58 protein-coding genes and 2 pseudogenes (1 of these 60 only partly in view) are annotated in these 55,653 nt (G+C 61.6%); 37 read left to right on the top strand and 23 right to left on the bottom strand.

Features of this window, described 5'->3' with window-relative positions:
• The 10 genes from AF337_RS00960 to AF337_RS00915 all read right to left on the bottom strand — a co-directional run.
• A protein-coding gene (locus tag AF337_RS00960; RefSeq protein ID WP_082336725.1) for a glycosyltransferase family 2 protein crosses the window boundary here: on the bottom strand, positions 1-176 show its start. It extends 1,024 nt beyond the left edge of the window; only the first 176 of its 1,200 coding nucleotides appear in the window; it begins with the start codon at positions 174-176; its stop codon lies beyond the left edge, outside the window.
• A 313-nt stretch (positions 177-489) separates the two neighbouring features.
• Positions 490-687, bottom strand: a complete 198-nt coding sequence (locus AF337_RS00955) for a hypothetical protein (protein WP_152970856.1) — start codon at positions 685-687, stop codon at positions 490-492.
• A 51-nt stretch (positions 688-738) separates the two neighbouring features.
• Positions 739-2,721 carry a head maturation protease, ClpP-related gene (locus AF337_RS00950; RefSeq protein ID WP_049730650.1) on the bottom strand — a complete coding sequence of 661 codons (1,983 nt, stop codon included), beginning with the start codon at positions 2,719-2,721 and terminating at the stop codon, positions 739-741.
• Between the two features lie 56 nt (positions 2,722-2,777).
• Positions 2,778-3,212, bottom strand: a complete 435-nt coding sequence (locus AF337_RS41585) for a hypothetical protein (RefSeq protein ID WP_049730649.1) — start codon at positions 3,210-3,212, stop codon at positions 2,778-2,780.
• Positions 3,213-3,457: 245 nt separating this feature from the next.
• Positions 3,458-4,042, bottom strand: a complete 585-nt coding sequence (locus AF337_RS00940; protein ID WP_049730648.1) for a hypothetical protein — start codon at positions 4,040-4,042, stop codon at positions 3,458-3,460.
• Positions 3,987-4,796, bottom strand: a complete 810-nt coding sequence (locus AF337_RS00935; RefSeq protein WP_049730647.1) for a helix-turn-helix domain-containing protein — start codon at positions 4,794-4,796, stop codon at positions 3,987-3,989. Before AF337_RS00935 ends, AF337_RS00940 begins: the two co-directional genes overlap by 56 nt.
• Complete coding sequence (locus tag AF337_RS00930; protein WP_152970855.1) at positions 4,793-5,839, bottom strand: toprim domain-containing protein; 1,047 nt, start codon at positions 5,837-5,839, stop codon at positions 4,793-4,795. Before AF337_RS00930 ends, AF337_RS00935 begins: the two co-directional genes overlap by 4 nt.
• A gap of 128 nt (positions 5,840-5,967) precedes the next feature.
• Positions 5,968-6,198, bottom strand: a complete 231-nt coding sequence (locus tag AF337_RS00925; protein ID WP_049730645.1) for a helix-turn-helix transcriptional regulator — start codon at positions 6,196-6,198, stop codon at positions 5,968-5,970.
• Positions 6,199-6,281: 83 nt separating this feature from the next.
• Positions 6,282-6,893 carry a hypothetical protein gene (locus AF337_RS00920; RefSeq protein WP_152970854.1) on the bottom strand — a complete coding sequence of 204 codons (612 nt, stop codon included), beginning with the start codon at positions 6,891-6,893 and terminating at the stop codon, positions 6,282-6,284.
• The gene (locus AF337_RS00915) at positions 6,890-8,131 is read right to left on the bottom strand and encodes a tyrosine-type recombinase/integrase (RefSeq protein WP_049730643.1); all 1,242 of its coding nucleotides are present in this window, start codon (positions 8,129-8,131) and stop codon (positions 6,890-6,892) included. Before AF337_RS00915 ends, AF337_RS00920 begins: the two co-directional genes overlap by 4 nt.
• A 361-nt stretch (positions 8,132-8,492) precedes the next feature.
• Between AF337_RS00915 and AF337_RS00910 the strand changes: the two genes are divergently transcribed.
• Entirely contained in the window at positions 8,493-9,149 is a 657-nt protein-coding gene (locus AF337_RS00910; RefSeq protein WP_049730788.1) for a DNA methyltransferase, read from the top strand.
• 54 nt (positions 9,150-9,203) lie between these two features.
• Here AF337_RS00910 and AF337_RS00905 read toward each other — a convergent pair whose 3' ends face one another.
• From AF337_RS00905 to AF337_RS00895, 3 genes are all read right to left on the bottom strand, one after another.
• A complete protein-coding gene (locus tag AF337_RS00905; RefSeq protein WP_049730642.1) occupies positions 9,204-9,629 on the bottom strand; it encodes a hypothetical protein in 426 nt (141 codons plus the stop codon).
• A gap of 205 nt (positions 9,630-9,834) precedes the next feature.
• A complete protein-coding gene (locus AF337_RS00900) occupies positions 9,835-10,080 on the bottom strand; it encodes a DUF982 domain-containing protein (protein WP_049730641.1) in 246 nt (81 codons plus the stop codon).
• A 131-nt stretch (positions 10,081-10,211) separates the two neighbouring features.
• Complete coding sequence (locus AF337_RS00895; protein WP_049730640.1) at positions 10,212-10,733, bottom strand: hypothetical protein; 522 nt, start codon at positions 10,731-10,733, stop codon at positions 10,212-10,214.
• A 207-nt stretch (positions 10,734-10,940) separates the two neighbouring features.
• Here AF337_RS00895 and AF337_RS00890 point away from each other — a divergent pair, with 207 nt between their 5' ends.
• A complete protein-coding gene (locus AF337_RS00890; protein WP_049730639.1) occupies positions 10,941-11,120 on the top strand; it encodes a hypothetical protein in 180 nt (59 codons plus the stop codon).
• Positions 11,121-11,135: 15 nt separating this feature from the next.
• The gene (locus AF337_RS39425; RefSeq protein WP_082336723.1) at positions 11,136-11,432 is read left to right on the top strand and encodes a eukaryotic translation initiation factor eIF-2-beta/eIF-5 family protein; all 297 of its coding nucleotides are present in this window, start codon (positions 11,136-11,138) and stop codon (positions 11,430-11,432) included.
• A gap of 27 nt (positions 11,433-11,459) precedes the next feature.
• On the opposite strand, the gene AF337_RS00885 is transcribed toward AF337_RS39425, so the two are convergent.
• Entirely contained in the window at positions 11,460-12,335 is an 876-nt protein-coding gene (locus AF337_RS00885) for a LysR substrate-binding domain-containing protein (RefSeq protein WP_049730638.1), read from the bottom strand.
• 110 nt (positions 12,336-12,445) lie between these two features.
• Between AF337_RS00885 and AF337_RS00880 the strand changes: the two genes are divergently transcribed.
• Together AF337_RS00880 and AF337_RS00875 are read left to right on the top strand one after the other, a co-directional pair.
• Positions 12,446-13,150 (top strand): SDR family oxidoreductase, encoded by a 705-nt coding sequence (locus AF337_RS00880; protein WP_049730637.1) that lies wholly within the window; start codon positions 12,446-12,448, stop codon positions 13,148-13,150.
• Positions 13,151-13,158: 8 nt separating this feature from the next.
• A complete protein-coding gene (locus tag AF337_RS00875) occupies positions 13,159-13,767 on the top strand; it encodes a pyridoxamine 5'-phosphate oxidase family protein (RefSeq protein WP_193393559.1) in 609 nt (202 codons plus the stop codon).
• 33 nt (positions 13,768-13,800) lie between these two features.
• Here AF337_RS00875 and AF337_RS00870 read toward each other — a convergent pair whose 3' ends face one another.
• Positions 13,801-15,273, bottom strand: a complete 1,473-nt coding sequence (locus AF337_RS00870; protein WP_049730636.1) for a hypothetical protein — start codon at positions 15,271-15,273, stop codon at positions 13,801-13,803.
• A 138-nt stretch (positions 15,274-15,411) separates the two neighbouring features.
• Between AF337_RS00870 and AF337_RS46170 the strand changes: the two genes are divergently transcribed.
• Positions 15,412-15,543 carry a hypothetical protein gene (locus AF337_RS46170; RefSeq protein WP_342028396.1) on the top strand — a complete coding sequence of 44 codons (132 nt, stop codon included), beginning with the start codon at positions 15,412-15,414 and terminating at the stop codon, positions 15,541-15,543.
• Positions 15,543-16,132 (top strand): annotated as a pseudogene (locus tag AF337_RS46165) (hypothetical protein). Before AF337_RS46170 ends, AF337_RS46165 begins: the two are co-directional and overlap by 1 nt.
• Positions 16,133-16,162: 30 nt before the next feature.
• Here the strand turns inward: AF337_RS46165 and AF337_RS00860 are convergent.
• A complete protein-coding gene (locus AF337_RS00860) occupies positions 16,163-16,912 on the bottom strand; it encodes a class I SAM-dependent methyltransferase (RefSeq protein ID WP_049730635.1) in 750 nt (249 codons plus the stop codon).
• A gap of 164 nt (positions 16,913-17,076) precedes the next feature.
• On the opposite strand from AF337_RS00860, the gene AF337_RS00855 reads away from it, so the two are divergent.
• From AF337_RS00855 to AF337_RS00805, 11 genes and pseudogenes are all read left to right on the top strand, one after another.
• Positions 17,077-17,397 carry a hypothetical protein gene (locus AF337_RS00855; RefSeq protein ID WP_049730634.1) on the top strand — a complete coding sequence of 107 codons (321 nt, stop codon included), beginning with the start codon at positions 17,077-17,079 and terminating at the stop codon, positions 17,395-17,397.
• Between the two features lie 191 nt (positions 17,398-17,588).
• A complete protein-coding gene (locus tag AF337_RS00850; protein ID WP_049730633.1) occupies positions 17,589-17,960 on the top strand; it encodes a hypothetical protein in 372 nt (123 codons plus the stop codon).
• Between the two features lie 155 nt (positions 17,961-18,115).
• On the top strand, positions 18,116-18,415 hold the full coding sequence (locus tag AF337_RS00845; RefSeq protein ID WP_049730632.1) for a hypothetical protein: 300 nt from the start codon (positions 18,116-18,118) through the stop codon (positions 18,413-18,415).
• 283 nt (positions 18,416-18,698) lie between these two features.
• Positions 18,699-19,370, top strand: a complete 672-nt coding sequence (locus tag AF337_RS00840) for a class I SAM-dependent methyltransferase (protein WP_049730786.1) — start codon at positions 18,699-18,701, stop codon at positions 19,368-19,370.
• Positions 19,371-19,389: 19 nt separating this feature from the next.
• Positions 19,390-20,025, top strand: coding sequence for a TetR family transcriptional regulator (locus AF337_RS00835; protein ID WP_049730631.1), 636 nt, complete (start codon positions 19,390-19,392; stop codon positions 20,023-20,025).
• A 238-nt stretch (positions 20,026-20,263) separates the two neighbouring features.
• Positions 20,264-21,145, top strand: coding sequence for an aldo/keto reductase (locus AF337_RS00830; protein WP_049730630.1), 882 nt, complete (start codon positions 20,264-20,266; stop codon positions 21,143-21,145).
• Positions 21,146-21,714: 569 nt separating this feature from the next.
• Complete coding sequence (locus AF337_RS00825; protein WP_049730629.1) at positions 21,715-22,992, top strand: alpha/beta hydrolase; 1,278 nt, start codon at positions 21,715-21,717, stop codon at positions 22,990-22,992.
• A gap of 82 nt (positions 22,993-23,074) precedes the next feature.
• Positions 23,075-24,324 (top strand): annotated as a pseudogene (locus AF337_RS00820) (NAD(P)/FAD-dependent oxidoreductase).
• A 53-nt stretch (positions 24,325-24,377) separates the two neighbouring features.
• Positions 24,378-25,415, top strand: coding sequence for a proline racemase family protein (locus AF337_RS00815; RefSeq protein WP_049730628.1), 1,038 nt, complete (start codon positions 24,378-24,380; stop codon positions 25,413-25,415).
• A 63-nt stretch (positions 25,416-25,478) separates the two neighbouring features.
• A complete protein-coding gene (locus tag AF337_RS00810) occupies positions 25,479-25,832 on the top strand; it encodes a hypothetical protein (RefSeq protein ID WP_049730627.1) in 354 nt (117 codons plus the stop codon).
• A gap of 92 nt (positions 25,833-25,924) precedes the next feature.
• Positions 25,925-26,236, top strand: a complete 312-nt coding sequence (locus tag AF337_RS00805; protein WP_049730626.1) for a hypothetical protein — start codon at positions 25,925-25,927, stop codon at positions 26,234-26,236.
• A 401-nt stretch (positions 26,237-26,637) separates the two neighbouring features.
• Here AF337_RS00805 and AF337_RS00800 read toward each other — a convergent pair whose 3' ends face one another.
• Entirely contained in the window at positions 26,638-27,696 is a 1,059-nt protein-coding gene (locus AF337_RS00800; protein ID WP_049730785.1) for an LLM class flavin-dependent oxidoreductase, read from the bottom strand.
• A 185-nt stretch (positions 27,697-27,881) separates the two neighbouring features.
• A complete protein-coding gene (locus tag AF337_RS00795) occupies positions 27,882-28,931 on the bottom strand; it encodes a LacI family DNA-binding transcriptional regulator (protein WP_049730625.1) in 1,050 nt (349 codons plus the stop codon).
• 264 nt (positions 28,932-29,195) lie between these two features.
• Between AF337_RS00795 and AF337_RS00790 the strand changes: the two genes are divergently transcribed.
• The 11 genes from AF337_RS00790 (at position 29,196) to AF337_RS00740 (ending at position 41,987) form a co-directional block, all read left to right on the top strand.
• Positions 29,196-30,260 carry an ABC transporter ATP-binding protein gene (locus tag AF337_RS00790; RefSeq protein WP_049730624.1) on the top strand — a complete coding sequence of 355 codons (1,065 nt, stop codon included), beginning with the start codon at positions 29,196-29,198 and terminating at the stop codon, positions 30,258-30,260.
• 59 nt (positions 30,261-30,319) lie between these two features.
• Positions 30,320-31,555: an ABC transporter substrate-binding protein gene (locus AF337_RS00785; protein WP_049730784.1), complete on the top strand. Its 1,236-nt coding sequence runs from the start codon at positions 30,320-30,322 to the stop codon at positions 31,553-31,555.
• 140 nt (positions 31,556-31,695) lie between these two features.
• Positions 31,696-32,631 (top strand): carbohydrate ABC transporter permease, encoded by a 936-nt coding sequence (locus tag AF337_RS00780; protein WP_049730623.1) that lies wholly within the window; start codon positions 31,696-31,698, stop codon positions 32,629-32,631.
• 5 nt (positions 32,632-32,636) lie between these two features.
• Positions 32,637-33,491 (top strand): carbohydrate ABC transporter permease, encoded by an 855-nt coding sequence (locus AF337_RS00775; RefSeq protein ID WP_049730622.1) that lies wholly within the window; start codon positions 32,637-32,639, stop codon positions 33,489-33,491.
• On the top strand, positions 33,488-35,233 hold the full coding sequence (araD, locus tag AF337_RS00770) for an L-arabinonate dehydratase (RefSeq protein WP_049730621.1): 1,746 nt from the start codon (positions 33,488-33,490) through the stop codon (positions 35,231-35,233). The genes AF337_RS00775 and araD overlap by 4 nt, the downstream gene beginning before the upstream one ends.
• A gap of 10 nt (positions 35,234-35,243) precedes the next feature.
• Positions 35,244-36,047: an HpcH/HpaI aldolase family protein gene (locus AF337_RS00765; protein WP_184345484.1), complete on the top strand. Its 804-nt coding sequence runs from the start codon at positions 35,244-35,246 to the stop codon at positions 36,045-36,047.
• Between the two features lie 10 nt (positions 36,048-36,057).
• A complete protein-coding gene (locus tag AF337_RS00760) occupies positions 36,058-36,942 on the top strand; it encodes an SMP-30/gluconolactonase/LRE family protein (RefSeq protein WP_049730619.1) in 885 nt (294 codons plus the stop codon).
• Between the two features lie 3 nt (positions 36,943-36,945).
• Positions 36,946-37,710, top strand: a complete 765-nt coding sequence (locus AF337_RS00755; RefSeq protein ID WP_049730618.1) for an SDR family NAD(P)-dependent oxidoreductase — start codon at positions 36,946-36,948, stop codon at positions 37,708-37,710.
• 43 nt (positions 37,711-37,753) lie between these two features.
• A complete protein-coding gene (locus AF337_RS00750; protein WP_049730783.1) occupies positions 37,754-39,745 on the top strand; it encodes an alpha-glucosidase in 1,992 nt (663 codons plus the stop codon).
• Between the two features lie 2 nt (positions 39,746-39,747).
• On the top strand, positions 39,748-40,521 hold the full coding sequence (locus AF337_RS00745) for a sulfite exporter TauE/SafE family protein (protein ID WP_049730617.1): 774 nt from the start codon (positions 39,748-39,750) through the stop codon (positions 40,519-40,521).
• Positions 40,518-41,987, top strand: coding sequence for an NAD-dependent succinate-semialdehyde dehydrogenase (locus AF337_RS00740; protein WP_049730616.1), 1,470 nt, complete (start codon positions 40,518-40,520; stop codon positions 41,985-41,987). The genes AF337_RS00745 and AF337_RS00740 overlap by 4 nt, the downstream gene beginning before the upstream one ends.
• Positions 41,988-42,126: 139 nt before the next feature.
• On the opposite strand, the gene AF337_RS00735 is transcribed toward AF337_RS00740, so the two are convergent.
• Positions 42,127-43,674, bottom strand: a complete 1,548-nt coding sequence (locus tag AF337_RS00735; protein ID WP_049730615.1) for a putative bifunctional diguanylate cyclase/phosphodiesterase — start codon at positions 43,672-43,674, stop codon at positions 42,127-42,129.
• 580 nt (positions 43,675-44,254) lie between these two features.
• On the opposite strand from AF337_RS00735, the gene AF337_RS00730 reads away from it, so the two are divergent.
• The 3 genes from AF337_RS00730 to AF337_RS00720 all read left to right on the top strand — a co-directional run bounded on the left by AF337_RS00730 (position 44,255) and on the right by AF337_RS00720 (position 47,323).
• Entirely contained in the window at positions 44,255-45,118 is an 864-nt protein-coding gene (locus tag AF337_RS00730; RefSeq protein WP_049730614.1) for an alpha/beta fold hydrolase, read from the top strand.
• Between the two features lie 33 nt (positions 45,119-45,151).
• The gene (locus AF337_RS00725; protein WP_049730613.1) at positions 45,152-46,156 is read left to right on the top strand and encodes an NADP-dependent oxidoreductase; all 1,005 of its coding nucleotides are present in this window, start codon (positions 45,152-45,154) and stop codon (positions 46,154-46,156) included.
• A gap of 72 nt (positions 46,157-46,228) precedes the next feature.
• Positions 46,229-47,323 (top strand): alkene reductase, encoded by a 1,095-nt coding sequence (locus AF337_RS00720; RefSeq protein WP_049730612.1) that lies wholly within the window; start codon positions 46,229-46,231, stop codon positions 47,321-47,323.
• 14 nt (positions 47,324-47,337) lie between these two features.
• Here AF337_RS00720 and AF337_RS00715 read toward each other — a convergent pair whose 3' ends face one another.
• From AF337_RS00715 to AF337_RS00705, 3 genes are all read right to left on the bottom strand, one after another.
• Positions 47,338-47,931 (bottom strand): TetR/AcrR family transcriptional regulator, encoded by a 594-nt coding sequence (locus AF337_RS00715; RefSeq protein WP_049730611.1) that lies wholly within the window; start codon positions 47,929-47,931, stop codon positions 47,338-47,340.
• 217 nt (positions 47,932-48,148) lie between these two features.
• Positions 48,149-48,625 (bottom strand): RbsD/FucU family protein, encoded by a 477-nt coding sequence (locus AF337_RS00710; RefSeq protein WP_049730610.1) that lies wholly within the window; start codon positions 48,623-48,625, stop codon positions 48,149-48,151.
• Positions 48,609-49,856, bottom strand: a complete 1,248-nt coding sequence (locus AF337_RS00705) for an ROK family transcriptional regulator (protein WP_049730609.1) — start codon at positions 49,854-49,856, stop codon at positions 48,609-48,611. Before AF337_RS00705 ends, AF337_RS00710 begins: the two co-directional genes overlap by 17 nt.
• 226 nt (positions 49,857-50,082) lie before the next feature.
• Between AF337_RS00705 and AF337_RS00700 the strand changes: the two genes are divergently transcribed.
• The 5 genes from AF337_RS00700 to pyrC all read left to right on the top strand — a co-directional run bounded on the left by AF337_RS00700 (position 50,083) and on the right by pyrC (position 54,844).
• Positions 50,083-51,102, top strand: coding sequence for a sugar ABC transporter substrate-binding protein (locus AF337_RS00700; protein ID WP_003570686.1), 1,020 nt, complete (start codon positions 50,083-50,085; stop codon positions 51,100-51,102).
• A gap of 150 nt (positions 51,103-51,252) precedes the next feature.
• Positions 51,253-52,317, top strand: a complete 1,065-nt coding sequence (locus tag AF337_RS00695; RefSeq protein WP_049730608.1) for an ABC transporter permease — start codon at positions 51,253-51,255, stop codon at positions 52,315-52,317.
• Between the two features lie 2 nt (positions 52,318-52,319).
• Complete coding sequence (locus AF337_RS00690; RefSeq protein ID WP_049730607.1) at positions 52,320-53,102, top strand: ATP-binding cassette domain-containing protein; 783 nt, start codon at positions 52,320-52,322, stop codon at positions 53,100-53,102.
• On the top strand, positions 53,099-53,731 hold the full coding sequence (locus tag AF337_RS00685) for a nucleoside triphosphate hydrolase (protein ID WP_049730606.1): 633 nt from the start codon (positions 53,099-53,101) through the stop codon (positions 53,729-53,731). The genes AF337_RS00690 and AF337_RS00685 overlap by 4 nt, the downstream gene beginning before the upstream one ends.
• Positions 53,732-53,803: 72 nt before the next feature.
• Positions 53,804-54,844, top strand: coding sequence for a dihydroorotase (gene pyrC, locus AF337_RS00680; protein WP_049730605.1), 1,041 nt, complete (start codon positions 53,804-53,806; stop codon positions 54,842-54,844).
• A 139-nt stretch (positions 54,845-54,983) separates the two neighbouring features.
• Here pyrC and AF337_RS00675 read toward each other — a convergent pair.
• Positions 54,984-55,653, bottom strand: a 670-nt coding sequence (locus tag AF337_RS00675; RefSeq protein ID WP_049730604.1) for an IS110 family RNA-guided transposase, incomplete at its 5' end; no start/stop codon positions are given.

Raw genomic sequence — 55,653 nt, 5'->3', positions numbered from 1 at the left:
GTGGAGCCATCATTGACGACGATGATCTCCAGATTCGCATAAGTCTGCCGCAATGCGGATCGAAGTGTTCGTTGGATGTAAGGTGAAGCGTTGAAGGCGGGGATGATCACCGATACCAGCGGCGGCTGAGTCCGATGGACAGTTTTTCCACGATCTTCAACTGAACAAGAAACCATTCAAGATCGATCTCTAGTTAATTGCCGTGTGCTCACAGTCTCGAGAGACGGCGGGGAAATGTTTACCCCCAAACGAGGGTCACCGCCCATCAGCACGCAACAGGCAGCGGAGCAGCATGCTAGCGTTGTTGTGGGCGACACAATATGGACTTTAGTTGATGTGCCTACTTGTGGAGGAAGCCTGGTACCGCTTTTGGTCGACCGCGCCGCTCCGCATGCTGTTTTCGAGCAAAAGCCCTTATTGCCTCTCTTTGGCGATCAGCGACCCATTTACGCTCCTTGGGCACCGCCCGCGGCCGAGATTGGGATCAAGTCACTGAGGACGATCGGGAAGGACTTCGATCCTCATCGGCTTTCCATAGATTCGGCTCGCCTCCTCGGCTCCTAAGGCGAGAGCCGTTTCCAGCGTTATACCTAACCGGGCGCAAAGTTCCTCAATCGATATGATTTTGCCCTGCGCCCGCTCCTCGGCGATCTTTACACCTTCGGCCATGATCTCGTCGTCGGTCAAATGCGAGTAATGTTCCGACATATCCGGTCCTCTCGGTACTTCCCGGCCTTTTTATTCGCCCTCGTTGAGATAGGCGCCGCGCCAGCCAGTGATGCCGCAGCCGAAATCCAGGATCGCCCGGAATTCGGTTCCGAGCGTGTTCCATCCTTCGCGCGTTTCCAATTTGGGCTGCTGAACGCCGTTAAGGTAGGCGATCTCAAGGATCGGCGCCTGGTCGGGCGATGCGAAGAGCCGCCAGGCATGATCCTCAAGCCGGGGTTCGACCAGCAGCGAAAGTTTCCCGGAGAATGGGTTTACTTCTTCGGTAGCCGAGGGCGTGATGGCAGCGATAATTTGCTCCGCCGTCGTTTCGTTGCCGCTGCCGACGATGAGGAACTGCGGCTTCAGCGAGAGCGGCGTTGCGTTGTCGAGCCCCTTCTGGTCGCGCAGCGCCTTGCGGCCTGCGCTGACGCTGCTGATCGACAGCGCGGACGCCGCAGCCGCTTTGTTTCCACGCGCATTCGCGAAAAGCGTGACGCCGTCGTCGAGCAGCGGCCCAAGGCCGCCATTGTCGAGCAGAAGGTCGGCAATCAAATCCGCCTCCGTTTGAGCGGCGGCTTGGCCGAACGCCCGAAGCGTGTCGGAGAATGCGTCTAGATCATCGTTGATCAACGCTTCCCGCGAGATGCCGAACATTTTTGCATATGGCTTGACGCGGTAGGTTTCTTTCGCCTCCGAACGCGAGCCGTAGGTGATTTCGGCGCCTTCAAGCACCTCTTCGAGCCTCGGCATTTCCGACATGCGCCCGATTGTCATGGCTTTGAAATTGGCGGCGTTTCGGACGCGTGCCAATTGTTTCAGCGGCGTTTCGGCGGCGCGATACGCATCGAGCATGAAGCGGTTTGCCGCGTTGCCCGTGACAAAAGGAAAGTCCGACGTGCTATGCGTCGATCCGCTGCTCATGATCTGCGTCGCAAGCCGATCGCGATTTCGCGAAATGATCCGCTCACCACGCGCCTCCAGCAGAGCCGCCCCCATGTCGAGTAGGCTGCGGCCCTGCCATTCCGAGGCGCGGCCCTGGGCGGGCTTGCCAGCGATCCGGGCATAAAGCGCATCCTCGATATCGCGGGCGACCATCATCGAACTGTTGCTGTCTGTGCAAGGATTTACCGATACGCGCCCGCCCATCGGATCTTGATCGGCAAGGTGATTGATAATCATCGTCTGTGCTTTGGCGAAATCGCCCTTCGCGTCGAGCACGATTTCGTTTGCCTCCACCAGCGTCATCTTCACCGCCGTGCAGAGCTGGTAGATGCGGCTGTTGACGTCTTGCATATTGGCGGCTGCCTGGTCGTCCGCCGCAGCCAGGTTCGGTTCGGTCATGGTCACTTCCTTTCGTTTGTGCGGAGCGGCCGCAACCGCCACCATGGGGAGACCCATTGCCTTCCGCTCTCCCGCCAACCTCTTCAGACGATCCGGCGCTTTCGCGTATGTGCGATAGTCAAATGCCGCATCGGCCGTCGGCGCGGCCGGTGCATGTTCGGGAACCGAGGTGGCGAAGCCATTGGCAAGCGCTTCCTGCGGCGCCATCCAAGTTTCATCCTTCATCATTTGCCGGATTTCTTTTTCGGAAAGGCCGGTGCGCTCGGCATAGACTTGCGCGAACACGCCGGTCATCGTGTCGAGGACGCCGGCGGTGCGCCGGTGATCATCGGCCGGGCCGAGGGTCATTCCGGACGGCTCATGGATCATCAACAGCGTGCCGAGCGGCATTTCGATTTCGTCGCCAGCCATGGCTATCAAGGAAGCCGCCGAGGCGGCGATCGCGTCGATCTTCACGATTACCTTGCCGTCGTGGCGCTTGAGAGCATTGTGGATCGCGGAGCCTTCCATGGCGATGCCGCCGCCGGAGTTGAGACGCACAACGATGTCGCCGGAAAGCGCGCCCAAAGCCTCGATCACCTGCGAGCTGGTGAAGCCGCTTTCATCCCAGAAATCGGTGAAGCCAACCGGCCCGTAAAGCATCAGCTCGCCGTCTACGATCAGTTTTGACATGCCTGCCTCAATTCGGTTTCGTTCAGGATTGTCCGAAAGCGTGGCCACGAAAAGCCCTATCTTGTGGCCAAAATTTTCCTGATCCGCCGGGCCGCAAGCGGATGATCGACGCTGGTCAAGATGAGCCAGAGCGCCGCACGTAGGTCGCTGGCTTTGTACGGACATTCTTTCTTCTGCCGATCGCTACGCCAGGCGGAGGTCGCGTAGCGTCGGAGCGCTGCCGCCAGCTCGTCAGCCTGCTGCTTCGGCTTCATGCCGGGAAAGAACGTCTCGGCGGCTTCCCGAATGGCGGTGTCGCGTGCGGCAAACACCGACACCGCGCGCCAGCGGTGCTTTCCGCGTGCCACTTTGAGATCGAGCGCTCCGGCGACATCATCCGTTTCGCCTGAAAGGAACCGGTTTACGCGAATTGCCATTCGGTCCGCCCAAGGCTTCGACACCCCGTCGAGGTGCTCCGCCAGGTCGATGAAGTCGTCTAGCGGCGTTGACATGTCGTCCTATCCTTCAACAACAACCATTATGATAGAAGGTAGTTTAGCAACGGCGCATATATTCAAAACCGCTGCGCTGCCGCCCCTCCCGCTTTCAGTATTTGGCCAGGAAGAACCTAAGCCCCCCAATCCTAGCACCGGGCGATGACGGGCCGCTCCGGCCTATTCGAGCGCGCGGTCGACGCCTTCCTGCTTGGACTCGAGCCGGTTTAACTGCTCGGCCGTGTCGAGTGGATTATCCGCCATCACTGATCGGCCCCTTTGGCATTCGTCTGCCGCAACTCATCGCCATGCCGACGGTCCTGCCGCGAAATGAAATCGGAAACCGCGTCGGCCGGTGTCCGTTGCGCTCGTTGGTCTTTGTCGGCGAACAGCGTCTGATCGACCGGAGCGCTTGTTGACTTCACGGCTGCCGCTGCCTTCTCGGCGTTCCGCTTGGCGCGCCAGTTGGCGACGGCGTTCGGATCGCCTTTCGGCGCCGGCAGGGCGCGCAGCTTGCTATCCTCGTCCGACTTGTAGCGCGCTGCTTCGGCCTCGTGCCGTCGAGCCGCCACATGCGGGACCATGATCCTGTCTATCTCGCGTCTCAATTCGGGCGGGCTGGGCATAAAGCCGTGGGTGAGCGATCCTTGCAAAATCTCGCGCACAGCCTGCGCCAGGCCCCAGCGTGAAACGCCTTCGAGCGCCACTTGATAGGCTGCGAGCATAAGTTCCATGTCGCCCGGCTGTCTGCCCGGCAGCGCGTTTGCCAAAAAGCGCAGTGCATCCACGAGCTCAGCGTGGGTTATCGGGAGGAAGACGTGGTCTGATCCGAGGTTCGGCTTCTCCATAGCCTGCTCCTTTCCGCTGGTGTTCGGACTCGTTTTTCAGGAAGGCTGCCCAGTCTTGCTGTTTCGGCTTGGAGCCGTTGCCGTTGCTGCGCTGCTGTCGATCCGGCCAGTTCCGCGCCGCTTTGGCGGCGTCATTCCGCGCCCACACCCTCCAGGTTGCGGCCCAGTCGAGTTTCCGGCCGGCGGCGCCGGGCGCGGCTCTCCAGTAATCACGAAAATTAAGCGCGCTCCGCTCGGCCTGCTCAAGGGTCATGCCTAGGTCCAGAGCGACTGAAACATCGGGGCTGAAGTTTTCCGGAATGCGGGTGCCGCGCTCCCGGTCGGGAGTGTGCGCGCGCACCTCCCCCCTATTCAACGTGTTATATTCAACGTGTTCCTCTTCAGAGGCACGGGAAGCTGTCTTCCGGAAGTCCTGTGCAGAATTTCCGGTGGTCGCATCGTTTACCGGAACTGTGCTTCCGGTGCTCGCGTCCTCAAAATGATAGAGATTCGATTTGCCTCGCCCCTTTGGCAGTGGCCGCTCTTCGATTGTAAGCCAACCGCAAGCGCGGAGACTTACCAGCGCGTTCCGGACTGTGCGATCCGTCAGACCTAGATCGGCGGCGATGGTTTCTTGCCTCGGAAAGCAATCGCCGGTTGCCGCGTCCATGTAATGCAGAAGACGATAGCCGACGCGGAAATCGGTCGCCGACAGCCGGTGGTCCGTCGACATCCGGTCAATTAGATCGAATTTCCAAGCAGCGAAACCTTTCATAACGCGCCACCCCCGCCGGTACGGGCGATCAGTGCCGCGAACGCCTCATGAGCGGCCTCGCGATGCGGTACGAGCCTTTCCGCATGGAAGGTTGGCCAATCCGGCGGGATGTATCCGTTGATGGCGCCCTCGATTAAATCCTGCGCAGCCGCCGGATTGCGGGCGAGCGCATTCGCTTCAACCTTTCGCGGGCCATGGGTGGCAATATAGTCCAGCACGTAGGGCTTCCGGTGATCAGGATGACGGGTATCGGCGAGGTTCTTACCGGAGCCGGTTTCGAGGTTGTTGATCCACGGAAGATCGAGGGCGTCGATCTGCTCGGCGGTAAGGCCCATGCGCACCACCGCTATCGGCGACGGGTCGAACCCAACATCGCGGATGTTGGCGCATTCCGTGAGGTTTGATTTGATGACGCGCGCGATATCCAGCCCGGCGGGGTCGTGGTCGCCGAAATACAGCAAAACCAGGTCGCGGCCAGCCTCGGCGTGCGCTCGGTAGCGCTGCAACATCCGCCGTCTGGAATTGATGTCGGTCGAACCCTTGCCGTTGGTCAGCGGCACGCGATAGCGCCGACAGACCGGGCGAAAAAGCACCTTCAAGTCAACCTTTTCGACGAGCACCTCGACATACGTGTCGAGCCCCTCCCAGATGCTGACTGGCGTGTAATCAGAGAGCCAGTCATTCGCCCTGTCGAAGGCCCCAGCCGCGTAGCCCTCGGGATCGTCATCATCGACAAACTCGCCGTAATCCGCTCTCCGGGCGTCATCGTCGGCGACGGCGTCGGGATCGAGAAGTCCCTCCTTGCGGACCCGGCCAAGCCATGCCTCGAACGCCGCAAATTCCCCTTTGGTAATGAACGCTTCGTTCTCGCAGACGTATGCCCACCCACGGGTGCCGAAAGCGAGGCCGGTCGCCCGCCAGCGCCCTTCTATCCACTCGCAGAGCTTCAGGTCGGCGGCGTGTTCGGCGGCCTCGCTCGCGGCACTTTTCCGGCCGGGCGTGCGCCGTGGAAAGACGATTGTGTCGGTTGCTTCAGCGGTCATGTTGAGCGGTTTCCTTATGGAAGCCGCCGCGAGGTTGACGCGGAAAACGTCGGAAGCCATATTCGGGGCGATCTCACTTGCCCTGAAAAACCTCTCGAAGCCGCCGCGTCCCCGTCGCGAGCGGCTTCTCAGGTTTCAGCGGCGGTGTTTTCAGTGTGCTTTTGGCGCGGATCGGGCTTAGGTGCCGACGGGCGGCTGGCAAGCCATTGCTCAATCTCGTCTTCGCGCCAGGCGCGGCTATTCGGGCCGAGCAGCATGCCGGCCGGGAAGTCATAGTCGCAGATCATTCGGCGCAGTTGCGGCCAGTTTGAGACGATCTGACGTTCTTTGAGATCGGCGAAACGAAGCAAACGGGTCATCGGGGTACTCCTTTGATTTAATCGGGAGTACACCGAAAAAAGCCGCGTTCAGTTAGGGAGAAACCCGGAAAAACCCGGCGAAACTAGGTTTTTCCCCCCTTGGACTTTTCGTACGTGGCGAATGCTTCGGAAACAGCTCGTTCGACATCGCGCTCGTCGGGAATTTTGCCCTGTTCACCAAACCAGTCCGCGAGCGCCTTTACCGCCTGCGGCCTGCTAGGGTCATTATAGGCAATGTAGCCAGCCAGAAATCCCGCAACTCTGATCCAATCATATTTCGCCGGTCTGCCGCCTTTGTCTGGGGCCGCTTCTGGTTTCGAGCCAGCAACTTCGCTTTCCTGAGTCGGCCAGACCCGGAGCACGTCGGCGCGCTTGAATTCAATGCCGGTAGCGACAATGGATAAAAGCTCGTGCGGCTTATTCACCGAGATCAAGATGCAGCCATCGTCCCATTCAACAATCGAATGCCGCCAGCCTGTCAACGACAAGTCTAATTGCTGCCACTCGCGATGGCTCTTCCAAAAAGTGTTGGTGTTTGTGAATTCGGCAACAAGAGCGTGTGCCTCGACCTTGCCATCCATAAACTCGTCATATAACGCCCGCTCGGCCTCCGCCTCGCCAAATTCCGTGACCTCGCAGATATGCTTGACGGCGTCCGCCTCGGACATCCAATGGAGTGCCTTCTCGCCGCTCACAGCGCTGCCCTTAACGGCGTGACATTGGCCGCAGGCGGATTGACGATTGTTTCGATCAGCGCCGCCAGCCGATTTAGCGCGTCCTTCTTTTCCTCGAAATAGCTGTGCCGGTTATAGACGCCCTCGACGCCCGGAATGACGTGGCCCATGACGCGCTCGGCGATATCTGGTCGGACGCCAGCGCGGGACATCAGCGAGCGGGCCGTGCGGCGCAAGTCGTGAATAACCCAAGGCTCGACCCTTACCTTCGCGGGATCGTCACCTCGCTCGACCGCTTCCTTACGCAGAGCGGCCAACAGCTTTTCATCGAAGCGCCGCTTGCAAGGGCTCCAGCCTTGAAAATGACCATCCCCGCGTCCGGGAAACACATACGGGTTCTCACCGATGCGGCTTTGTTCGGCGACGATCTTCCGCGCCGCCGCCGGAAACTGCAGGGCTCCACCCACGCCTTTCTGGCGAGCCTCGCTTGGGACATTCCAGACGCCATCGGATGAGATAGCATCCCATTTCATTGAACCGATCTTCTCGCGCCGTTGCGCGGTCAGTAGCGCCAACCGGATGATCGCGCCAAAGGTGCCGTTCTTCTCCGCCTGTTTCCAGACGGCGCGGATTTCGTCGTCATCGAGGATACGGTCGCGCTTGCGACTATTTGGATCAGTGCGCCGCATGCCGCGCGCAATTGGAGGGTGATAGTCGTCGTGCCGCGCAGCATACCAATTCATGATGCCTCGGACGATGGCCAGCACATAGTCCGCCTGTCGCGCTCCGTGGTCGTCCTCCACCTCATCGAGCAGCGCCGCCACGTCACTACGCCGGATCGCATGAAACAAGCGATCTTTCCAAGCCGAGAGCAAGTGGGCGTTTAGCAGACGGGTCACTTCCGCCTCTGAGCGCAGGCCCTTTTGCCGCACATGCCGCTTCAGCCAGTCGTCAGCGACGTCCTTGAAAGTCTCTGCCTTGGGCTTTTCCTCAAACGCGGGGAGACCGGCCCTGATGCGCTTTATCGCCTCGCGCGCCCGCTCTCGGGACTTGCCGATCTCATATAGATCAGTCGCACCGATTGTCGCCCAGACCTGTTTTCCATTCGGATCACGGGCAAGTGCCACGAAGCTCTTGCTGCCGGTTGGCGTTACGCGGACGTAGTGCCCGCCTAGTTCTGGATCGGGGATGACGTAACGAGCCGACCTTGGTTTGAGGTTCTGGACGCCGAGGTCCGAAAGGGTTTTCCGCCGTGTCAATTTGACCTCCAAGCGTTAGCCGGGCTAACTCCAGGCTAACAAAATCGGGCATGAACACCGGCTAACGTCCGGCTAACACGACTAAATATTAGAAGGATATCAAGAAATTAGCAATAGCGGAATTGCGCGGATTTAAGCATGTGTAAGTCGATTTTTTCCGACTACGAATCTGGGGGTCAGGAGTTCGAATCTCTTCGGGTGCGCCATTTCCTTTTTATCAGCTTTAATTCCGCTTGGCTCCCGAAAGGGAACGCCATCTGACGTGTGCCTCTGATACTGTGCGTAGCTGACCGAGCATTTTTCCCACGGGCCAGCGGAGGAACTGTGTCTGGTGACAGCTGTGGGGCGCAGGAAGTTTGCCGTGGCAATTTCAGAATTATGGACGGTCTCCAACCAACATCAATTTCCCTTGCCGGACTTTCAGAACGGCGATGAAATCAGATTTCCCGGCGCTTTGGTGTCGGCATTGCTTGATCGGTTTACAAAATCAGGAGACGCCGTCTTCGATCCCTTCGTGGGCTTGGGGACCACCTTCTTTGTCTGCGAGCAGAGGGGCAGAATCCCTTATGGGATAGAAGCCGACCGGCAGAGATATGAATGGGTCAGGGAACGCATAACGACAAAGGATCATCTCTTCTGCGGCGATAGCGCGGAGCTGGCAACCTTCGACCTTCCCGAGATGGATTTTTGCATTACGTCGCCGCCATACATGCCCCATTGGCATCAATGGAACCCCCTTCATAACGGCGATCCGGATTATGATGGCTATGACGTTTATCTCAAAAGAATGCAGGAAATATACGGCCGGATCTGCAAACGCATGAAGACGAACGCTTATCTTGTCGTTCAGGCCGACAATCTGACCAACGAACAATTCTCTCCCCTTGTCTGGGATCTGGGAAGAGCTTTGTCGGAGGTCATGACGCTTGAAGGGGAAATTGTGGTGAATTGGTCTGAAGCGGTGGAAAGCGGCAACCGATTCACCCATTGCCTCGTGTTCAAGAATGCAAGCGGATGAAAAGTTTGCCGCGACCGCAACTCCAGTGACCGCCCAAGGCAGCGAAGCGACAAACTATTGCTTGGCCGGGAAGTCTCTTTCATAGTCTTCCCTTTCTTTCTTCCCGAACACGGAAGAGTAATAGCCGCTGCAAACCAGATATGAACACTCATCCGGGTTGCCCGTTTGCCATCCCGGCAGGCAGAGTACGACGCGTTGGAATTTGGTGTTGCAAAGGCCGTGGTTTGCCAAGAGCCGCGGCTCGTTTTCGAAATACGCGCTTATGGCTTTCTGGCGAGTCCATGCGGGAACGACTTTCCAATCAGCGGCGCCGCCCTCAGCGCTCACATTGCCGGTCGCACAGAGCGACCAATTCGAAATCACGACCGGCTGATCGCAGGAAAAGGCCTGAACGGCGCTTCCCAGCAGGATCGACACCAATGCCAGCAGCCGCTGGCCATCGACCATGGCGCTCTTCTTCCTCATGCCGACCTTTCGCATCCTGCCCTCCACCGCTGGATTGCTCGCAGTTGCAACCATGGAATGTTGGATGTCGAAGAATATGTGGCGATAGGTGATGCGGACGCTGGGCCGAACTTTCCCCACCGCAAGCGTGAAAGAACGACAAAAGCCACACCAGTGTCGGAACCGCCGGCTCGTGCCCTTGCTGGAGGCATCAGGCCCAACAGAGTCCAAATGCCTTTGCCTACTCCTTGATCGGGATGCCGGCTTCGATCGCAGCTTCGATAAAGGCCTGCCGCGCCTCTTCCCGGTTTCGTTTGCCCGACACGACATCCGCGCAAACCGCGCACGCCCGATCCAGCGCCGGACCCTCTTCGGTCGGCCAGTCTTCGACCAGCGCCCATGTTGCGGCCTGGGTCGTCTGGATGACCACCCACTGATCCGGGCCTTCAAGGGCGAGTGTTACCGGCTTCTTCCAAATGGTTTGCATTGTCTCAGGATCTCCGCTGCGTGCCCTTTGCCGCATCCTCACATAAGGCGGTTTATCCCGCGTGGCGAGACGACGGCTTGAATGAGCTGCTTTTTTCGAGCAAAGCCGACTGCAGGCTTATGCGGCGCCTTTCAAAAATCCTGGGCGAATTCGCACGCCAGCAATGTCTTGCCCGGCAAGGCGTCCCCTTGGCGGGCGACGATCCGGACTTTTCCGGGACCGGCAAGTCCCGGTTCGGGCTGCTGATCGGCGGGAAGCTCGCGCGAATAGCCCTTGGTGGATGTCCCAAGCAGGTCCGAGGTCTCCGGCTTCAACCGGTATTTTTTCGCCAGATCGTCAGCGCGTTGGCCCTCGACCAAAATTCCGACCGCATTGCTGGCAAAGAAAACCTCTGTCGACTTGAAGCCGTCGCGGCCGATCTGGCTCGGGATCTTGTAGATCGCCGCACCGAGCGACGAGGTGTCCGGCTTGGCCAGAGCTTCCGCGGCATCGTAAATCTCCGTTGCCGATGTCATCGAATAGGGCGGTTTGCACAGGGCGGCATCGAAGAACTTCTCTTTGGCCGGCCCGGCCATGAGGTCTTCGGTCTGAAATGTCGCAAAAGCGATGCTGAGCGAGAAGGCAGTGAAGCGAATGAATTGGGCGTTGCGCATGTGATATTCCCGAGGTGGCTTGGTCGCATTCGTCGCGAGTTTCAGATGCTTACGGGATTTGCAGAGGCTGTACCACCTTGAGTTTAGCCTTTGGTCTTTTCGAAGGCGCCGCCAAATGTTTAATTGGAGGCCGCCGTCCGGCTAGGATAGAGCGGCTCCGCTTGTCGAGGCAGAGCGTCACAGTGTTCTTACGACGGCGGGAGAGCCATGATCGCAGCCTATATCGATGAAATCATCATGTTTTGCGCCGGCCTGTGGATGACCTCGGTGGGCTTTGGCTATCTGCCGCTGCCCGGCTACTCCGCCAATCCGCCTCTGGTTCGTCACTTCAAGTGGATGGGCCCGATGCTGCTCGTCATCGCCATCGTCCTGGCCGCCGCGTCATAGGACTGGAGTGAACCAATGAACAATATGTTGGCTTGCCCATCGTGCGGATTGGACGAAACAGAATCGATTGTGCACCTCGGTTCGTACATTCTTCGATGCGCCGCCTGCGGCGAAGCAATCGTCGCGACATCATTCATGGCGATGCTCGAGTCGGATCACGCGTTTTCAGCCTTTGCCGATCCGGGGCCGGGAAAACACCTTTCGCCAGAGATGCTCATCGCTCGCGGACCGCTTCGGCAGATATCAACGACAATCAGCGGCGCGGCGTCTAACGGAACGCTGATACGCCTGATCCCTGAACCCAATGATTGAAATCCGACTTGGCGTCGGTTTATGGGTTTAACCCAGCGACAGCCGCGCCGCGCACCAGTGCCATACCGCATCGACCGCCTTTCGCGGCGATGACGAGCGTTTGCGGATAAGGAAATAGTCCGGTTCGATGAGCGTCGTCTCATCGATCACCTGCACCAGCCGCCCGGCCTCGAAATCCGCCGCCACGAACGCCCGGCAGGCCAAGGCGACGCCCTGGCCGGCCAGCGCCGCATCCAGCGCCAGCGTGGTGTGGTTGAACACGGCACCCGGCAGCTTCTCGCGCGATCGCAGCACGAGCGGCCAGGGGCTGACTGCGTCATGCAGAAGCGGCAGCTTGCGAAGCGCATCGGCCGTCAGCGGAAGGGGCAGGTGCTTCACCAGATGCGGGCTGGCGACGGCGACGAGTTCCTGGCGGAACAGCAACCGCGCCTCCAGCGAGGCCGGGAAAGGCCCGCGGGTCAGCCGCACCGCTATGTCCACCTGATCGCGGTCGAAGTCCGACAGCGCCTCGGTAGCGACCGTTCGCAATTCCACGTCGGGAAGCGCCGCCTTGAACTCGGCGAGACGCGGGATCAGCAGCTTGGCGGCAACCGTCGGGGTGACGCTGATCGTCACGGCGTCCGGCCGGGCGAGAAGCCGCCCGGTCGCCTCGCCGAGCGTATCGAAGGCGCGGGTCACATCCGCCAGATAGGCCGCGCCCTGCGGGGTCAGAGCCAGGCCGCGCGGCAGGCGCTGAAACAGCATCAGGCCGAGTTGATCTTCGAGCGCGCGCACCTGCTGCGCCACCGCACCCTGCGACACTCCCAGCTCCTCGGCGGCGGCGCGGAAACTCAATTTGCGGCCCGAGACTTCGAAGGCGCGGAGCGCATTCAGCGGCGGCAGCTTGCGGCGGGGTTGGACCATTTCCGGGCGATTTCCAGTAGATTTTCTACAGTCTGACACGTTTCTTTCTGAGGCGAAAGTCGGGGCTGTCTCTGGCATACTGCTTCGCAATTCAACGATTGGAGGCTCCGATGTCTAAAGAAAAAGTCGCTCTCATCACCGCAGGCGGTTCCGGCATGGGTGCCGCCGCCGCAAGGAAGCTGGCTGCGGACGGCTATCACATTGCGGTGCTTTCCTCGTCGGGCAAGGGCGAGGCGCTCGCCAAGGAATTGGGCGGTGTCGGCGTCACCGGCTCGAACCTGGTGAATGACGATGTGAAGCGGCTCGTCGACCTGGCGATGGAACGGTGGGGGCGGATCGACGCGCTGGTCAACTCCGCCGGCCACGGCCCGCGCGCGCCGATCCTCGAGATTACCGACGAGGACTGGCACAAGGGCATGGAGGTCTATTTCCTCAGCGCCGTGCGGCCGATCCGGCTGGTCGCGCCGATCATGGAGGCCCAGGGCGGCGGCGCCATCGTCAACATCTCGACGGCATGGGCCTTCGAGCCGTCGGCGATGTTTCCCACTTCGGCCTTCGCCAGGGCGGGACTGGCAAGCTTCACCAAAATCTTTGCCGATACCTATGCGGCGAAGAACATCCGCATGAACAATGTCCTGCCCGGCTGGATCGACAGCCTTCCCGCCACCGAAGAGCGGCGCGACAGCGTGCCGATGGGCCGCTACGGCACTGCCGAGGAAATCGCCGCGACCGTTGCCTTCCTGCTCTCCGATGGCGCCGGCTACATCACCGGTCAGAACATCCGCGTCGACGGCGGCATTACCCGTTCCGTCTGAGCCAGCTCATGGAAGCAGATCATGAAGCTGTGCCGTTGAACCTCGCTGAGATAGACGCTTCCGCATGGCGGGAGCTGGAAACTGCGGCGGCAAGCCCGCGGTCGGGTTTCCGGTTCTTGAACCTCTGCTCCGTGGATTCAGAGGCGAGGCCGCAGGCGCGCATGGTGGTGTTGCGGCGCGCCGACGGTCCATCACGGGTTCTGGAATTTCACACAGATAGCCGCAGCCCGAAATGGCGGGAGCTTTCGGCAAATCCTCATGTCACCATCCTCGGCTTCTCCACGCAGACCCGGCTGCAGTTTCGGCTTCAGGGGGTGGTCGAACTGCATGCCCCCGGCAGCGATCAGGCGAACGCCGCCTGGGACAAGCTCTCCGCCTGGACGCGGACAACCTACACCGGCGGTCCCCCAGGGGACGAGTGTGCCTTTGACGTCATCGATGAGACGGTTCTGCCGAAGCCTGCGGATGAAGCGAAGGGAAAGCCGCACTTCGGCCTGCTGATCTTTCGCGCCCGCATGCTGGACTGGTTCGAGTTGCGCCGGCAGGGCAATCGAAGGGCGCTGTTGATCTATGACCAGGCCGGCGCGCTTGCAGCCTGTCGATGGGTCAATCCATGATATGGAGTGAGCCACGACATAGGGTGGGCGCCCTCATGGGCGCAGCCGGACGACGATCGCAGCGCCCGGAGCCCTCAACTGTTCGGCCATCGCCGCCAGATCTTCCCCATCCGTTCCCGCCAGAACAATGCGGCCATCCATGATCGGCTCCCGCATCCAGGGTTCCATGACGACCTTGCCATTGACCAGCAACTGGGTTTGCCGTCCCAATGCGGCTTGCGTGAAATCGCGGAATTTGGCGGTGCTCTCAGGCGTGAGCACGATAGTCAGCCCCGGGTCATAAGATAGGGGAGACCGGCCGACCTCGGCGCTCTTCACCTCAAGCGAGACAGGCGCGATCGCCTCGGCCCCGTCATTGCCCGTCGCCACCGCCGTCTCCTGCGATGCCGGCGGTGAAGGCAGTGTGGAAAGCTTGTCCAGGATGCCCGGCCCGGCCTTTTCAGATGGCAGCGGCTCGATATGCAGATCGGGTGTCTGCAACACCTTGGCTGTCAGCACCGCGGGGAGCGGCAAGCGTGCCGGCATGTCGTCCCGCAATATGTGGGTGTAGGTGCGCAAAGCAAACCCGCCTGTGGTCACGCTGACGATCTCGGTGGCTTCGATCGCCGAACCATCGTCCAGCGACATCACGAATTTGACGCTTCGGGTCTTGCCGGCACGTTTGATGGACGCCAGCTGATCGGCGGTAAGGTTCTTTGCCCGTTCGGGAAAGGCCGCTATCATCTTTGCCGTCGCCGGCTCCTGCGACTGGCTCAACGCTGCAGGGTCGAATTCTTCCGAGACGGAAAGAGTTGCCGTGCGCGCAGCCGCGTCGGTGGACTCAAGGGTCCAGGTCGACGTCACGGGGACATTGACGCCGCCATAATCCTCGATCCGCGACCCCGCCGTGGCCTGCCCGATCTGCATGAGCTGATCCTGATAGAATTGTCCGGTCGCAAGCAGCTGCGCCTCCGGCACCAAGGCGGTGACAATCAGCAGAGGGTTTTGCTCTATCTTGCCGATGATGCCGTTGACCCCGCTCTCTGGAGGCGCGGCGGCCCCACCCGGCCCATTGGCGGCCATCTCCCGCATATGCGCCAGGATCCGATCGACGCCGAACAGATTGCTGGGATAGCCGTTCAGGTCCGTTTCAAGGTCGAGTGTGCTGGTGCCGTAGGCCGTCAGGGAGTTCTGATAGAGCAGGTTCATCTGATAGCTATCGGCAGCGCCGGCAGTGCCTTCCGGCAGTTCGGCGTTGAGCAACCAGCGGACACGCATGCCCTTTTCATCCCGCGACAGAACCGTCATGCGGGGGTGAAATACGCCGCGCGCCGTCATCGAGGCGCCCGGCTTGTCGAACCAGAACGACATATCGCTTTCGGTCGCTTTTTGCACGCTGTAGCCATGCTCAACGCCGGTCGCCGGCGCATAACCGGGGATGGTGACGCCATCCTCGGACTGTGCCGGGCCGGAGAGCGTGACGCAGACGCAAAACCCGACAAGTCTTCTCCAATGCGGTAATTTCATGCTGGCTGGCCTCTGACATCCCTGCCGAGATCCTAGCAGGAAGACCTCGGTGATATAAGATCAAAGATAAGAATATTTTCCTAGTTTGTGGATCATGCTTGCGCTAGGTTGCATGCAATTGCAACCATGGAATGCTGAATGTCGAGCAAATTTTTTCCCGTTGTCGAGGTGGTCGTCTGGACGCGCTTCGGCCGCCGCCTGCAGAATTCCCGGCCTCGCAAGCCTGGCGTCTTGCCGAAGGATCGTCCGGCAACGACGGCGAGGGGCTGATGGTGGAATTCAACCCGCGCGACAAGAGCCGCACCAGTGCCGGGAAGACGCGGGCGATGGTGCGCAAGCATACCGCGCCGCCCGGCGGGAGCGATGACGGCAGCCTCCGCTGGCAATGGCTGACGATCCAGCTGTTGGAATCGCCGGCATTCACGACATTGAGCGCCAATGCCTGCCGCGCGCCTTCTTCCGCATCGTCATTGAGCACACCGCCCATGCCGCTCTTGAAAACGGCAAACTTGTGGTGACCCATCCCCAGTTCGTGTCCTACGGCGTCACCGGCGAATATGTCGCCGATGCGCTCGATGAGCTGGCATATAAGGGGCTGATCAAAGTTCACCGCGGCCGGGCAGGCAGCGGGGTGGCGCATCCCAACCGGTTCACGCTGACATTCGTCGGTGACCATGAAGGTGCGCCGGCCACCGACGAGTGGAAACACTGCACGGCCGATAGGTGCCGGAAATGGTCCGAGACCGACCGCAAACTTGCCGCCGATAAACGTGGGCGTGTCGGCCGGAAGAAAAAAACGCCACTTCGGGATCCCGAAATCCCACCGCTTCGGGATCCCGAAATTCGCCGCGTTTCGTGAGCTGTCACCCTCAGGAAAGAGTGAAGGATTTCAATGCCGCAGCCAATTTCGGGATTCCGAAGTGCTATATAGAGTTTGGTGGGGACGCAGGCACTTTGCCACGATCAGGAACTCCGTCTCCCGCCCGCCGATCCTTCCGGCCGAAACTGTGCGCAGCAGAAGGCCGAAGGCTTCATAGAGCCAATAAAGCGGGGGAATCCGGTCCTTGAGCGCATGCACCTGCGTCGACACATATTCGCCGACGAAGACGATATCCATGCCGAGCTCCTTCAGTGTCCCGGCAATCTCCGAATGGGATGCCTCGGCAGCGTGCTCGACGCGGAAGGGGGCATAACCCGGTTTGCCAGCGTTTTTCTGCCGCAGCACGTAGCGATAGAATAGGACGTGGGTCCACCAGGGCGTAAGGTCGGTGAAGATCCCTTTGGCCGAATTCAGGATCGGGCCCTTGACGAAGACCAAGCCGCCGGGAGACAGGGTGTCATGGGCTCTGAGCAAGGCGGCACGCGGGCTTTCCAGATGCTCGAGGACGTCCCAGAAGACACAGGCGTCGAAATGGCGATCTCCGTAGTCTATGGTTTGCGCATCGCCGAGGATCCGCTCGCAAGCGTCCCGGTTCCTCTCGAGCTGCTCCTTCGAGATGTCGAGAACCGTATATCTCGCTCCCTGCAACGGGATATGGGTGCGGGAGCCACCGCCAACCTCGAGAATATCAGTGTTGATCTTGCTGGAAAACGCTGATTGCGCATGCGACAGCGCGTCGTTTACCCACGGCGAAGCCATCATCTTCCTCCCCGGAGAGATTAGCGTCTGCGGCCATAAGTAAGCATTAATATAATATTTAAGCAATATTTAAACTTTTGACATCGGTTTGCCTAGTTTCGCGCAACCTTCCTGCTGTACCCGCAGGTCTGATGATCTCAGAGGCGGTTCGGCCGGAGGAATGCATGATGGTGCGAATTTTTCGGGCTCTGGCAGTCCTTGCGATGATGACGGCGCTTGCCGGCTGCATCGACCATGCCAATGATCCGGTGCTCCTGGCGGTCGGCGTACCGGTCAATCCGCCTGCTGTTGCACACGGCCTTTGCATGACCGACGGCAATGCCATGTATCGTGAGGCGAGGAGACAGTATGAGCTGCGCGCCCAGCTGACGGGCTATGCCGAGGCCGATGAGCTGGAGGCGGAAACGATAGCGCGCGCCGCGGCCCACCGGCAATATGTCGCCTGCCTCTCCGGCCAGGGCTACCGGACATTATACGCGAATTGAGAACAGAGAATTCGTAATTCCGCCCGAGCGCCGCTTGAGCCCTTCCGCCGTTCGCGACTTTTCACGTTTTTCGGCGATTTGCTCACGCCGGATCGCCTGCAATCACGAGTTTTGGAAGTTGCATGTGAACGGGGAACTCCGCCGTTGGGAAAGGCATTTTCATCAGGTAAATCCACGAAGGAGGGTTTATCATGAAGATGTCCAGACTTGTCCCTTCCACCATGGCGCTCAGTGCCTTTCTCGCCCTCGCATCGATCGCTCCAGCGCAGGCGGCACCCATCCAGGCGGTTCGGCCGCCCGATGTCCAAGCCGTAAAAATGGTGCGATATAAACCACATGCCGGGTCCTGGCATGGCTATCAGGGCTTCCGCACCGAGCGCCCCGGCACCCGCCGCCATTCCGACGGTTACTGGTATCCGCTTGCCGCCTTCGGCGTCGAGGCCGGCACCACGGGCTCGATCGTCCGCCAGCCGGTGAACAGACCGGCAGCCCCGGAAATGTGCAACCCTACGTTTTCGGGATCGATCGGTCCCGGCAGCATGCCCTGCGACAACGGCTATTGAGCCGGCAAATGAAAGAGGCGGCGATGACCCGCCTCTTTCGCCATTCGTGGGGCCGCTCACATGTCCGTGACCTCCGCTTTGGCGCCGTAGATTGTGACAGATCGCCTTCCTAATTCCGGGGCATAAAGTCCCTGAATCCTCCCAAGGAGACGATTATGACCATCACCTTCAAGACCGGCCTGACCGCCGCGGCCCTCGCTGCGATCCTCGGCCTCGCGGCCTTTCCAGCCGCGGCAGCCCCGCTTCAGTCGAGCGCGACGGAGCAGCGTGCAACCGCGCGTCTGGTTGTCCGGCAGGAAACCAGGATCGAACATGACAGGCGCACGACCGGTTCGATCGGCGAGCGCGCGGAAAGCATGGGCTCGACACCTTATATGACGAACCCGAAGAAGCCCCTCAACATGGATTGCAAGCTCGGCTTCAACCCGACGAGCAGCTCCGGCTGCAACTACTGACGAGCCTCGGCGGCTGGCGAGTCTGAAGGCGGCCTTTGCGCCGCCTTTTTGCCGTGGGATATCGCTCAGCCGGAGATGGCATGTCCCGGCGCAGTTATCTTCAGTAAATCTTGCATCCAATGCAAAGATGCAATAAGTACAAACAAACATCGAGTTTCAACCGAAAAATTCGTGTCAATCGCTTGATCGGGCGGGTGCTTGATGTGTCTGCCTTGGAATTGCCATGCTCGCCGCGATGGTCGCTTTTCATAATCAAATCGAATTTCAGACAGGTGGGATAGTCATGACCGCAAAGGCCGCATGCTCCGATTTCCTGCATTTTTTCCGCTCCTGGATCAGCAACCCGCTTCGCGTCGCGGCGATCGCGCCATCCGGCGACTCGCTTGCCAGGATCATGACCAGTGAAATTGCCGCCCTTGACGGGCCGATCATCGAGCTCGGTCCCGGCACCGGCGTCTTCACCCGGGCGCTGCTGGCGCGCGGCGTAAGTGAGGCGGATCTGACCCTGATCGAGTACGGTCCGGAGTTCATCACCGCCCTGCAGGCGCGTTTCCCGATGGCGCGTGTGTTGCAGATGGATGCGGCCCAACTCGCCCACGCCGATATTTTCGAGGGCGAACCGGTCGGTGCGGTTGTCAGCGGCCTGCCGCTTCTGTCCATGTCGCCGCGCAAGATCGCCTCGATCCTGGCCGGCGCTTTCGTCTATCTGCGCCCGGGCGGGGCTGTCTATCAGTTTACCTATGGCCCGCGCTGCCCGGTGCCGCGGCCGATCCTCGACCGTCTCGGCCTGAAGGCGGTGCGCATCGGCGGCACGGTGCGCAACCTGCCTCCGGCCTCCGTCTACCGGATTTCCCGCCGCAAGCCGCTGGAGCTGTCGCGCGAACGTTTCAGCTATCGTGCGAGCGACGCTGAACTCGACGATGTCGCCGCCTTTTCCAACGAAACCGGCGGCTGAACGATGATGCCGGGCTGAAATGGCTGACAGCAAGCGGACGGCGACTGGGGAAGGCAGGCGGCAACGCAAGCGGCGGCAGACGCGCGAGCGCATCGAGCAGGCGGCGATGACCCTCTTTCTCCAGCGCGGTTTCGAGGCCACGACCATCGAGGACATCACCGAGGCGGCCGACGTCTCCAAACGCAGTTTCTTCGATTATTTCCCCTCCAAGGACGAGGTGGTGTTCGCCTGGCAGGATGGCTTCGCCGATCGGCTGATGGCGCAGATCGCCGCAAGGCCGGCAGAAGAACCCTCGGTGGCCGTGGTCAAGGCGGCGATCACCGCCGCCGTCCTTGCCTCCGTCGACGAGCGCGGCCTGGCGCTTAGCGAACTCATCCATCGCACGCCGGCCCTGAAGGCCCGCGACCAGCTGAAATATGCCAGGCTGGAGCAGAAGCTCGCCGAGGCGCTGCTTCTGCGCAAGGGAAATGATCCGGAGGAGCGGTCGCGCATGCGCGTGCTTGCGGCGGTCGTCATTGGCGCGCTGCGCGTCGGGGCCGAACTCTGGCAGCAGCGCCCGCCGGGTGCGGCGCCGCAGGATTTCGCCTATGAAATCCTCGCCGAACTGTGGACGATCCTGGCGGAATTCGGCGGCGAGGCGAAGACCGGGCGTTGATGCGTATCGATGAACCCGCGCACTCTGCGGCATTTTCAGCGCCGTCCCTGTCCGTCGACGCGGCGCCCTCCTATATGTGCAAGCGTCGTAACGGCCACATTCTCAATATCCCCACGATGAGCGGATCATCACCATGCCCGCATCGCTTTCGGCCAGGCCCCGCCATGGCAGGTGAACCGGGCGGCACCTGAACGCTCCACCGACTTTAACGATTTCATTGACCAGGAGAGGAAAGATCATGTCCAGTCATAACGCAGCCAAGTCAGGCACCTTCAAGATCGGCGGCGAGATCGCGGTCAACCGTCTCGGTTTCGGCGCCATGCGTGTCACCGGCAAGGGCATCTGGGGCGAGCCAGACGATCATGCCGAATCCATCCGCACGCTGAGGCGCCTGCCGGAACTCGGCGTCAACTTCATCGACACCGCCGATTCCTATGGCCCCGATATTTCCGAATGGCTGATCAAGGAGGCACTGCATCCCTATGGCGGCAAATCCGTCGTCGCCACCAAGGGCGGCCTGACCCGCCACGGCCCCGATATCTGGCTGCCGGTCGGCCGCCCGGAATATCTGATCCAGCAGGCGCATAAGAGCCTGCGCAACCTGGGGCTCGAGCAGATCGATCTCTGGCAACTGCACCGCATCGATCCGAAGGTGCCGGCCAAGGAGCAATTCGATGCGATCAAATCGCTGCTCGATGCCGGCCTCATCCGCCATGCGGGCTTAAGCGAAGTCTCCGTCGCCGACATCGAGGCGGCGTCGAAACACTTCAAGGTCGCCACCGTCCAGAACCGCTACAATCTCGTCGATCGCACCAGCGAGGAGGTGCTCGACTATTGCGCCAAACACAATATCGGCTTCATCCCCTGGTTCCCGCTGGCTGCCGGCGATCTCGCCAAACCGGGCTCCTTGCTCGATACGATCGCCAAAAAGCACAATGCCGCACCGAGCCAGATCGCGCTCGCCTGGGTGCTGAAACGCAGCCCGGTCATGCTGCCGATCCCCGGCACCTCCAAGGTCAAGCACCTCGAAGAAAACGTCGCGGCCGTCGATATCACCCTGTCGGACGAGGAATTCTCGGCGCTCGATGCCGAGGGCCGGAAGGTGTTTAAGGCGGCGTGAGGGATCTGCCCGGGCTGTACCCCATAAGCTGCCCCTCACCCTAACCCTCTCCCCGTAAACGGGGCGAGGGGACGTGCCCCGCGAGACGTTGGTGAGGGACGGAGAGGTTGCGGCATATCCCCTTCGCCCCGCAAGCGGGGAGAAGGTGCCGGCAGGCGGATGAGGGGCTGGTGGCGGTCTCTGAACTGAGACGCATTTTTCAGCACAATTTTGACCACCTGGTCAAACATGCTAAAAAATAAGGCGGCACCCTGTTAATTTCAGGGCAAGCCTTGCGCTCAACGCATTGCTGCATTGCGGTATTTTCGCTATTCCCGATCAAATGAATGGGGTATCACTATCTTCGTAAGCAGCGCACTCCTCCTCCCAGCGCTCTTACATCGGACTGACAACACTCCTCCTCCCAGTTGTCAGTCAGGATCAAGAGCCTGGCGCACCTCCTCCCGCGCCAGGCTCTTTTCGTTTTCCCATTCAAGCTCTCCGCCGCGCGCAAATTTGACTCGGCACGTATCGTCAGCCTATTTGAACGGGCGCCGCCTGTCGGTGCGCGAACCGGTTGGAGTTTGATCATGATCGGCAAATGGCGCGGCCCGCGGGCGGCTCTGACAGGTCTTCTGCTGGCGGCGTTTACGCTTGCCGGCTGCGGCGGCAGGCCGGTCGGCGTCATGCAGGCGGCCGGCAGCGTGCCACCCGGCACCTCGAAGGTCGATCTTCTTGTCGCGACGACGCGCGCTGCCGATGATAATCCCGCAGTGCTTTTCTCAGGTGAACGCGGCACCGGGCTGACCGTCAATGCCGTCGATGTCTCCATCCCGCCGGAGGCCAATCGCAAGGTCGGCCAGGTGCAATGGCCAAGGCGGTTGCCGGCCGATCCCTTGCGCGATTTCGTCACCGTGTCCGTCGATCCGCTCGAAGGCGAGCGGGCGGGCGAGACCTGGCTGAAGGGCCATATGCCTAAAAGCCGGCGGGTGCTGGTCTTCGTGCACGGCTTCAACAATCGTTATGAGGATGCCGTCTACCGCTTCGCGCAGATCGTCCATGATTCGCATGCCGACGTCGCCCCCGTCGTCTTCACCTGGCCCTCGCGCGCCAGCATCTTCGATTACAATTACGACAAGGAAAGCACCAATTATTCCCGCGATGCGCTGGAGGAGCTGCTGGCCCGCACCGCCGCCAATCCCGCCGTCAGCGACGTCACCATCATGGCGCATTCGATGGGCACTTGGCTGACCGTCGAAGCGCTCAGGCAGATGGCGATCCGCAACGGCCACGTCGCGTCGAAGATCAACAATGTCATCCTCGCCTCGCCGGATCTCGATGTCGACGTCTTCGGCCGCCAGTTCGTCAGCCTCGGCAAGGACAAGCCGCATTTCACCATCTTCGTCTCCAGGGATGATCGGGCGCTGGCGTTGTCGCGGCGCATCTCGGGCAATGTCGATCGCCTCGGCCAGATCGATCCCTCCGCCGAACCCTATCGCAGCAAGCTGGAGGCGGCCGGCATCACCGTGCTCGATCTCACCAAGCTCAAGGGCGGCGACCGGCTGAACCATGGCAAATTCGCTGAAAGCCCCGAAGTGGTGAAGCTGATCGGCGACCGGCTGATTGCCGGCCAGACGATCACCGATTCCAATGTCGGTCTCGGAGAGGCCGTCGGCGCGGTGGCGATGGGCGCTGCCCAGACGGCCGGAAGTGCCGTCAGCGTCGCCGTCAGCACGCCGATCGCCATCTTCGATCCGCGCACAAGGCGCAATTACGACGCCCAGCTGAAGCGTCTCGGCCAGTCGATGGACAATACCGTCGGTTCGGTCGGCGACAGCGTCGGCGCAAGCCTGCCGGAAAGCCAGTAAAAATTCCATAGGCATCACCACCGATCTGATATATCAGAGTGACGAACGGCAAATTCTGTCTGCCGTCTGGATGGGTTGATGCATGGCGGATGAGACGAAGAAGAGGGTGGTTGTCGTCGGCGCAGGCGTGATCGGCGCCTCGATCGCCTTCGAACTGCAGCGGCGCGGGTTTGCGGTGACGCTGGTCGACAAGGGCGAGCCGGGACGCGGCACCTCATTCGGCAATATGGCAAGCATCGCTCTCGATTTCGCCGCCGGTTCCGGCCCTTCGACCTGGAGGAAAATGCCGGGCTGGCTGCTCGATCCGGAAGGTCCGGTCTGGCTGCGGCCCTCCTATGCGGCAAAGATTCTGCCCTGGTTCCTGCGTTTCCTTGCCGCCGGCCGCCCGTCGCGCCTGAGAGAGATCGAGGATGCCGGTATGAGCCTGTCGCAACAGGCGCTCGGCGATTTCAGGCAGATGCTCGAGGCGATCGGCGCGCCCGAGATGATGACGGAAGAGGGGTGTCTGGCGATCTACGAGACCGAGGCGGAATTTGCCGCCGACCGCGGCATATCGCCATGATGCAGCGCTACGGTCTCGAGTTCGAGGTGTTGAGCAACGGCGCCATCCAATATTATGAGCCGGCGCTTTCGCCTACCATCGCCAAGGCGGTGCTGCTGCCCGACAACAAGTCGATCCGCGATCCCTATAGACTGGTGGTCAAACTGGCCGAGGCGGCCAAAGCCGCGGGCGCGGCCTTTGTCTCCGGCGCGGTCAGGAACATCGAGCGCAAGGGTGATGGCACCGTTGTCGTTCTCTTGGAAGAGGGCGGCCGCGTCGAGGCCGATTCCGTCGTGCTCGCCGCCGGTGTCCACACCCGTTTTCTGGCCGAAAAGCTCGGCGAGCCGATCCCGCTTGAAACCGAGCGCGGCTATCACACGCAGATCATGAAGCCGGGCATCTCCATGCGCTATTCGATGATCTGGCCGGCGCGCGCCTTCATGGTGACGCCGACGGCAGGCGGCATCCGTGTCGGCGGCAATGTCGAACTCGCCGGGCTCGATGCGGCGCCGGATTTCCGCCGCCCGCGGGTGCTGGTGCGCCACGCCCAACGCGCGCTGCCCGGGCTGAAGCTCGAAGAGGCGACGGACTGGATGGGCCACCGCCCGGCGCTGCCCGATACCATCCCGATCATTTCGCCCTCCTCGAAGATGCCCGGTGTTTTCTACGCGACCGGCCACGGCCATCTCGGCCTGACCTATGCCGCAACGACAGCGCGGCTGATCGGCGATATGGTGACCGGGCTCGAACCGTCCCTCGACATCGCCCCGTTCCGCATAGACCGATATTAGGATTTACTGTCGATGGCGGCGTCGCCCGTCACCTCTGAACCGGAGTTTCTTCTATGAGATGGAAGCGCACGATCCAGCTGCTGGATGTTCATGCCGAAGGCGAAATCGGCCGCGTCGCGATCGGCGGCGTGCCGAAAATCCCCGGCGACACCATCGCCGCCCAGCTGCATTGGCTGAACACCGATCCGAAGGGCGACGAGCTGCGCCGCTTCCTCTGCCTGGAGCCGCGCGGCGCACCGATCGGCTCGGTCAACCTGCTGCTGCCGGCAAGACATCCCGACGCGGATGCCGCCTTCATCATCCTGCAACCGGATCAGGCGCATGCCAGCTCCGGCTCGAATTCGATCTGCGTAACGACGGCGCTGCTCGAAGCCGGCATCGTCGAGATGCAGGAGCCGGAGACGGTGGTGACGCTCGAAACCGCGGCCGGCCTCGTCAAGGCGACGGCAACCTGCCGCGACGGGCGCTGCGAGAAGGTCAAGCTCACCATGGTGCCGTCCTTCGTGCATCAGCTCGACGTCGAGATCGACACGCCGCATTGGGGCAGGATCAAGGCCGATCTCTGCTATGGCGGCATATTCTATGCGCTTGTCGATGTCGGCCAGATCAATCTCAAGATCGAGAAGGCCAATGCCGCCGGTCTGGTCCAGGCCGGCATGATCCTGAAAGAACTGATCAACCGCGATATCAAGGTCGTCCATCCGGAGATCCCGGCGATCTCGGGCATCGCCTATGTGATGTTTCGCGATACCGAGGCCGACGGCACGGTGCGCACCTGCACCACCATGTGGCCGGGCCGGGCCGACCGCTCGCCCTGCGGCACCGGCAATTCCGCCAATCTCGCCGCGCTTCATGCCCGCGGCAGGGCCAAGGTCGGCGACGTCTTCACCTCGAAATCGATCATCGGCTCGCAGTTCGAGGTCGGGCTGCAGGCGGTGACCAAGGTCGCCGGCCGCCCCGCCGTCATCCCCACCATCACCGGCCGCGGCTTCACCTTCGGCATGACCCAGGTCGCCCTCGACCCCTTCGACCCGCATCCCGCAGGCTTTGCGCTGACGGATGTCTGGGGGCCGTCGGCGGGGGAGATTTGAGCGTACAGGCTGTGGTAAGCCTTGCCGGTCAAGACAGCGTTTGGTTGCAGGGGAGAAAACAGGATGAACGAAGATATCGAGACCGTAACCCTCTGGCGCCCGGTCGGACCTGAGGAATTGATGCTGATCCGCGAGCGCGACATGCGCGGGTTTCCGCCACGCCTGCCAGATCAGCCGATCTTTTATCCGGTGCTGTCCGAAGATTATGCAGTCAAGATCGCACGCGACTGGAATGTGCCGAGGAGCGGGTCAGGTTTCGTGACGGAATTTCAGGTGAGAAAGGACTATCTTGACCGGCATGCTGTTCAGGAGGCGGGCGGTCGCGCGCATCTCGAATATTGGATACCGGCGGAAGAGATGGATCAATTCAACGCGGCGATCGTCGGGAAGATCGTCGTTACGAGAACGTTCTCTTAGCTTGACTGAAAGTTACCAAGCAGAAAGACGCTCCGGCCGCGGCAATCTCGCTGGGCTCAGGATCATATGTCGAAATTGATGGAGAGAGCTGAATGGAACGCCTCGGACGCGCCGCGCCGCTGCCAGAAGACATGCAGGGCCGCTGGAGGGATGTGGAAGAGCATAGCGCGGAACTGATCGTCCAGGGCGGCGAAATCATCTGCTTTGGGCAGTTGGTAGTCGATGATTACAAGGTGATTGAATCAGAAGACGGTGCTCTGACGGTAACGCTCAACATCGACAATGAGACCGAGGAGGACAGCTTCCAGCGCGCGAACATCACTGGATTGGTGATCACCCCCGAAGGCGACTTTTGTGCTTACAATGTCAAGTTCTCGTGTCAGTTCGAGCGGGTGGAAGTCTGACAACTGTGCGCAGGCCCGCCTCGTCCTTCGAGGCCCCTGCGGGGCACCTCAGGATGAGGCTCTCTTGAATGTCGGGCTTGCCGCTTGGGAGGTCATCGGGGTTCCAACGACGACGACCGAGACGGGGTAAAACCGCGGCACCCAACGTCCCTCATCCTGAAGGTGCGCAAGCTGAAGGCTGAAGCCTCGAAGGACACGCCGCTACGCTGCTCCTTGCTGCGTCAGTGTAAAGGATTCTTGAACGCAGGCGTTCCGGGCGGATCGTCCCGTCAGCAGCGTTGCAAAATCCTGGTGCCGATTGTGCGGAAGCGGTTTTCGACTGGCATCCCTGTTCTAAAAACGCGTCGCATCACATCTTCGGTTCATATCCCGCCAAGGCAAGCAAGTTTCCACCCCTCTTGTCAAAGCGGCCCATGATCCAGCCGTGGCAAAACAAGACGGGCGAAAAGATCGGCCTCGGTGGTGTGCGGATACCCCGAGAGAATGAAAGCTTCGATCCCTTCCGCGCGATATGCCTGCAATTTTGCCAGAACCTGGTCGGGATCGCCGACAATCGCAGCACCGCAGCCGGAGCGGGCGCGGCCGATACCCGTCCAGAGGTTGTCCTCGACATAACCTTCACTGCCGGCCTGATCGCGCAACTCGGTTTGGCGCCTGACGCCGACGGACTGGCTGTCGAGTGATTTCGCCCGGATGGCTGCACCCGTGGCGTCATCGAGTTTCGACAGCAGCCGGTCGGCGGCAAGTCGTGCCTCAGATTCGGTTTCGCGAACGACGACATGCACGCGGTAACCGAAGCGCAGCGCCCGGCCACGCTTCTGTGCCCGGCTGCGAAGATCGGCGATCGTCTCGCGGACGGCTTCCATCCGGTCCGGCCACATCAGATAGACGTCGGCACCTTCCGCTGCTGCTTGCCGGGCATCCTCGGATAGGCCGCCGAAATAGAATTGCGGGCAGCGTCCCGACAGCGGAGCGATCCGCGGCGGATCGATCTTCAGCTTCCAGAAGGTGCCGTCGTGATCAAGCGGCTTTCCGTCAAGCAGCGTGCGCAGGATCGACATGGCTTCGATGGTGCGGGCATAGCGCGGGCCGCTCGCAAGGGTTTCTCCCGGCATCTCGCTGGAGATGATGTTGACCGAGAGGCGGCCATGGGCGATGCGGTCGATGGTGGCGATCTGGCGGGCCAGCTGCGCCGGCCAGTTTTCACCAATGCGAACTGCCATCAGGAGTTTGATCCGGCGGGTCAGCGTCGCCATCGCCGAGGCAAACGCCGTCGTGTCGATGCCCAGCGCGTAGCCGGACGGAAGCAGAATATTGTCGAAGCCGCCGCTTTCGGCCTGCAGGACGATATCGCGGCAGTGTTCGAAGCTCGATAGGAGCCGTGGATCGGGACAGCCGAGGAATTCATAATCGTCGTCGCACAGGGCGGAAAACCAGCTGACTTCGCAGGCGGTGGTCATGTTGTGGGTTTCTCCGGTCTCGTCGGCGCGATCGCGCACGGCATTTCACTATCGGCCCGGCTCTGGCGCAAGTGTCTCTGGTAGCAGCCGTTGCCTGTGGAAGGAAGGAGCGGCACTTTTGTCCTTTCCCTGTTTGGTAGATCAATTTTCGAAGCGGCGTGCCGTGTGCGGCAGTTTGTCTTCGATCAGCTGCTTTGCCGATGAAGCAGCGTGAAACGGGTATCGATGACCGTCGGCTTTCTTTCGCCGCTGTCGGCTATGCGCTCAAGGATCAGGCGCGCAGCCTCGGTGCCGATCAGATCTCCCGGCGGGCGGATGGTGGTGAGCGAAGGATTCGAGGCGGCGCTGAAGCTGAGATCGCCGAAGCCGATCACCGAAAGCTGTCCGGGAATGTCGATTCCGAGCCGCTGGCATTCAAAAATTACGCCGAGTGCCACGTGATCGTTGGAGCAGGCAATGCCATCCACCTGTGGAAATTTCCGCATGGTTTCGCCAAGCAGCATGGCGCCGACTTCGGCGCTCGACGGTGCCGGATGCTGGATGATATCGACGGTAGCACCCGAGGTTTTGCGAGCTTCCTCTACAAATCCCTCGGCGCGGTGCGTCGCTCTTTTGTCTTCTTGCAGACGGGCGCCAAGAAAGACGAGGTTGCGGCGATTTCGTTGGATCAGGTGCGCGGCCATCGAGCGGCCGACCTGTTCGTGGTGGAAACCGACCGCCATCTCGATAGGCTCGGAGCCGAGCTCCCAGATTTCGACCACCGGCACATTGCTTTCGCGCAGCAGCTTCCTAGTCGCATTGCTGTGGCTCAGCCCCGTCAGCACGATTGCCGCCGGCGCCCAGGATAAGGCCATGCGCACGAGGTTTTCCTCCTCGCGCTCGCTGTATTCGGTGTGGCCGAGCAGCACCTGCAGCCGCTCCTTGCCCAGTTCGGCCTGCATGGTTGCAACCGTTTCGGCAAAAAAGGCATTGCGTACCGATGGCACGATGATGCTGACGGCGCGCGAAGAGGCGGCGGCGAGCCCCCCGGCCATCAGGTTCGGGACATAATTGAGAGCCTCGATGGATTGCGCGATCGCCTCGCTGGCCGACGCCGATACGGCGTCCGGCTTGCGCAGATAAAGCGAGACGGTCGAAGGCGAGACCTCGGCCCGTGCCGCGACATCCATCATCGTCACCCGCTGCATCTTGCGGCGTTTTCGGGTCGGCTTCGCGGAGCGTCGAGTATCCACCATTTATCCCGTCAATATAATAGCGCTATTATTTAAACGCATAATAACCCATAGGCCGCCATTGAACAATTCCCATTGACGGGAAATACGCCATTTGCCTGATAAAACTCGATAAGTCGGCAAATTCGCGATGCCGGGCTTGGTTTGCCTGCATTCGCCCGTGGCGATTCTCAATAGACGGGCTTGCAAAAAGAAAATCGTAGCGCTATTATTGCAGCGAGACGTAAGGATGGGCATGGGATGAAGTTCCGTCTCCGGGAGGTTTGAATGGCGGGAGTGAGCCTGCGGGCGCTGGACAAGAGTTATGGTGCCCTTCGGATCGTCAAGGGCATCGATCTGGAGATCGCCGACGGTGAGTTCGTGGTCTTCGTTGGTCCTTCGGGCTGCGGCAAATCGACGACCCTGCGCATGGTTGCCGGGCTGGAGACGATCACCGGCGGCGAGGTCAGGATCGGTGACCGTGTCGTCAACCGGCTGGCGCCGCGTGAACGGGATATCGCCATGGTCTTTCAGGACTATGCGCTCTATCCGCACAAGACGGTTCGGGAGAATATGGGCTTCAGCCTGAAGGTGCGGGGCATCAACGCCGGAGAAGCGGCGGTGCGGGTGGACGAGGCCGCCAACATGCTCGGCATATCCCATCTGCTCGATCGCCGGCCCGGCCAGTTGTCCGGCGGCCAGCGCCAGCGCGTCGCCATGGGCCGCGCTATCGTGCGCCGTCCGCAGGTGTTCCTCTTCGATGAGCCGCTGTCCAATCTGGACGCGAAATTGCGCGGTCAGGTCCGCACCGAAATCAAGAAACTGCATCAGGCGATCGGCACGACGATCATCTACGTCACCCATGACCAGGTCGAGGCGATGACGCTGGCCGACCGGATCGTCATCCTGCGCGGCGGCGAGATCGAGCAGGTCGGAACGCCGGACGAGGTCTATAATCGCCCGGCCAGCGTCTTCGTCGGCGGCTTTGTCGGGTCGCCGGCGATGAATTTTGCCAAGGCAAAGGCCGATGGCGGCCATCTGGTATTTGCCAATGGGGACCGCCTGCCGCTGTCGGCGATGCAGGTCCCCGCGGTCGATGGCCGCGAATTCGTCGTCGGGATACGTCCGGAGCATTTTGCGGCGAACGCGTCAGACGTTGCCCTGACCTGTCACGTTCAGGTCGTCGAGCCGCTCGGCTCCGATACGCTTGTCCATTTCGCCGTCGGCAGCGAGACCCTGACGGCCCGGATGCCGCCGGAGACGCGGGTCAAGGCCGGCGAAACGCTGAAGATCGGGGTGGACCCCGCGAAAATTCATCTTTTTGACGCCGCAACGGAACGCGCCGTCCATTGACGACCCTGCGCGGGGAGGATGCCAGCATCGCGCGACCAAACATCAAACGGGAGGAAATCATGACGTTTTCGAAATTAACCGGTGCATTGCTCTGCGGCGCGATGCTGGCCTTCGCGATGTCGGCTTCGGCCGAGACGGCGCTGAACATCTACATCTCCAGCCAGCACCAGCCGGACGTCTGGCGCAAGGCGCTCGACAAATATGAAGCCGCCAATCCGGATGTGAAGGTCAAGATCGAGACCGGCGGCAATACGTCCGAAGCTCAGGCGCAGTATCTCAACACCGTGATGTCGGCCAAGGATACCTCTCTCGACGTTCTGATCCTCGACGTCATCCGCCCGGCGCAGTTTGCGGCTGCCGGCTGGACCAGCGATTTCGCCGGCAAGGACATGTCCTCCTATCTGCCGGCCTATGCGGGCGCCAACACGGTCGATGGCAAGGTGATCGCGCTGCCCGCCTTCGCGGATTCGCAGTTCCTCTACTATCGCAAGGACCTTCTGGAAAAATACGGTATCGCGCCGCCCAAGACCTGGGACGAGCTGAAAGTTGCCGCCAAGAAGATCGCCGAAGGCGAAGGCAACGCCGATCTCCAGGGCCTGTCCTTCCAGGGCAAGGCGATCGAAGGCGCCGTTTGCACCTTCCTGCTGCCCTATTGGAGCCAGGGCAAGATGCTGACCGACAAGGGTCGCCTGACCTTCGATCGCGACGCGGCGATCAAATCGCTCAGTCTCTGGAAAGGTTTTGCCGATGAGGGCATTGCCAAGAAGAACATCGCCGAAGTCGGCACCGACGACACGCGGAAGGAATTCCAGGCTGGCAATGTTATCTTCGCCGTCAACTGGTCCTATGCCTGGGCTCAGGCTCAGGGCAAGGATTCCGCCGTTGCCGGCAAGGTCGGCGTTGCCCGTCTGCCGGCCATGACCGGCGGCGAGCAGGCAACCTGCCTCGGCGGCTGGGAATGGGGCGTTTCCGCCTATTCGCAGCATCAGGACGAAGCAAAGAAGCTGGTCGAGTACCTGTCATCCGAGGATGTTTCAAAGTTCATGGCAATCAACGGCTCGCTGCTGCCGACCTATGCCGGTCTTTATCAGGACGCCGAGGTGACGAAGAGCGCGCCGTGGTTTGCCGATGCGCTGCAGGTGGTTGAGACCGCCAAGCCGCGCCCGGTGACGCCGCGCTACAACGAAGTGAGTGAAGTCATCCGCACCACGGTCAACGCCGTTCTTGCCGGCGTGACGACGCCGGAAGACGGTGCCGATCAGATCGGCGCACGCTTGAAACGCATTCTGCGGTGAGGAGCCCTTAGCTCCTTGCGCATTCCCCTCCCTCTCCTCCGGGGAGGGGAGATCTTCTCAAGAGGCGGACGAGCAGCGTCCGGTTGCGGGCGAGGGATCGACCTTGCCCTCCAAGCCTCTCAACGTTTCGGAACGAGACCATGGCGACGACAACCACACTTAAGGCGACGGATACGCGCGAGCATCAGCCGGCGGTCTGGACTCGTTGGCTCGATCTCAGCGACCGTGCTCTTGCCGTTTTGCTCCTCGCACCGGCCGGTCTTCTTCTGGCATTGATCATCGTCTATCCGGTCTGTCGGCTGATCTATACGAGCTTCTTCAACCTATCGCTCACCTCAGGCCTGCCGGCGGAATTCGCCGGGCTGGATAACTACCGCCTGATGATCGACGATCCGGTCTTCTGGGAGACCACCTGGAATACGATCCTGATCACTCTGATCACCGTGCCGGGCGCACTTTTGGTCGGGCTTTCACTCGCGTTGCTCGCCAACCTCCCCTTCCGGACGCAGTGGCCCGTGCGGTTGTCGCTGCTTATTCCCTGGGCCTTGCCGCTTTCCTTTGCCGGATTGATCTTTGCGTGGTTTTTCCACTCGGAATATGGCGTCGTCAACGATGTGCTGAACCGCCTCGGCTTCGAGGGGATCATCTGGTTCAACTCGCCGAACTGGGCCTTCGCCGCCATCTGTCTGACGATCGTCTGGAAGACATCGTCCTTCATGGCGCTGATCATTCTGGCCGGTCTGCAGACCATTCCGCGCTCGCTTTACGAGGCGGCGGACGTGGATGGCGCCGGACGGCTGCGCCAGTTCTTCGAAATCACCCTGCCGCTGCTGAAGCCTTCGATCGTCGTGGCGCTGATCTTCCGCACCATCACCGCGCTGCAGACCTTCGACATCCCCTACATGATGACGGGCGGCGGGCCGGGCACATCCACCGCGACGCTTGCCATGTACATCCACCAGAACACCGTGTCCTTCCTCGATCTCGGCTATGGATCGGCGCTGGCCGTCGTGATGTTCGCGCTGTCGATGTGCGTGACGGCCGTCTATCTCCGCATGATCCGGACCAAGGAGTAGCATCCATGAGCACGACAACAGCCACCGGTTCGGCGTCCTTCCTGTCCGGCAAGCCGCTGCGTTTCATCGCTGCCGGCATCCTTCTGGTGAACGGCATGTTCCCGGCGCTCTGGATCCTGTTTACGTCGCTGAAGACCGAAGCCGAGCTGACGGCAAAGCCCATTACCTGGATCCCGCATGCGCCCACCGTTCAGAACTATGTGCAGGCCTTCTCCGACCAGCCGCTGCACATCTTCCTGTTCAACAGCTTCATGGTGGCGCTGCTTTCGACCGCGCTGACGCTGTTCGTCGCGGTGCTGGCGGCCTATGCGCTCGCCCGGCTCAATCTGACCTATCGCGGGCTGATCCTGTCGCTGATCATCGCCGTCTCGACATTCCCGCTGGTGACGCTGCTGGTGCCGTTGTTCGAAATCATGCGGGCGCTCAATCTCCTCAACAGCTGGACGGCGCTGATCCTGCCCTACACGGTGCTGAGCCTGCCCGTCTGCACGCTGATGCTGGTCTCCTTCTTCGAAGGCATTCCCCGCGATCTGGAAAATGCCGCGATGATCGATGGCTGCACCCGCATGGGTGCGTTGTTCAAGGTTGTGGTGCCGCTCTGCGCGCCCGGTGTCTTCACAGCCGGCATCCTCGCCTTCGTCAATGCCTGGGATGAATTCCTGCTGGCGCTATCGTTCAACTCCAACCCGTCCTTGCGCACGCTGCCGGTCGGCATCCAGCTTTACCAGGGCGAGTTCGCCTTTCCCTGGCCGGTGATCTCGGCAGCGCTGGTCGCCGGCATCGTGCCCGTCGCCATTCTCATCGTCATCTTCCAGGAGCGCGTCGTCTCCGGCCTGACGGCGGGGGGCATCAAGGGATGAGCGACGTGAAGAAGAGACGCGATCTCTCGGAACTGCGCAGCCAGCGCTGGTTCGCCTCGGACGATATGCGCGGTTTTGCCCATCGGCAGCGCACGCAGCAGATGGGCATGCGCCGCGACGAGTTCATGGGCCGGCCGGTGATCGGCATCATCAACACCTGGAGCGAGATGAGTCCCTGCCATGCGCATTTGCGCGATCGCGCTGAGGCGGTGAAGCGCGGCGTCTGGCAGGCGGGCGGCTATCCGGTCGAAATGCCGGCGCTCTCCGTCGGAGAGGTCATGGTCAAGCCGACCACCATGCTCTACCGCAATTTTCTCGCCATGGAATGCGAGGAACTGCTGCGCTCGCATCCGGTCGATGGGGCCGTGCTGCTCGGCGGCTGCGACAAGTCCACACCGGCCCTTCTTATGGGCGCGATTTCGATGGATATTCCAGTGATCTACTGCCCGGCCGGCCCGATGTCGAACGGGCAATGGCGTGGCATGAAGACGGGCGCCGGCACGCATACCAAGAAATATTGGGACGAACTGCGCGCCGGCAATATCACGCAGTCGGATTGGGTCGACCTCGAAAGCCGTATGACGCGCTCGGCCGGCACCTGCAACACCATCGGCACCGCCTCGACGATGACATCGATCGTCGACGCCATGGGGCTGACGCTGCCGGGCGCCTCTTCCATCCCCGCCACCGATTCCGGTCATCCACGCATGGCGTCGGCCTGTGGTGTCCGGATCGTCGAGATGGTCTGGGAAGATCTGAAACCCTCCGATATCCTGGATAGGGCGAGCTTTCTCAACGGCCTGGTTGCCTATATGGCGCTTGGCGGCTCCACCAATGCGGCCGTCCATCTGGTCGCCATGGCGCGCCGCGCCGGTGTCGATCTATCGCTCGATGACATGGCGGCGATGGCCGGCAAGGTGCCGGTGGCGGTCAACGTCTTTCCATCGGGCGAACACCTTATGGAGGATTTCTATTTCGCCGGCGGTCTTCTGGCGCTTCTCAACAAGTTTTCGCATCACCTCGATCTAACGCGACCGACGGTCAACGGCCAAACGCTCGGCGACAATCTTGCCGGGGCGGACTGTTGGAACGACGACGTCATCCGCGGCGAGGACAATCCGGTGGTGCCGCTATCGCGCGGCAAGACGCTGGAAGTTCTGCGCGGCAATCTGGCCCCGAACGGCGCCGTCATGAAGTCTTCCGCGGCCAGCCCGAAATTTCTGAAGCATGTCGGCCCGGCCATCGTCTTCGACAATCCGGGCGTCATGAACATGACGCTCGACGATCCCGATCTCGATATCACCGAGGATACGGTGATCGTGCTGCGCAATGCCGGCCCGGTGGGCGCACCGGGCATGCCGGAATGGGGCAATCTGCCGATCCCCAAGAAGCTTTTGAAGCAGGGTGTGCGCGACATGGTGCGCATCTGCGACGGCCGGATGAGTGGTACGCATTACGGCACCTGCATCCTGCACGTCTCTCCCGAGGCCGCCGTCGGCGGACCGCTGGCGCTCCTGAAGACCGGCGACCTCGTCGAACTCGACGTTACCGCCGGGACCGTCAACATGCGGGTCGACGAGGCGGAAATCATCCGCCGCCGCGCGGCGTGGAGACCAGCCCCGCCGACCTACCAGCGGTCCTTTGCAGCACTTTACCAGCAGCATGTCAGCCAGGCCGATCAGGGCTGTGATTTCGATTTCTTAAGCGGAACGGCCGTGGTGCCCGATCCGGCGATCTATTGAGGAGACGATGATGAGCCTGACCAATCATTTCAAGGCATGGCTTGCCGAGAAGGACCGGGCAGCGCCGCTCGGCACCTGGTTGATGGCCGCAGCTCCCGCAACGGCCGAGGCGCTCGGCTATACCGGCTTCGATTTCCTCGTCGTTGATATGGAGCATGTGCCGGTCGAGGTTTCGGACGTGGCGGGCATCCTGCGCGCCATCGGCTGCACGCCGGCCGAGGCCGTGGTGCGCCTTGCCTGGAACGACCAGGTTCTGGTCAAGCGCGTGCTCGATGCTGGCGCACGCACGGTCATGCTGCCATTCGTGCAGACAGCCGAAGAGGCCCGCGCGGCGGCGTCCTACACCCGCTATCCGCCACAGGGCATTCGCGGCGTCGCCGCCGTTCATCGCGGCTCGAAATTCGGCACGATCCCGGACTATCTGAAGCGGGCGAATGGCGAAGTCTGCACCATCGTACAGCTCGAAACTCCGGAAGCGATCGAGCGGCTGCCGCAGATCTCCGCCGTCGATGGGATCGACGCGCTGTTCGTTGGTCCGGGCGATCTTTCGGCCGCCATGGGCCATATCGGCAATATCGCCCATCCAGAGGTCCAGGCGCTGATCGAGAAGGCGGCCAAGGACGCGCATGCCGCCGGCAAACCGGTCGGCATCGTCGGTCCCAATCCCGATATGGTGAAGCGCTTCCTCGGCTACGGCTACGACTTTGCGGCTATTGCGTCTGACGTCGCGATGATGACCGGCCGCGCCAATGACTGGCTCGGCGTCCTGAAGGGACAGGCGGCTCCTGTCGCGGCACCAGCCGCTGCCTATTGAGGATAATTTCGTGCGCGTCGGCTTTGACCTCGTTCTCGATGCAAAAACGTCGCTCGGCGAATGCCCTTTGTGGTCGGTTGCCGAGCAGGTGCTCTATTTCGTCGATATCAAGCGCTGCCGCATCCATCGTTTCGACCCGCAGGCGCAGAGCTTGAAGACGTTTGAGCTCTCGGAAGAAATTGGCTGCATCGGCCTCTCTGCAGGGGGCGGTTTCGTAGCGGGATTGCGGTCGGGGATCTGGCTGATCGATGCGGACGGCAAGCCGGTTCGAAAGCTCGCCGACAATCCGGAGGACCAGACGATCAGCCGCTTCAATGACGGCATGGTCGATCCGATGGGCCGGTTCGTTGCCGGAACGGTGGATGAAAGCCGCGAAAAACGCATTGCTGGACTTTACCGGTATGACCGTAACGGATTGGCGCGACTGGCCGATGGTCTGCTGACCTCGAACGGCGTCGCTTTCTCACCGGACGGACGCCGGCTTTATCACGCCGATACGCTGCGCTACACGCTCTACGCCTATGATTACGCGCCGGAAACCGGCATCGCATCCAACCGGCGGGTCTTTGCCCGGTTCGGCAGCGAAACGGACAAGGGCCGCCCGGATGGCGGCGCTGTCGACCTCGAAGGTTGCTACTGGACGGCCCTGTTCGAGGGCGGCCGGGTGCAGCGCTACAGGCCGGACGGCGCGCTGCTGGCCGAATATCCTGTTCCCGTCAGATGCCCGACAATGGTCAGCTTCGGCGGCGCGGACATGCGCACCCTCTTTTGCACCAGCGCCAGCGTCGGCCGCTCCGAGGCAGAGCTTGACGCATTCCCGCTGTCCGGCGGCCTCTTTGCCATGCGCACCGATGTCGCCGGGCTGCAAAAACCTCTCTTCAATCCGGAAGTCTGATCCATGCCATCGACCTATGACAGCGTTCGTTATGCATCTCTTGACGGCCGCGCCGTGCTGATCACCGGCGGCGCGTCGGGGATCGGCGCGGAAATGGTCAGGGCTTTTGCGGCGCAGGGCGCAAATGTCTCCTTCATCGATATCGACGCGGTCGAAGGGGCAAAGCTTGCCGCCGAAACAGGTGCTGCCTTTTCCGCATGCGATATCACCGACATTGCGGCGTTGCGGGTTGCCATCGCCGAGATCGAGCAGGCGTGCGGCGGCATCGATACCCTCGTCAACAATGCGGGCAAGGACGATCGTCACGCGATGAGCGATGTCGAGCCGGACGGCTGGCGCAGGGCGCTGTCGCTCAATCTCGATCACCAGTTCTTCGCCACCCAGGCCGTCAGCTCGCGCATGGCGGAAAAGGGGACGGGATCGATCATCATGCTCGGTTCGATTTCCTGGATGCGCGGGCGTCCGGGCATGGTCGGTTATACGACCGCGAAGGCCGCGATAAACGGCATGACAAAGACGCTTGCCCGCGAACTCGGCCCTTCCGGAATCCGGGTCAACTGCATCGTGCCCGGCGCTGTTGTCACCGAGCGACAGCTGAAGTTGTGGACCTCGCCGGAGCAGAACCAGCAGTTCCTCGAACTGCAAGCGCTGAAATTCAGGCTGGATGCAAGCCATGTAGCGCGCATGGCGCTCTTTCTCGGCTCCGACGAAAGCGGCGGCTGCACCGGCGCCAATTTCGTCGTCGATGCCGGCCTGACCCAGAACTGACCGAGAACCGACCAAGACGATGCAAGATCTGAAAGACATTGCGATGAAACTCGAAAAGACGGAAACCGGATTTACCGTGTCCATCAACGGCCGGACGATCCTCGATCACAGTACGAGTGCGCCCTGCATCTTCGCCGGTATCGGCGAGGAGCGCATGGATATGTATCGCGGCAACTTCGAGATCGAGGACTATGTCATTGAGCGCGGCCGACTGGCGCATGCCGAGATCGACGGAAACCGGGTCGCCCTGTCGGAACGGTCGGGCCAGAAGCCACGGCTGGTGTTGACGATCGAGAACGGGGCGATCGAATTTGAAGCGCCCGATCCCCTCGTCAACCGGCTCTGGATCCGAATTCCCGCCGATCACGATGAGCATGTCTGGGGCGGGGGCGAGCAGATGTCGTATTTCGATATGCGCGGCCGCCGCTTTCCGCTCTGGACGTCCGAGCCCGGCGTCGGCCGCGACCAAACCAGCGAGATCACGTTCAAATCGAACGTCAAGGACAGGGCGGGCGGGGACTATTTCAACACCAACTATCCGCAGCCGACTTATGTTTCTTCGGCTCTTTACGCATGCCATGTGGAGACGTCGGCCTATTCCGTCTTCGATTTCCGCCGCAAGGCCTTTCACGAGATCGAGGTCTGGGCGATCCCGGAGCGGATCGAGTTCTTCGCCGCTCCGACGTTCGTCGAACTGGTCGAGGTGCTGTCGGACCGCTTCGGCCGCCAGCCGCCGCTTCCCGACTGGGTATATAACGGCGCGATTATCGGCCTGAAGGATGGGGAGAATTCCTTCCGGCGCCTTCAGTCGATGCGCGACGCGGGTGTCGAGGTGTCGGCTCTGTGGTGCGAGGACTGGGTCGGCCTGCGTCAGACTTCTTTCGGCGCGCGTCTTTTCTGGGATTGGCAGGCCAACGAGGACCGTTATCCGGGCCTGCGCCGGAAGATCGCCGAACTCAACGATCACGGCATCCGCTTCCTGGGCTACGTTAACCCCTATCTGTGTGTCGATGGCCCCTTGTTCGAGATCGCCGAGAAAGCCGGCTACTTTGCAACGGATGCGGCCGGGGGGACCGCACTCGTTGATTTCGGCGAGTTCGATTGCGGCGTCGTTGATTTCACCAATCCGGCCGCGGCGGAATGGTTTGCCGAGGACATCATCGGCAAGAAGATGCTCGACTACGGTCTTGCCGGCTGGATGGCCGATTTTGGCGAATATCTGCCAATCGACGTCCATCTTTCCAACGGCATCGATGCCAAGCTGATGCACAATCAGTGGCCGACGCTCTGGGCCGAGGTCAACGCCAAGGCCGTTGCCAGCCGCAGCCAGACCGGCGAGGCGCTGTTCTTCATGCGCGCCGGCTTCACCGGCGTTCAGAAACATTGCCCGTTATTGTGGGGCGGCGACCAGTCGGTCGATTTCTCCCGTCACGACGGGCTGGTCACGGTTATCTGTGCGGCCCTGTCTTCCGGCCTGCTCGGCAACGCCTATCACCACTCCGATATCGGCGGTTACACCAGTCTCTTCGGCAATGTCCGCACGCCGGAGCTTTTGATGCGCTGGGCTGAGATGGCGGCATTCACGCCCGTCATGCGCAGCCACGAGGGAAATCGTCCGCGCGAGAACGTCCAGATAGATCAGGATCCGCAGGTATTGTCGCATTTCGCCCGGATGACAAGGATCTACAAGCATCTCGCTCCCTATCTGAAACGCCTGTCCGATGAGGCGGTTGCGCGGGGGTTGCCGGTGCAGCGGCCGCTCTTCCTGCATTACCAGGACGATCGCCAGACATACGCGATCCAGGACAGCTATCTCTACGGCCCTGACATGCTGGTCGCGCCAATCTGGGAGGCGGCGCAGGCGGATCGTCTCGTCTACCTGCCGCAGGGCGAGCGGTGGATTCACGCCTGGACCGGCGAAACCTTTGCCGGCGGCGAAAAGGTGCAAGTTGCCGCGCCGCTGGGGCAGCCGCCCGTTTTCTATCGCGCCGGTTGCGCCGATGAAGCGCTGTTTTCCGGTCTTCGGGGCCTGTGACGGTGAGCGTCGCCGGTCTTGCGGGGCTTCTGGTGCTGGCGGGCGTCGCCGCCTATATGCAGACCCTGACCGGTTTTGCCCTCGGCCTGATCATGATGGGCGGCATCGGGCTTTCCGGGCTGATGCCGCTGCCGGAGGCCGCCGTACTCGTCGGCTGCATGGTGCTCGTCAATGCGGCGCAGGTCCTGGCACGCGGCTGGCGCGATATCGCCTGGGCGGAATTCTGGCCGGTCGTCATCTCCAGCCTTGCGGCTCTTGCTGCCGGATACTGGCTGCTGGGCTTGATGGTTTCGACGTCCATCGATTGGCTGAAGCTTGTGCTCGGTATCGTCATCATTGCCTCCAGCCTGCAGCTTGCGCTGAAGCCGCAGCCGCTGGCGGTGCGGTCATCGACGGTTTCCTTTGCGCTTTTCGGGGCGGTTGCCGGCCTGATGGGCGGCTTGTTTTCCACCGCCGGTCCGCCGCTGGTCTATCATCTCTACCGGCAGCCGCTGCCGGCCGTCAGCATCCGCGAAACGCTGGTGGCGGTCTTTGCCGTCAATGCGGTCATTCGGCTGTCCATGGTCGCGGCTGCCGGCGAGGTGCCGCACAGCGGCTTCTGGTGGGGACTGCTCTGCATTCCGGTCGTAATGATCATGACCTCGGTTGCCAAAAGGTGGCCGCCGCCCCTGGCCGCTCTGTCCATCCGCCGCATGGCCTTCGGCCTGCTTCTCTTGTCCGGCCTGTCGCTGGCCGTTCCCGCCCTTTTGAAGATCATAGGAGATCATGCATCATGACCGAGCGTCGCACGCTTGCCCTCAGGGACCCCGCGCTTCTCATAGACAAGGCTTTCGTCGACGGCGCGTGGATCGCCGCGCCTGACGGCAAGTCGATTGCGGTCACGGACCCCTTCGACGGGGCGCTGATTGCCAATGTGCCGGATCTCGGCCAGGCGGTTGTCGCCGAAGCGATCGATGCCGCAGCGGCCGCCCAGAAGCTCTGGGCAAGGCGCACCGCCAAGGAACGAGCGCAGGTGCTCAAGCGCTGGTACGATCTCATCATCGAAAACGCCGACGATCTGGCGCTGATCCTGACGACCGAGCAAGGCAAGCCGCTGGCGGAGGCGAGGGGTGAGGTCGTCTCCAATGCCGCCTATCTCGAATGGTTCGCGGAGGAGGCAAAGCGCATCGACGGCGATATCATTCCCGGTCCCAATGCCGGCCAGCGCATCATGGTCCTGAAGCAACCGGTGGGCGTCTGCGCGGCGATTACGCCGTGGAATTTTCCGAACGGCATGATCACCCGCAAGGCAGGCCCGGCCCTTGCCGCCGGCTGCAGCATGATCCTGAAGCCCGCTTCGCAGACGCCGCTATCGGCGCTGGCGCTTGCCCTTCTGGCCGAGCGCGCCGGCGTGCCGAAGGGCGTGTTCTCGGTCGTGACCGGCGCGGCCAAGCCAATCGGTCTCGAGTTCTGCCACAATCCGAAGATTGCCAAGATCACCTTTACCGGCTCGACCGGCGTCGGCCGCTGGCTGATGAAGGAGGCAGCCGACGGCATCAAGCGCCTGTCGCTGGAACTGGGGGGCAACGCGCCCTTCATCGTATTCGACGACGCCGATCTGGATGCCGCCGTCGAAGGCGCGATGATTTCCAAGTTCCGCAACGCCGGTCAGACCTGCGTCTGCGCCAACCGCATCTACGTGCAGGAGAGCGTCGCTACCGCGTTCACCGAACGGCTCCTGGCCAAGGTTTCGGGACTTTCGCTCGGTCGCGGTACCGAACCCGGCGTCAGCCAAGGGCCGCTGATCGACGAGAAGGCTGTGGCGAAAATGGAAGAGCATGTCGCCGATGTGGTCGCAAAAGGCGGGACCGTGCTTTCCGGCGGCAAACGAAGCGCGCTCGGGGGCACGTTCTTCGAGCCGACGGTCGTCACCGGCGTGACGCAGGCAATGAAGGTGGCGAAGGAAGAAACCTTTGCGCCGCTGGCGCCGATCATTTCGTTCAAGGACGAGGACGACGTCATCGCCATGGCCAATGATAGCGAATTCGGCCTCGCCTCCTATTTTTATGCAAAGGACATGGCCCGCATCTGGCGTGTTGCGGAAGCGCTCGAGGCTGGCATGGTCGGCGTCAACACCGGCATGATCGCCAACGAGATGGCTCCTTTTGGCGGCATCAAGCAGTCCGGCACCGGGCGCGAAGGATCGAAGTACGGGATTGAGGGCTTTCTGGAGTTGAAGTATGTAGCCCTCGGGGGGATCTGACGGTCACGATCGACGATATCGCGATTCCAATCCCGGGATGTTGAAGCGGGTACTTCTCTCGTTGCAACAGAGAACGAACGCGCTTGAACGGATAAGTTCGTGTCGGCTCTGAATCAGAGCCGACATACCGCAGCCCCCGTCAACCGCGTTGCAAAATCCTGGTGCCGATTTGATCTGCGGTGATTTTCTCGATCGGCGCCGGTCTGCCGAGCAGATATCCCTGACCGATGTCGCAGCCGAGATCCTGAAGCCGCTGAAGCTGGCTTTCCTCTTCAATGCCTTCGGCCGTGATCGTCACGCCAAGTCCGGCGCCGAGAGCGATGATCGCCTTGATCACCTTGTCCTGTTTGTCGTTGGTCTCGAACGAGGCGACGAAGCTCCTGTCGATCTTGATCTTGTCGAAGCGATAGTTGGAGAGCTGCGAGAGGCTGGAATAGCCGGTTCCGAAGTCGTCGAGCGCAATCCTGACGCCGGCATTCACCAGATCGTCGAGGACAATTCGCGCCGTGACGGCGTCCTGGATGATGGCGCTCTCCGTCACCTCAAGCTCGACCCTGTGCGCGGGAAGGCCGACCTCGCCCAATATTCTGAGAATTCTGAGGCCCAGCAACCGGTCGCTCAGCTGGATCGGAGAAAGATTGAAGGAGAGGACAAGCTCGCTTGGCCAGGAAAGCGCATCGGTGCAGGCGCAGCGAAGCAACTGATCCGTCAGTTCGACGATCAGGCCGGCTTCCTCCGCGACCGGAATAAATTCGCTCGGCGGGATGAATTCGCCGGAAGCCGTTTTCCAGCGGGCCAGCGCCTCGAAGCCGATAATCTTGTTCGCCCTCAGGTCGACCAGCGGTTGGTAATAGGGAACGATCTCCGCCTTCCTGATCGCTGCGCGCAGATCGCCTTCCAGTCGAACCCGTTTCGCCAGCTCGTCCTGCATCGAAGGCACGAAGGGCTTCACCAGATTGCGTCCCTGCCTTTTCGCCACATACATCGCACAGTCCGAATGCCGGATGACCTGAGCGAGGTCGACGCCATTCTCCGGATAGAGTGCGAAGCCGACACTGGCGCCGAGGTCGACGGCGACACCGTTGAAGGTGAAGGGTTTGCCGATCACACTGACGATGCGGTCCGCCAGAGCGGCAAGATCGGGATTTCCGGTTCGCCGCGAGAGAACGACGAACTCGTCTCCGCCAAGGCGGAAAACATGCTCACGGGGAAAGAGGGCGGACAGGCGCTGCGCAACCGTCTTCAGCACCGCATCGCCGTGATCGTGTCCCAGCAGGTCATTGACCTTCTTGAAGCCGTCGAGATCGATGCTGAACACGGCATAGCTTTCCTGCGCCCTTTGCTCGATCATCGCCCGCGCGCATATCGAATCCAGAAATCTGCGGTTGGGCAGCTCGGTCAGCGTGTCGTGGCAGGCAATCCAGTCGACGTTCTTTTCGGCCTGCAGCCTGCGATGAACCTCGCTGGAAAGATCCCGGATCCGCAGCACGGAATAAACGAGCCCCAGAAACCCGGAGATATTAAGGGCAAGAAGCGCGTGATCCAGCGGATAGTCATGATGCCGCTCGATGAACCCATCGAGCCCCTCATGCCAATCGAAGCGCCAGGATAGGCAGAAGAGAAGCAGGAAGATCGCGAGCCAGGCCAGTATCTCCAGCTGGGGTCTGGTTGCTTGGATGCGAGGCATAGAACAGGCTCCTGTTGTGTGAAGAGCCCTCATGGCCAGCTCGCAGAACCGCATCATCCCAAGCGGTGGTCGAAGACCGCCGCAATTCATTCGGGCGGAATTTAAGAGGCCGGCTTGCCGTCGTCGCTCAAGCGCGGACCGGCACATCCAAAGATATCTTGGAATGTCCAAGGTTAATGACGGGTTGCCTGGCCGACGCTGCGCGCATTTCGCTTCGCACAACGGATAGCTTTCCCGCAAATCGGATGGGCTGCAAATCTGAAGATTGCGGCACGCTAGTGCCTAAGGCCATCAGCAGAACGGCCGTGGGCTTGATCTTTCAGCCCGTTTTTACCAGCACGGCTTTCGATTCGGTTCAGAAAATTCCGCTTGACAACTTTGATGATGATTATCATTAATCACCTATGATGACGAATGTCATTAAAATATCCAGACGGCTGAAGCGGACGGCTTTCTGCTGCAACGGTCGGCGTTCGTAAGGAGGCGTAAGGGCAATGGCGATGATTGGGGTGAAGGCGCGCCCGGTATCGAGCGGCGTCGGCAAAGCTCTTAGGCGTGCCGTTCGATAATGGAGTAAACGATGAACGCGACGATAAGATACCTTCGGTCAGCTGCCTGCTACGCCGAGGCGCCAAATCTCTGGGTCAATGTTGGGGAGACAGCTTTTGTCTATCGCGACCTCGGCCCCCAAGGCGGCGTGCCGGTCATCCTTCTCAACCATTGGGGCGCGGTGCTGGACAATTTCGACCCCCGGATTGTCGATGGGCTCGCCACCAAGCATCATGTCATCGCGACCGATTACCGAGGTATCGGCGCCTCGGGCGGCGCGGCCCCTGTCACCATCGACGAGATGGCGCGCGACGCGATCGCGTTGATCCGAGCACTTGGGTTCAAAAAAGTCGACCTGCTCGGTTTTTCTCTCGGGGGATTTGTCGCGCAGGACATCGCGCTGAAGGCGCCGGACCTTGTGCGGAAACTCATTCTGACCGGCACAGGCCCGGCCGGCGGCAAAGGGATAGAGAAGGTCGGCACCGTGTCCTGGCCGCTGATGATCAAGGGTCTGCTGACGTTGCGCGACCCAAAAACCTATCTGTTTTTCACCTCCACCGCCAATGGTCGCCGAGCGGCGAAAGCCTTTCTGGATCGCCTGAAAGAGCGCAAGGCGGGAAGGGACAAGGGCCCGACGCCAAGGGCGTTTCTGCGGCAACTCAAGGCGATCAAGGCCTGGGGGCGGCAGGCGCCTCAGGATCTCGGTCGGATCAATATCCCGGTCCTGATCGCCAATGGCGACGACGATATCATGGTCCCGACGGTCAACAGCGCCGATATGGCGCGGCGCATCCCTGGCGCGCAACTGATTATCTACAAAGATGCCGGGCATGGCGGGATTTTCCAGAACCACGCCGATTTCGTGCCGAAGGCTTTGGCCTTCCTTGGCGACTGACATCACAATAAACGTCGAATTGGAGTAAGCCTCGTGAAGGCATTTGTCGTCGATAAATACAAGAAGAAGGGCGCTCTGCGCCTGGCAAACCTGCCCGAACCGGAAGTGCAGGACAATGATGTCCTCGTGCGGGTTCAGGCCACGGCTGTGAACCTGCTGGACTCCAAGTTGCGGGACGGAGAGTTCAAACTCATTCTTCCCTATCGTACGCCTTTCGTCCTCGGACACGACGTGGCCGGAACGGTTGTCAAAACCGGATCCAGGGTCAGGCGGTTCAAGGTTGGCGATGAGGTTTATGCACGGCCACGCGATTATCGGGTCGGTGCATTCGCCGAATTCATTGCCATCGATGAAGCCGATGTGGCGCCGAAGCCGAAAAATCTCGGCATGACCGAAGCGGCGTCCATACCGCTGGTCGGGCTGACCGCGTGGCAGGCGCTCGTCGAGGTGGGCAAGGTGAAACCGGGTCAGAAGGTCTTCATTCAGGCCGGCTCCGGCGGTGTCGGGACTTTCGCCATTCAGCTTGCGAAACACCTCGGCGCGACGGTGGCGACGACGACAAGCGCCGGGAATGCCGAACTGGCGAGAAGCCTCGGGGCGGATGTGGTGATCGACTACAAGACCCAGGATTTCGAGAAGGTCTTGTCGGGCTACGATCTGGTGCTGAACAGTCAGGATCCGAAGACGCTCGAAAAATCGCTGCGCGTGCTGAAGCCGGGTGGCCGGCTCATCTCCATTTCCGGTCCGCCCGATCCCGCATTCGCCAGGGAACTTGGCCTGAACCTCTTCCTGAAACTGGTGCTGCGCCTGCTGAGCCGAGGGGTTCGCAAAAAGGCCAAGCGCCTCGGCATCGCTTATTCATTCCTGTTCATGCGGGCCGAGGGACAGCAATTGGGTGAGATTGCCCGCCTGATCGAGCAAGGCGTGATCCGACCGGTCGTCGACAAGGTGTTTCCGTTCGAGAAGACCGGCGAGGCGCTGGCCTATGTCGAGACCGGGCGTGCCAAGGGCAAGGTGGTCATCGCGGTCGCAGACTGAGGTCGACCTGACCGGCGTGGCGTGCGTTGCGAGACGAATGCCAGAAATAGCTTCCAACTCTGAAAGTGAAAAATGACCAGCAAGACACTCTTTGAGCCCGCCGTACTTGGCTCTCTCGCACTATCCAACCGCATCGTCATGGCGCCCTTGACGCGCAACCGAGCGGGTGCCGGGTTTGTGCCGGGCGATCTCATTGCCGAATATTATGCGCAACGGGCCTCGGCCGGCCTGATCATCTCGGAAGCGACCCAGATTTCACAGCAAGGGCAGGGCTATCAGGACACGCCCGGCATCTACACGCAGGCGCAGATCGACGGCTGGCGCAAGGTGACCGGCGCGGTGCATGCCAAGGGCGGCCATATCTTCCTGCAGCTCTGGCACGTCGGTCGGGTATCGCATGTCGACCTGCAGCCGGATGGGCAGCCGCCCGTGGCGCCCTCCGCCATCAGGGCCGAAACCAAGACCTTTGTGAACAATGCCTTCGTTGACGTGTCGGCCCCTCGGGCGCTCGAACTGCGCGAGATCTCCGGCATTGTCGAGGATTTCCGTCGCGCCGCCGCCAATGCGATTGCCGCCGGGTTCGATGGTGTCGAAGTTCACGGTGCCAACGGCTACCTGCTCGACCAGTTCGCCAGGGACGGGGCCAATAGCCGCACCGACGCCTATGGCGGCTCGATCGAAAACCGGGCACGGCTGATGCTCGAGGTAACGGCTGCGGTCATCGAGGAGGTGGGAGCGGAACGAACCGGAGTTCGGATTTCACCGGTGTCGCCGGCCAATGGAGTATCGGCAACCGATCCGCAGGCGCAGTTCAACTATATCGTCGAGGAGCTCGACGAGATGGGCATTGCCTACCTCCATGTCGTCGAAGGCGCGACGGGCGGGCCGCGCGATGTTGCACCCTTCGATTACCAGGCGCTTCGCCACCGGTTCAGGAACACGTATATCGCCAATAACGGCTATGATCTGGAACTTGCGACGGCAAGGCTGGAGCAGGGGCTGGCGGATCTGTTCGCTTTCGGCAGGCCGTTCATCGCCAATCCGGATTTCGTCGAACGCCTGAAAGTCGGTGCAGCGCTGGCCAATCTCGATATGGCGACGCTCTATGGCGGGGGCGCGGCGGGCTATACGGATTATCCTGAAATGGCCGCGCCGGTCGGCGCCTGACGGCATGGGGCTGCCTATATGGCGGCCCCATTATTCCGCGTTCGATTTTCGATGGCGTCGCGGCAATCCGCCCGGCAGGCGTCGAGCAGTTCGTCCGCCAGCGGGGAGTCGTCCGGGCAGGCCCTCGACAGCACGATTGCTCCGACGGCCTGAGCGAGGATGGTGATGGCTTGCGCGCGGCCCCCGGTGTCGGAAGCGTGGTGTCGTGCAATGCCGCCCTCGATCGCGCGCACCAGCCTATCTATTCCTGCAGCAAAAACGGCCTTCGTTTCCTCGGGCTGTCGAGCGGCGTCGCAGCTCAACGCTGCCGCGGTGCACCCCTGGCCGCGCCCATCCCGGTGCTCGCGCGCGAGATAAAGTTCCATGACGTCGAGGACGTCATGACCGGCATAGCGCCTCAAGGTCTCGCTCAAACCATTCTCGGTCGACTCCGCGATCAACTCCTCCTTGGAGCGGAAGTGATTGTAGAAGCCGCCATGGGTCAGCCCCGCGCGCTCCATCAACTCCGCCACGCCGACGCCATCGAACCCGCGCTCCCGAAACAGCTCTGACGCGGTGGCGATAATACGTTCGTGGTTTTCCTGCTTCTTTTCCTTGGTGATCCGCACTCTACAGCCCTTTCGACCGCCATGCCCAAGTTATAATGTCGGCCGTCATTATAGCGTGACTTATTGATGATGTATATCATTGATGGGGATAGTCAATAAAAGCGGCTCTTAATGGTGCAGACGCTTCAGCACGCAGAAGGGCCCGCGCGTCTTTTCATACGCGGTGCCCTCTGTGGCAACTTTGATTTATGCGGCAAAGAGGGAAGAAATTCCCCAATCAGTAGACGAACGGGTCCACCCCGGCCGCCGCCTGAGTGCCCGGTTCTTTCGGATAGATCACGCCCTTGCGCAGGATGATGTTGGCATAGAGTCTGGGCTCGCTGGTCTGGATCACCGCATGGGCGGCCTTCACCCGGCCGTAGAAATCCGAGCCGATCAGCGGCACCACCTGCCGGTGCGGCTCGTGGCGGCCGCAGCAGTCGATCATCTCCTCGTGCACGGGGTCGAGCTTGTCGCGCTCGGCCTTGACGGTCGAGCGGAAGATCGCTTCCGGCACGAAATCGTCGATCGGCAGCACGCTGAGCACGGCGTTGAGGACGGGCACGAGATGATGGCCGTCGAGCCGGATCAGCCGGCGGGCATGTTCGACGCCCGGATAATTGCCGTCGACGATGGCGATCTCGTCGCCGTGGCCCATGGCTCGCAGCGTGAAAAGCAACTCCGGGCTCAGCAGCGGATCAAGTCCCTTCAGCATGGTCTACCTCCTTGAAGAGTACGTTTTGGTCTGTGAGGTAACGCGCAAAGATCGGCAGGCTGGCGCCGCCGATGGCGCGGGCCTGGGCGCCGACTGCGCCCTCGATGATCTCAGGCATGACGACGCCCTGCAGGTCGAGCTTGGCGGCTTCGTCGATCGTGGCCTGCACCACGCGGCTGCGCACCCAATGGGGAAAACCGCCGTCGATCACGGCGGCGCTGAAATCGACGATCGAGGCGGCCGCGACGATCGCCTGCGCCAGCGCCTTGGCGCTGTCCTGGATCCAGGTCTCCATCGGCTCGCCGAAATCCACCCAGTCGTCGGCCGAATACCACAGCGGCTCGGGATCGATGCCGCGCTCGCGCAGCATGTTTTCCAGCACGAAGATCGAGGCGATTTCAAGCAACTGCATCGTCTCGCCGTTTTTCCCCCGCACCGGCAGCGGCCCGATGGCGCCGGCCGTGCCGGTGCGGCCGGAAAAGATCGCCGAATTCAAGACGATGCCGCCGCCGATGAAGGAGCCGATGAAGAAATAGACGAAATCCGGATAGGACGGCCCCACGCCGAACACCAGTTCGGCGCCGCAGGCGCTGGTCGCATCGTTCTGCATGAAGACCGGATGGGAGACGCGCGCGGCGATATCGGCCTGCAGATCGACCTCGCGCCAGACCTCCATGGCTCCAGGCGGCGCGCCGACCTCTTCGGCCCAGTTCCAGAGTTCGAAGGGGGCTGCGATGCCGAGGCCGGCAATGCGGCCGCGCTGCTTTTCGTCGAGCCGGTCTTCGAGCTCCTGAATACCCGAGGTGACGAAAGCGAGGATTTCATCCGGCAGCGGATAGGCATAGGTCCGGTGCAGCTGCATGCGGATGCGGCCGACGAAATCCATCAGCACCAGATCGGCGCTGCGCCGGCCCATCTTCAGGCCGAAGGAATAGACGGCGTCGGCATTGAGATGCATCGGGATCGACGGCTGTCCCACACGGCCGCGCACCGGCGCCCCGCGCGACAACAACCCTTCCTTCTCAAGCACCCGCATGATGACCGAGACGGTCTGCGCCGACAGTCCGCTGCGGCGCGCGATATCGGCCTTCGACAGCGCACCGTAGAGACGCACCAGCGACAGCACGAGCCGTTCGTTATAGGCCCGGACCCTGACCTGGTTCGCACCTCCGGCCGGATTTAGAATTGGCGGCGGGACCGGTGTATGTTCCGGTCCATCCAAGGTCGACATGGCCGCTCCTCCCGATCGTTGGCCTATGCCCGATTTGAACGGAGCATGCCACATCGAATTAATAATTCAATTGGATTTATTTATTGACAAGACGATTTCTTTTCGCTCTTAATTGCCCTCGTCAAGGGCACGGGACGGCTTTGGAAGTTAACAATCCACGGCAAAGTGCCATATCTTAAAATTCCGGCCCGCAGGGGCGGCGCCGGCAAACTCTGGGAGGAGTTCCATGAAGAAATCAGTTCTCGCTTTCGGCGCGCTCGCGCTTGGTGTCGCTTTTTCCGCTCCGGCGATGGCGGCTGACGTTTCCGCCTGCCTGATCACCAAGACCGATACCAACCCCTTCTTCGTCAAGATGAAGGAAGGTGCGACGGCCAAGGCCAAGGAACTCGGCGTTTCGCTGAAGTCCTATGCCGGCAAGATCGACGGTGACAGCGAAAGCCAGGTGGCAGCGATCGAAAGCTGCATCGCCGACGGCGCCAAGGGCATTCTGCTCACGGCTTCGGACACCAAGGGCATCGTGCCTGCGGTGAAGAAGGCCCGCGACGCCGGCCTGCTGGTCATCGCGCTCGATACGCCGCTCGAGCCGGCCGATGCCGCCGACGCGACCTTCGCCACCGACAACCTGCTCGCCGGCAAGCTGATCGGCCAGTGGGCCAAGGAAACGATGGGCGACAAGGCCAAGGACGCCAAGGTCGGCTTCCTCGACCTGACGCCGTCGCAGCCGACGGTCGACGTTCTGCGCGACCAGGGCTTCATGATGGGCTTCGGCATCGATCCGAAGAATCCGGACAAGATCGGCGACGAAGACGACAAGCGCATCGTCGGCCATGACGTGACCAACGGCAATGAAGAAGGCGGCCGCAAGGCCATGGAAAACCTTCTGCAGAAGGATCCTGGAATCAACGTCATCCACACGATCAACGAGCCGGCCGCTGTCGGCGCCTATCAGGCGCTGAAGGCCGTCGGCATGGAAAAGAACGTGCTGATCGTCTCGGTCGACGGCGGTTGCCCGGGTGTCAAATCGGTCAAGGAAGGCGTCATTGGCGCCACCTCGCAGCAATATCCGCTGCTGATGGCGTCGCTCGGTATCGAGGCGATCAAGAAGTTCGCCGACTCGGGTGAAAAGCCGAAGCCGACCGAAGGCAAGTCCTTCTTCGACACCGGCGTTTCGCTCGTCACCGACAAGCCGGTTTCCGGCGTCAAGTCGATCGACACCAAGGAAGGCACCGACAAGTGCTGGGGCTGAGCCCAATCTCTTGAAACTGGAGCGGCCGGGGCTTGATCCCCGGCCGTTTTCGACGGACGATGTGCCGTCGCCCCACCGGCTAAGCAACGAACGGATGAATAGGGTGACGGCCTCCGCGCGGGTTCGGCGCGCGGATGCGGAGGAGGAACCATGACCGGAACTCAGGAATTCGAACGCGTCCTCGACGGCAGCGACAAGAATGTCGCCTCCTTCGAGCACCAGGATGTCTCGCTGATCAAGCGTGCCCAGCATTTTCTGCACTCGACGCCGGCCGCCGTGCCGCTGATCGTGCTGGTGCTGGCGATCATCATCTTCGGGGCAACGATCGGCGGACGGTTCTTCTCGTCCTATACGCTGACGCTGATCCTGCAGCAGATCGCCATCGTCGGTATTCTCGGCGCCGCCCAGACACTGGTCATCCTGACCGCCGGCATCGACCTTTCGATCGGCGTCATCATGGTGATCTCGGCTGTCATCATGGGCAATGTCGCCATCACCTACGGCATACCGACGCCGATCGCCGTGATCGGCGGCCTCCTCGTCGGCGGCCTCTGCGGCTTGCTGAACGGCTTCCTCGTCGCCTTCATGAAGCTGCCGCCCTTCATCGTCACGCTCGGCACCTGGAATATCGTCATGGCGACGAATTTCATCTATTCCGCCAATGAGACGATCCGCGACACCGATGTCGACGAACAGGCGCCGCTGCTGCATCTTTTCGCCGCGAGCTTCAGGCTCGGCAGCGCCGTACTGACGCTGGGCGTCATCGCCATGGTGCTGCTCGTCCTCTTACTCTGGTACGTGCTCAATCACACCGCCTGGGGCCGGCACGTCTATGCGGTCGGCGACGATCCTGAGGCTGCCAAGCTCTCCGGCATCCAGACCAAGAAGGTGCTGCTCACCGTCTACACCATCTCGGGCGTCATCGCCGCCTTCGCCGCCTGGGTCTCGATCGGCCGCAATGGCTCGATCTCGCCCTCCTCGGCGGTCACCGATTATAACCTGCAGGCGATCACCGCGACTGTGATCGGTGGCATCTCGCTCTTCGGCGGCCGCGGCTCCATCCTCGGCACACTGTTCGGCGCCATGATCGTCGGCGTCGTCTCGATGGGCCTCAACATGCTCGGCGCCGACCCGCAATGGAAAGTGCTTCTGACAGGCGTGCTGATCATTGCCGCCGTCGCCATCGACCAGTGGATCAGAAAGGTTTCGGTGTAATCATGGCTCGCGAACCCCTTCTCACCGCCCGCGGTCTCGTCAAGCGCTACGGCCGCGTCACCGCGCTCGACAATGCCGATTTCGACCTCTACCCCGGCGAAATCCTCGCCGTCATCGGCGATAACGGCGCCGGCAAGTCCTCGCTGATCAAGGCGATTTCAGGCGCCGTCACTCCGGACGAGGGGGTGATCACCCTCGAAGGCAGGCAGGTGCAGTTCCGCTCGCCGATGGAAGCGCGTGAGGCCGGCATCGAAACCGTCTATCAGAACCTCGCTCTGTCGCCGGCGCTGTCGATCGCCGACAACATGTTCCTCGGCCGCGAGATCCGCAAACCCGGCATGCTCGGCTCGATGTTCCGCATGCTCGACCGGCCGGCGATGGAAAAGCTGGCGCGCAACAAGCTGTCCGAACTCGGGCTGATGACCATCCAGAACATCAACCAGGCGGTGGAAACGCTCTCCGGCGGCCAGCGCCAGGGTGTCGCCGTCGCCCGCGCCGCCGCCTTCGGCTCCAAGGTCATCATCATGGACGAACCGACGGCGGCCCTCGGCGTCAAGGAAAGCCGCCGCGTGCTGGAGCTGATCCTCGACGTGCGCGCCCGCGGCCTGCCGATCGTGCTGATCTCGCACAACATGCCGCATGTCTTCGAGGTTGCCGACCGGATCCATATCCACCGCCTCGGCCGCCGCCTGACGGTGATCGATCCGAAGGAATACACCATGTCCGACGCCGTCGCCTTCATGACCGGCGCCAAGGCGGTGCCGACGGAGCCCGTCGCGGCATGACGGTCAGCACCGAGGAAATCGCCGGCGAGGTGCTCAGCCGCGCCGGCGATAGAACGCGCTTCCTCATCGGCATTGCCGGTCCGCCGGGTTCCGGGAAGTCGACCATGGCCGACAATCTGGCGGCGGCGTTGAAAGCCAGAGGCGAAAGCGCCGCGGTCCTGCCGATGGACGGCTTCCATATGGATAACGCCATCCTGATCGAACGCGGCCTTCTGGCCCGCAAGGGCATTCCTGAAACCTTCGATGTCAGAGGCTTCCTCGATATTATCAGGGCCGTCAGGCCGGCCGACCAGGAGGTTCTCGTGCCGGTCTTCGACCGCGCGCGCGAACTCGCGATTGCTTCCGCCCGACCGATTGATCCGAAGGATCGTTTCATCATCGTCGAGGGCAACTATCTGCTCTTCACCCAGGGAAAATGGGCCGAACTCGACGGCATCTTCGATTTCACCATCATGCTGGCGCCGCCGATCGAAGTGCTGGAAGAGCGCCTTTGGGCGCGCTGGCGCGGTTATAATCTGAGCGAAGAGGCCGCCAGCGCCAAGGTCTACGGCAACGACCTGCCGAACGGCCGGCTGATCCTGGAAAACCGCCGCCCGGCCGATGTGACTTTGGAGATCGCGCTGGCGTGATGCCGCAGCGATTGTTTTCGTATAAAAGATAGTGCTATCGAGGCCGCAGACGCATCGCTTCGGAGGCCTGCCATGCAATCGATCACCATCCGCCGCCCTGACGACTGGCACCTGCATCTGCGCGACGGCGCCATGCTGGAAGGCGTGATCGCCGATACGAGCCGCACCTTTGCGCGCGCAATCATCATGCCCAATCTGGTGCCGCCCGTCGTCACCACAGCGGATGCCACGGCCTATCGTGAGCGCATCCTCAAAGCCGTGCCGGCCGGTCATCGTTTCCAGCCGCTGATGACGCTCTATCTCACCGAGCATACTAGCCCAGACGATGTCGAGGCGGGCGCCAAGAGCGGCCTCATCACCGCCGTCAAGCTTTATCCCGCCGGCGCCACCACCAATTCGCATGGTGGCGTACGCGACATGGAAAAGGCGATGCCGGTGCTGGAGCGCATGGCCAGGATCGGCCTGCCGCTCTGCGTCCACGGCGAAGTGACGACGCCTGAGGTCGATATTTTCGACCGCGAGGCCGTTTTCATCGAAACCGTGCTTGATCCGCTGCGCCGCCGCCTGCCGGAGCTGAAGGTGACGATGGAGCATGTGACGACATCGGATGGCATCGACTATATCAAGGCGGCCAAGGGCAATCTCGCCGGCTCGATCACCACCCATCACCTGATCATCAATCGCAACGCCATCCTCGTCGGTGGTATCCGCCCGCATTATTATTGCCTGCCGGTCGCCAAGCGCGAGAACCATCGGCTGGCGCTGCGTGCGGCCGCCACCAGCGGCGACGCCCGCTTCTTCCTCGGCACCGATTCCGCACCGCATGTCGATCCGCTGAAGGAATGCGCCTGCGGCTGCGCCGGCATCTACACCTCGATCAACACGATGAGCTGCCTCGCCCATGTGTTCGAGCAGGAGGATGCGCTGGACAGGCTCGAAGCCTTCACCTCGCTGAACGGCCCGGCCTGGTACGGGCTGCAGCCGAACGAGGAACGCATCACCCTGTCAAAGCAGGCCGAGCCGGTCGTCTTCCCCGCCAGGATCGAAACCGGCGCCGGCCCGGTGACGGTGTTCGACCCGATGTTTCCGCTACATTGGCAGGTGGTGGCGTAAGCGCCAGGATCCGCCCCTCACCCTAACCCTCTCCCCGTAAAAACGGGGCGAGGGGACGTGCCCTGCGAGAGGATGGTGGGACGAGGTCGCGGCATATCCCCCTTCTCCCCGCGCGCGGGGAGAGCGACTGTCTTCGTTGTCAAGCGTTTTGCCATGGTCGTCCGTCCCTGATGATGGCATTGAGGATGGTGAGCAGCTTGCGCATGGTGGCGACGATTGCGACGATCTTGGGCTTGCCGGCCGCGACCAGGCGGTCGCGGAAGGCCTTGAGGTCGGGGTTGTAGCGGCTGGCGACGAGGGCGGCCATGAACAGCACGGCCCGCACTTTGCCGCGCCCGCCGCCGATGAAGCTCTTGCCCTTCCACTTCCCCGATTGCCGCGTCCAAGGAGCAAGCCCTGCCAGTGAAGCGATCTGGCGACGGTCGAGGCTGCCGAGTTCGGGCAGCTCGGCCAGCAGCGTCCGCGCCGTTGTCGGCCCGACACCCGGCACCGAGGTCAAAAGCGTCTCGCGCACCCGCCAGACCGGCGATTTGCGGATATGGCTGTCGAGATCGGCATCGAGATTCTCAAGCTCGCGGCGCAAGGCTGTCAGCAAGCGCTTGATGCTCTTCTGCGCCTGTTTGGCCAGCGCCATGCGCAACCGGTTCTCCTCGGCAACGACCATCTGGACGATCTGTCGCCGGCGGGCAATGAGCTCGGACAGGGTCTGTGTCTCGGCATCGCGCAACGGCCGGATGGCCGGCTTCGTCGCCAGGAGGAAGGCAGCGATGACGGCCGCATCGATCGGATCGGTCTTGGCCCTGCGGCCG

It is taken from the genome of Rhizobium ecuadorense, assembly GCF_001187535.1.
GTDB classification, from domain to species: Bacteria; Pseudomonadota; Alphaproteobacteria; order Rhizobiales; family Rhizobiaceae; genus Rhizobium; species Rhizobium ecuadorense.
This window is presented reverse-complemented; position numbering and strand designations above follow the sequence as displayed.

Excerpts from the sequence above, each read along its gene's own strand:
- AF337_RS00950 (WP_049730650.1), bottom strand. The coding sequence starts at position 2,721 with ATGTCAAAACTGATCGTAGACGGCGAGCTGATGCTTTACGGGCCGGTT.
- AF337_RS41585 (WP_049730649.1), bottom strand. The coding sequence starts at position 3,212 with ATGTCAACGCCGCTAGACGACTTCATCGACCTGGCGGAGCACCTCGAC.
- AF337_RS00940 (WP_049730648.1), bottom strand. The coding sequence starts at position 4,042 with ATGGAGAAGCCGAACCTCGGATCAGACCACGTCTTCCTCCCGATAACC.
- AF337_RS00935 (WP_049730647.1), bottom strand. The coding sequence starts at position 4,796 with ATGAAAGGTTTCGCTGCTTGGAAATTCGATCTAATTGACCGGATGTCG.
- AF337_RS00930 (WP_152970855.1), bottom strand. The coding sequence starts at position 5,839 with ATGACCGCTGAAGCAACCGACACAATCGTCTTTCCACGGCGCACGCCC.
- AF337_RS00925 (WP_049730645.1), bottom strand. The coding sequence starts at position 6,198 with ATGACCCGTTTGCTTCGTTTCGCCGATCTCAAAGAACGTCAGATCGTC.
- AF337_RS00905 (WP_049730642.1), bottom strand. The coding sequence starts at position 9,629 with ATGCGAAAGGTCGGCATGAGGAAGAAGAGCGCCATGGTCGATGGCCAG.
- AF337_RS00900 (WP_049730641.1), bottom strand. The coding sequence starts at position 10,080 with ATGCAAACCATTTGGAAGAAGCCGGTAACACTCGCCCTTGAAGGCCCG.
- AF337_RS00895 (WP_049730640.1), bottom strand. The coding sequence starts at position 10,733 with ATGCGCAACGCCCAATTCATTCGCTTCACTGCCTTCTCGCTCAGCATC.
- AF337_RS00890 (WP_049730639.1), top strand. The coding sequence starts at position 10,941 with ATGATCGCAGCCTATATCGATGAAATCATCATGTTTTGCGCCGGCCTG.
- AF337_RS39425 (WP_082336723.1), top strand. The coding sequence starts at position 11,136 with ATGAACAATATGTTGGCTTGCCCATCGTGCGGATTGGACGAAACAGAA.
- AF337_RS00885 (WP_049730638.1), bottom strand. The coding sequence starts at position 12,335 with ATGGTCCAACCCCGCCGCAAGCTGCCGCCGCTGAATGCGCTCCGCGCC.
- AF337_RS00880 (WP_049730637.1), top strand. The coding sequence starts at position 12,446 with ATGTCTAAAGAAAAAGTCGCTCTCATCACCGCAGGCGGTTCCGGCATG.
- AF337_RS00875 (WP_193393559.1), top strand. The coding sequence starts at position 13,159 with ATGGAAGCAGATCATGAAGCTGTGCCGTTGAACCTCGCTGAGATAGAC.
- AF337_RS00870 (WP_049730636.1), bottom strand. The coding sequence starts at position 15,273 with ATGAAATTACCGCATTGGAGAAGACTTGTCGGGTTTTGCGTCTGCGTC.
- AF337_RS46170 (WP_342028396.1), top strand. The coding sequence starts at position 15,412 with ATGTCGAGCAAATTTTTTCCCGTTGTCGAGGTGGTCGTCTGGACGCGC.
- AF337_RS00860 (WP_049730635.1), bottom strand. The coding sequence starts at position 16,912 with ATGGCTTCGCCGTGGGTAAACGACGCGCTGTCGCATGCGCAATCAGCG.
- AF337_RS00855 (WP_049730634.1), top strand. The coding sequence starts at position 17,077 with ATGATGGTGCGAATTTTTCGGGCTCTGGCAGTCCTTGCGATGATGACG.
- AF337_RS00850 (WP_049730633.1), top strand. The coding sequence starts at position 17,589 with ATGAAGATGTCCAGACTTGTCCCTTCCACCATGGCGCTCAGTGCCTTT.
- AF337_RS00845 (WP_049730632.1), top strand. The coding sequence starts at position 18,116 with ATGACCATCACCTTCAAGACCGGCCTGACCGCCGCGGCCCTCGCTGCG.
- AF337_RS00840 (WP_049730786.1), top strand. The coding sequence starts at position 18,699 with ATGACCGCAAAGGCCGCATGCTCCGATTTCCTGCATTTTTTCCGCTCC.
- AF337_RS00835 (WP_049730631.1), top strand. The coding sequence starts at position 19,390 with ATGGCTGACAGCAAGCGGACGGCGACTGGGGAAGGCAGGCGGCAACGC.
- AF337_RS00830 (WP_049730630.1), top strand. The coding sequence starts at position 20,264 with ATGTCCAGTCATAACGCAGCCAAGTCAGGCACCTTCAAGATCGGCGGC.
- AF337_RS00825 (WP_049730629.1), top strand. The coding sequence starts at position 21,715 with ATGATCGGCAAATGGCGCGGCCCGCGGGCGGCTCTGACAGGTCTTCTG.
- AF337_RS00815 (WP_049730628.1), top strand. The coding sequence starts at position 24,378 with ATGAGATGGAAGCGCACGATCCAGCTGCTGGATGTTCATGCCGAAGGC.
- AF337_RS00810 (WP_049730627.1), top strand. The coding sequence starts at position 25,479 with ATGAACGAAGATATCGAGACCGTAACCCTCTGGCGCCCGGTCGGACCT.
- AF337_RS00805 (WP_049730626.1), top strand. The coding sequence starts at position 25,925 with ATGGAACGCCTCGGACGCGCCGCGCCGCTGCCAGAAGACATGCAGGGC.
- AF337_RS00800 (WP_049730785.1), bottom strand. The coding sequence starts at position 27,696 with ATGACCACCGCCTGCGAAGTCAGCTGGTTTTCCGCCCTGTGCGACGAC.
- AF337_RS00795 (WP_049730625.1), bottom strand. The coding sequence starts at position 28,931 with ATGGTGGATACTCGACGCTCCGCGAAGCCGACCCGAAAACGCCGCAAG.
- AF337_RS00790 (WP_049730624.1), top strand. The coding sequence starts at position 29,196 with ATGGCGGGAGTGAGCCTGCGGGCGCTGGACAAGAGTTATGGTGCCCTT.
- AF337_RS00785 (WP_049730784.1), top strand. The coding sequence starts at position 30,320 with ATGACGTTTTCGAAATTAACCGGTGCATTGCTCTGCGGCGCGATGCTG.
- AF337_RS00780 (WP_049730623.1), top strand. The coding sequence starts at position 31,696 with ATGGCGACGACAACCACACTTAAGGCGACGGATACGCGCGAGCATCAG.
- AF337_RS00775 (WP_049730622.1), top strand. The coding sequence starts at position 32,637 with ATGAGCACGACAACAGCCACCGGTTCGGCGTCCTTCCTGTCCGGCAAG.
- araD (WP_049730621.1), top strand. The coding sequence starts at position 33,488 with ATGAGCGACGTGAAGAAGAGACGCGATCTCTCGGAACTGCGCAGCCAG.
- AF337_RS00765 (WP_184345484.1), top strand. The coding sequence starts at position 35,244 with ATGAGCCTGACCAATCATTTCAAGGCATGGCTTGCCGAGAAGGACCGG.
- AF337_RS00755 (WP_049730618.1), top strand. The coding sequence starts at position 36,946 with ATGCCATCGACCTATGACAGCGTTCGTTATGCATCTCTTGACGGCCGC.
- AF337_RS00750 (WP_049730783.1), top strand. The coding sequence starts at position 37,754 with ATGAAACTCGAAAAGACGGAAACCGGATTTACCGTGTCCATCAACGGC.
- AF337_RS00740 (WP_049730616.1), top strand. The coding sequence starts at position 40,518 with ATGACCGAGCGTCGCACGCTTGCCCTCAGGGACCCCGCGCTTCTCATA.
- AF337_RS00735 (WP_049730615.1), bottom strand. The coding sequence starts at position 43,674 with ATGCCTCGCATCCAAGCAACCAGACCCCAGCTGGAGATACTGGCCTGG.
- AF337_RS00730 (WP_049730614.1), top strand. The coding sequence starts at position 44,255 with ATGAACGCGACGATAAGATACCTTCGGTCAGCTGCCTGCTACGCCGAG.
- AF337_RS00720 (WP_049730612.1), top strand. The coding sequence starts at position 46,229 with ATGACCAGCAAGACACTCTTTGAGCCCGCCGTACTTGGCTCTCTCGCA.
- AF337_RS00710 (WP_049730610.1), bottom strand. The coding sequence starts at position 48,625 with ATGCTGAAGGGACTTGATCCGCTGCTGAGCCCGGAGTTGCTTTTCACG.
- AF337_RS00705 (WP_049730609.1), bottom strand. The coding sequence starts at position 49,856 with ATGTCGACCTTGGATGGACCGGAACATACACCGGTCCCGCCGCCAATT.
- AF337_RS00700 (WP_003570686.1), top strand. The coding sequence starts at position 50,083 with ATGAAGAAATCAGTTCTCGCTTTCGGCGCGCTCGCGCTTGGTGTCGCT.
- AF337_RS00695 (WP_049730608.1), top strand. The coding sequence starts at position 51,253 with ATGACCGGAACTCAGGAATTCGAACGCGTCCTCGACGGCAGCGACAAG.
- AF337_RS00690 (WP_049730607.1), top strand. The coding sequence starts at position 52,320 with ATGGCTCGCGAACCCCTTCTCACCGCCCGCGGTCTCGTCAAGCGCTAC.
- AF337_RS00685 (WP_049730606.1), top strand. The coding sequence starts at position 53,099 with ATGACGGTCAGCACCGAGGAAATCGCCGGCGAGGTGCTCAGCCGCGCC.
- pyrC (WP_049730605.1), top strand. The coding sequence starts at position 53,804 with ATGCAATCGATCACCATCCGCCGCCCTGACGACTGGCACCTGCATCTG.